This is a genomic window from Bacillus pretiosus (assembly GCF_051294775.1).
Lineage (GTDB): Bacteria > Bacillota > Bacilli > Bacillales > Bacillaceae_G > Bacillus_A > Bacillus_A wiedmannii.
Genome location: NZ_JBPPHF010000001.1, coordinates 534,736 through 591,217 on the forward strand (window position 1 = coordinate 534,736; position 56,482 = coordinate 591,217).

A 56,482-nucleotide genomic window follows, 5' to 3' on the forward strand; every position below is an offset into this window, starting at 1 on the left:
GTGACAAGAGAAAAAGAAGGAGTTATGCAACTGCTTGTTTTTAAACATCGTGATATACCTGAAGCTGGTATACAAGTACCAGGGGGAACAGTTGACGAAGGGGAAACGTTAGAAGCAGCAATTTTACGTGAAGTACAGGAAGAGTCTGGATTACGTCATTTATGCATAGAAAGATTCCTAGCCGATTACATCATACTTGTGAAAGAGAAAAAGGAATATCAAAAGCGGCATTTTTTCCACGTAACTTTACTAACAGATGTAAAAGATGATTGGGAACATATTGTAAGTGCTGGTGAGGAAGATCAAGGATTAGTATTTTGCTACGAATGGATGGATATTGCAAAATGCCCTGCATTAGCTGGGAAACAAGGTGAGTTTTTACATTTGTTAGATGAGGTATATGTAAAGTAATAAAAGAGTCTGGAGCGGAAATTTAATCGTTTCAGACTTTTTTTATTTTTCAGGAAATAAAAGGTTTTTACATTGGTAAGTTGAATTCTTTGAAAGGGATTGTAGTTGTATATGCGAGGAGCGGAGAAAATGAAAAAGTAATAGATACACGTTATCAATAAAAGCTTTTAAAGAAGGAGAATGAAGATGGAGATTCAGTTCAATGCTGGATTACAAAAAGAATTAACAATTCATGATATACAAGTAGCGATGGAAGCTGGGCAATTAACTTCAAAAGAATTAGTTATGCATTATCTTCATAGAATCGCGAAATATGATCAAGAAGGACCAAAAATCAATTCTATTTTAGAAATCAATCCAGACGCTATTTTTATTGCAGAAGCGTTAGATTATGAAAGAAAGACAAAAGGTGGACGGGGACCATTACATGGTATACCTGTTTTACTTAAGGACAATATTGAAACGAATGACTCTATGCATACAAGTGCAGGTACGATTGCCTTGGAACAAAATATAAGTAGTGAAGATGCATTTCTCGTTACGAAACTTCGAGAAGCAGGAGCAGTAATAATAGGAAAAACAAATATGACAGAATTAGCAAATGCAATGTCTTTTGACATGTGGGCTGGATATAGTGCAAGAGGTGGACAAACAATCAATCCATATGGGACGGGCGAGGATGATATGTTTGTTGGTGGCTCTAGTACGGGGTCTGCGATTGCAGTTGCTGCTAACTTTACAGTAGTATCTGTTGGAACGGAAACGGATGCTTCTATTTTAAGCCCGGCTGTTCAAAATTCTGTAGTCGGTATTAAACCGACTGTTGGTCTAATTAGTCGTAGAGGCATTATTCCGTTCACGTATTCGCAAGATACAGCTGGTCCATTTGCTAGAACGGTTACAGACGCTGCTATTTTGCTAGGGAGTTTAACTGGGGTAGACGAGAAGGATGTAGCTACTCATAAAAGTGAAGGTATAGCAGAACATGATTATACAAAATATCTTGATGTTAACGGTTTACATGGAGCAAAGATTGGTGTATATAGCAATGCACCAAAAGATTATTATGAAACTGGTGAATATGATGAAAAATTGTTTAAGGAAACGATTGAAGTATTGCGTAGTGAGGGAGCAACAGTAGTAGAAAATATTGATATTCCGTCTTTTCATAGAGAATGGAGCTGGGGAGTATCGCTCTATGAATTAAAGCATAGTTTAGATAACTATCTTTCTAAATTACCTTCTACTATGCCAGTACATTCTATTTCAAAGTTAATGGCGTTTAATGAAAACATAGCTGAAAGAGCTTTAAAATATGGACAAAATAAGTTAGAAAGAAGAAAAGATTTTCCTAATACGTTAAGAAATCCAGAATATTTAAATGCAAGATTAGCAGATATATATTTTTCACAAGAACAAGGTATTGATTTTGCACTGAAAAAATATAATCTCGATGCGATTCTATTCCCTTCCTATATCGGCTCGACTATATGTGCGAAAGCAGGTTATCCGTCTATAGCGATACCTGCGGGATATATGGATAACGGAAGACCGTTTGGAATTACTCTTGCAAGCACTGCTTTTTATGAGGGGACCTTGATTAAACTAGCATACGCTTTTGAACAAGCGACAAAGCATCGGAAAATCCCTAACTTATCATGAATAAAATAAATAGGACAGGAATTCCTGTCCTATTTATTTTGTTCATTAAAGTGAAATGTTTTTTTGCTTTGTCTTATCATATTTTAATAAGTTAAATGATAAACAAGCAGAGCACAATATAAGGATTGAAGCGAGAATATAAATAGTACGAACACCGAACAGATCGGTAATAATGCCAACACTAAGCATAGAAAGACCAGAAGCTGTTGAAAGAAGTGCGCCGTGTGCTGTATAAATTTTGGATAATAAAGAAGGAGCGACGCTGGATTGTAAAACCGTCGTTTGAGAAATATCTCTAATTTGATAACATGGCCCCATTAGAACGCATAGAAAAAGCGCAATAAACCCGCTACTTGTCATACCATATAAAAATGTAAGAATACTAAACATAAGAGAGCCTATCGCCATGGAGCGTATTAAATTGTTTTGAATGTATGTACTCATTTTCCACGCTAATATCCCGCCAATTAACGTCCCCACATAATAACTTGTGTTAATATATCCCCACCATTCTTCTCCTTTATGAAGGACAGTTGTTACATAAGCCATCGTAATAGCGCCGATCCATATCGTCCCTGCGAAAGTCTCAATTAAGTCCATACATGTAACGGTACGGAGAGAGGGGTTCTGAAATAAGAGTTTCCAACCTTCCAGTAAAGCAGCGCCTTTTGAAGAAGAAGGTTCAATTACTCGTTCAGTATGTATGGAACGTAATGAAACGTGTAGTGCAACACACCCAAAAATCATCAAAATGTTATTCATCATGAGTGTAGAAGTAGCACCGATAAGAAGAACTATAACACTTGTAAATGAATAAGCAGCGGCTTGCGCAATTTGTGTGGAAAAGGAAAAAATACTATTTACTTTTACTAATTGTTCTTTTCGTGTAAGGCGAGGAAGGATACCGTATAATAACGGTGCGCTCCAGCCGCTACATAAAGAAATGAAAAAAATGAAAATGAATAGTGTTACAACGTTTGAGGAAAGGGCTGGGAATAATATCATTAATAAAAATAATAGAACAGTTTTTGTCCATTGTAGTGTGAAAAGTAAGGAATAAGATGAAAAACGATTCATGATAAGTGGTGCAGATGTATTTGCTATAAGATTAGTTATGACTTGTACTAATGGAAAAAGCGCGGTTAATGTAGCTGATTTCGTTGTGATATACATATGAGTTGTAATAATCATGATGTATACGATGTCAGCGAGAGTAATGCATATTTTAGAGCCTAAATAGTAAATTAGTGAACGATTTTGCAATAAGTACACAACCTTCCTGAGGAAAAACATTCCAATAGTTAGAATAATTATAATTTGAAAGTTGGAATTGTGAAAGAATTTAATTTTTTGTCATTTTTTGAAAGGAAATGTCATGTATAATGAAGAATATATTAATATAGTATTTTATTGATGCTTTTTATAACAGTGAATATGTACAATAGCTTGTAGTAAATGCCCCGGTATAAGAAAGGGCGGATAAACCATTCTTTTCTTCATATACATATAGAAAATGAGAAAGAAAGCGAGGGTTGCATATGGCTGCTTGGGTAATTTGGTTTATAATAGCTGGTATTTTATTTATTGCGGAACTGTTGTCGATTACGTTTTATATGCTTTGGCTTGGAATTGGAGCTGTTGTCGGAGGTCTAATTGCTTTGTTTGCCCCTGAAGCACTACTGTTACAAGTTGTTGCTGGTGCGATTGTAAGTTTAACATTGACTTTCTTTACGAAAAGAATTTCAAAAAACTTTCGAGAAGCAAAAGGTTTTACTGATACAGTAGATTTGCTTGTCGGTAAAAAAGGCATTGTTATGCAAGCGATTACAAATGAAGCGAATGGTATTGTGAAGGTGGATGGAGATACTTGGACAGCTATTGCAGATGATCCAATTGATGTTGGAGAAAAAGTTATTGTTATAAAGAGGAATAGTACTATATTACAAGTTAAAAAGGAGAGTGAATAAATATGGCAGTAGCATTAACATTAACGATTATTTTAGCACTAATTGTTGTTACATTTATCGCGTTAACAATTAAAATTATTCCACAGCAAAAAGTTGGAGTTGTTGAAAGATTTGGTAAGTTTCAACGTGTTATGCAGCCAGGATTAAATTTATTAATCCCGATTGTAGATCGAGTTCGTGTATATCATGACTTACGTATTCAACAAACGAATGTACCACCCCAAAAGGTAATTACGAAAGATAATGTACAAGTAGAGATTGATACAATTATTTTCTATCAAATTGTGGAACCGGAACTTGCGACATATGGTATTTCAAACTATGAATATGGTGTTCGTAACATTACTTCTGCAACGATGCGTCAAATCATTGGTAATATGGAACTGGATGAAACGTTATCAGGTCGTGAAAAAATTTCAACAGAAATTCGCTTAGCACTTGATGAAGCAACAGAAAAATGGGGCGTTCGTATTGAACGTGTTGAAGTTGTTGATATTAATCCGCCGAAAGATGTGCAAGCATCAATGGAAAAACAAATGAAAGCAGAGCGTAATAAACGTGCAATCATATTAGAAGCGGAAGCCGCAAAACAAGATAAAGTCCTTCGTGCTGAAGGGGAAAAGCAAAGTAAAATCTTAATGGCTGAAGGGGATAAAGAAGCACGTATTCGAGAAGCTGAAGGTATAAAGGAAGCAAAAGAACTAGAAGCGCAAGGGGAAGCAAGAGCGATTGAGGAAATTGCAAAAGCAGAACAAAATCGAATTGAATTACTTCGTGCAGCAGATTTAGATGAACGCGTACTTGCTTATAAATCATTTGAATCATTGATTGAGGTTGCAAAAGGGCCAGCAAATAAAGTCTTTATTCCGTCTAATGCAATTGAGACGCTTGGTACTCTCGGGGCCATTGGAGAAATCTTTAAAGAAAAACAAGCGAAGAAATTGCCTTCTTCAGATACACAAAAAGAACAATAAGAGTGAAAAAGAGAAATGGGATGCCATTTCTCTTTTTATTTTTGAGTAGGATAAAAAATATTAGTCCTTTGCCATTATGGATAGGGCTTTTTTGTTTGTCACTTTTCAAAGAATTATAAGTTTAGAGTGTTTGGAAATGTTAAGTGGAATAACACGTTTACTAGACGGTTAAAAAACTGTCAAAGTAATATATTTTTGTTAAATAAAATTTAAAATATGATATAATGGAATTTTGTGGATATTAAACAAGGGAGTGGGAAACAAGTGCAAATATTATTAATACGCCACGGAGAATCAGAAGCTGATATCTTAAACGTACATGAAGGGCGAGCTGACTTTGAATTAACAGAAAAAGGAAGACAGCAAGTGCAAAGGCTTGTACAGAAAGTGAAAGCAGATTTTCCACCAGATTTCATTTGGGCAAGTACATTAAAGCGTGCTCGTGAAACTGGTGAAACGTTAGCTGAAGGAATTGGATGCCCAATTCAACTAGAAGAGGAATTAATGGAGTTTAATAACGGAGTGCAAGCAGGCTTATCTTTTGAAGAAGCAAAGAAATATCCAGAGCCAAAGTTTCTTCATGACCGTTTTGAAAATGGGGAATCATTTATTGAATTTAGAATGAGAATAGAAGGAATCTTTTCTAAAATCGTGACAGAGAATACGTATGAACGGATAGCAATCGTTGCACACGGTGGTGTAATAAATAGTCTATTACGTGCGTTTTTCAAAATGCCCATTTCAATGGACTATTATTTTAAAATGGGAGATACGGGAATAAGCTTAATTGAAATTGATGGCGAACAAAAAACGGTACATTTCATTAATGATACGAATCATTTGGACGGGATGTAAAGACCCGTGTACAAAGTAGTGTTTTTTGATGTTGACGGTACGCTTTTAAGTGAGATTGATAGAAGTATGCACGAAAGTACAAAAGAAGCGATACAAAGATTAATAGATAAAGGAATTCACGTAGTTGTTACAACAGTGAGACCATATAGCTTATGTTCGCAATTTAAAGAGCTGGGCATACATACAATTATTTCTGCAAATGGTGCACATATTAAGTGTGGGGAAACAGTTCTACATAAATCGGTACTTTCAAGTGAAATCGTTCATGATATCTCAGAGTTTGCAGAATTACATGGTCACGGCGTTTCTTATTTTACTGAGGGTTTTACAATGAACGGAATAGCCTCAGATAATGAGCGTGTAATGCAAGCGCTTAGCGAGACGTTAAATTTAGGGGAGTACCCTGAAAAAAGCAAGGATTTGTCTGAAGAGATCTATTGTTTATGTTTGTATGCGGATGAAATAGAATCTCAAAAATTTATTGAAAAATACCCAATGCTTACATTCGACCGTTTTCATGGTTATGTCATAAATGTATTGGAAGATAATAAAGTATCGAAGCTCACCGCAATTCAAAAAGTATTGGATCACTTAAACATTTGTAAATCAGAAGCAATTGCTTTTGGTGACGGTGGAAACGATATTGAGATGTTGCAATATGTAGGATTAGGAATTGCGATGGGGAATGGCGGAGAAGTACTAAAAACAAAAGCTGATTTCGTTACAAAGAAGGCGAGTGAAGGTGGTATTTTATTTGCTTTAGAGAATTTTCATGTCGTCTAACATACCTTTATTGGAATAAAGGTATGTTAGGATCTTTAATGTGCTCGCACAATAAAATATGAATTTGCCCACGATGATGATAAAAGTGGGCAACAATTTCAAGTAACCATTCAAAGCGGGAATAAGAAATACCCCAATAAGCAGTCTTAATTTCCGCTAATTCTTCATTGGAATAGGATAAAAAAGTTTTAGAAAGTAAATCGTAGCCCTGTAGCATCGTTTTTTGCATTTGCGTAATTGTTTTGGGCGTTTGTTCTTTATAGAAAGTGTGTAGTTGTTTTTCTGTAATACCATTTAAAATGAGTAAATCTGCATGGCAAATAAGAGAAAGATGTGCCCACATTTCAAATAATGACCGCTTTGAGTGAATGGGGTGTATTTTTAATTCGTCTTCTTTATATTGCATAAGCATTTGAATAGAAGTATCAACAGCAACTTTAAGTTGATGTAAGGCAGATTGAACAACCATTGTAATTCTCCTCTTCTCCGTATATAATAGTTTCTTGAGGGTATTATACCATACTAAAAATTCTGAAAATTCTAGTAGTTTGACTAGCATATTGAAAAGTATTATATTGTAAAAGGTCATATGAAACGTGAAATAGAATGGAATGCAATTATTGAGTTAGGAGTTAGACCAATGAGTTTGAAATATGGAAGAGATACAATTATTGAAGTTGACTTAAATGCAGTAAAACATAATGTAAAAGAATTTAAAAAGCGTGTGAATGATGAAAATATTGCAATGATGGCTGCTGTAAAAGCAAATGGGTATGGTCACGGGGCGGTTGAAGTTGCGAAAGCTGCTATTGAAGTAGGAATAGATCAGCTTGCAGTTGCATTTGTAGATGAAGCGATAGAGTTAAGAGAAGCAGGAATTAACGTGCCGATTTTAATTTTAGGTTATACATCAGTAGCAGCTGCGGAAGAGGCAATTCAATATGACGTTATGATGACTGTTTATAGAAGTGAAGATTTACAAGGTATAAATGAAATCGCAAACCGTCTTCAAAAGAAAGCGCAAATTCAAGTGAAAATTGATACAGGAATGAGTCGTATCGGTTTACAAGAAGAAGAGGTTAAACCATTTTTAGAAGAATTAAACCGTATGGAGTATGTAGAGGTAGTAGGAATGTTTACACATTACTCTACGGCAGATGAAATTGATAAATCATATACGAATATGCAAACAAGTTTATTTGAGAAAGCTGTCAATGCAGCAAAAGAATTAGGAATTCATATTCCATATATTCATAGTTCAAATAGTGCAGGTTCAATGGAGCTTAGCAATACATTTCAAAATATGGTTCGTGTAGGTATTGGAATATATGGAATGTATCCTTCAAAAGAGGTAGATCATGCAGTCGTTTCTTTACAGCCTGCGTTGTCATTAAAATCAAAAGTAGCTCATATTAAACATGCGAAGAAGAATCGCGGTGTAAGTTATGGGAATACGTATGTAACGACTGGTGAAGAATGGATTGCAACTGTACCGATTGGCTATGCTGATGGATATAATCGTCAGTTATCTAATAAAGGGCATGCATTAATAAATGGAGTTCGAGTACCTGTTATTGGCCGTGTTTGTATGGATCAACTTATGTTAGACGTTTCAAAAGCAATGCCAGTACAAGTTGGGGATGAAGTAGTATTCTACGGTAAACAAGGTGAAGAAGAAATTGCGGTAGAAGAAGTAGCGGATATGTTAGGTACAATTAACTATGAAGTTACTTGTATGTTAGACAGAAGAATCCCGCGAGTGTATAAAGAAAATAATGAAACGGCTGCTGTCGTAAATATACTAAGAAAAAACTGAATCGATATGATTCAGTTTTTTTATTTTTGACAAATGAAAAATGCTCTATTCGTACCGTGTAGTTGAATATTCTTAAAACCTACGGATTCCAAAGAAGAAATTATTTCTTCTTTATAATAACAAGCTTCTTCAAAAGAAAAGTCACTTCTTGTCCAAGAATTATCTATGTCATGCTGAAATAGTATAAAGTTCATTTCTGCTTTTTTATTTTCTATATCATATGTAGAATCAATTGTACATACATATTCTTCCGCTGAAATATGAAATGAAGCAATCCAATTTTCAAGAAAACCTTTCTCCATATTCATATCAAATACGAATGTACCTTCGCTATGTAATACGGAGTAAACATTATGAAAAACATTTTTTAATTCATCTAATTTTAAAATATGGTTTAAGCTATCGCCAGTAGAGATAACATAGTGAAATTGCTCATTTATATTGAAATAACGAGCATCATCGACGATAAAGGTTGCGTCTGGCGCGTTTTGACGTGCGTATTCAATCATTTGAGCAGAACCATCTATACCAGTTACTAAAAAAGTATTATCAATTAATTTCTTAGTAAGGTGACCAGTCCCGCAGCAAAGATCTAAAATATGAGAATGTGGTGGTGCATACTGTAAAACGAGTTTTTCCAAAAGTAGATAGGAGTGTTCAGCATAATGCCCCCAATGTTTATTATAAAGGGATGCGAAAATATCATAATCAGAATAAATTAGTTTTTTACACATATGTATTCACCTCAAGATTCATTACATTATAATAGTCATGCTTCTTTTTCATTTCAAAACCACATTGTGTATATAGTTTTAAAGCGTGGTTATTTTTCGTTTCGACGTCTAATTCAATTGTTGAAATTCCTTTTGTAATAAGGGTATGTACCATATAACTAAGAATATCTTTTCCGTATCCTTTACCTTGATAAGAAGGATGAACGGCGAATCCTGATAGTGTAGTAGATTGATCTTGCTCAGAAACTGTAATCGTTCCTATCACTTTTTCGTCGATAAGAGCACAGTAAACTTGATGGGAAGGGGAATTCATCATTTTTTGTAACCATGTAGCGGTATTTTTTGCTGAATCTCCAAAAGCTTTACTAGAAATTTCAATAAGATCAAGAAGTGATTCTGAAGAGGCAAGAGGGAACTGTATAGTATTCTTTGGTGTTTTTTGTACTTCTTTTGCTTTGAACTCCATACTATATTCACTATATAAATAAGGTAACTTCATATGTTTTGCAAATTCTTTCCCAGAAGCAGAATCCCCATTCATAATAATAAGAGCTTCATCTGCCGCTCTTATTCGTATTTCTTTCATTGCGGTTTGTAAAAGAGTAGTGCCTATATGTTGTTTCCTATAGTTCGGATGAACAAACCCTATTAACTCCAGTTTTGTCGGTCTTTCAAAATCATACATACTTAATGCACCGATTAATTGAGTATTATCATAAAATAGGAAATCATATACCTCTTCATTATTGCGAGCAGTTAAAAAGTTTATATGTAAATCTGATGAGTAATCAATTTGATCGTGTTGCCCACAAATATGAGCTAAATCTTTCATTTGCTGAATTTCGTTTGCTATTAAAGATTTCTTTTGTTCAATATTCATTTCATAACCCCTCTCATTCGTATTTAAAAATAGGATGGATGACTAAGCCACTTTTTTAACTCCACACTGCCCTGAACAGATAATAACCGGTACAAATATCGATAGGGAGGTCTACATTCTGCAAGATGAGGAAGGGGCATAATGGTTTCGTAACCTTGTTTAAAAGCATGTGCCTCTTTTTCTGTAAACACATATTCTAAGCCGATAAAATCAAACTCCCGGGGAGCAACGGCATAGGCTTCTGTATCTACTAATCCCGTAATAGTTGTACCATCTGATAAAAACTGAGTAGGGTCCATATCAATTAAAACGAGCGTTGATTCCTTTGGTGCTGGTAAGGAAGAAAGTTGTGATTCAAAAGTAGGAAATGCATTTTGTATGCTTTCATTATCGGAATAAAACATATTCACAAGCTCTTTATTCACATTTAAAATGTGTGATTGGAATTCATCTAGTGTAATTTGGAAGGAACCTGACACATTTCCTATGTAATCGGCTTTAAATGTATGTATTTCTGCAAGCCCTTTTCCTAGACTGAATAAAATAGAATCTGGTTGCCCGATAAAAGATTGAACTGTGTTACCTACTAACTTTTCGGCTACAACGAATTCACGGCCATTTAAAATATGTTTTTCTAATATTGTTGGGATAGGAAGATTAGTATGTTCTTGCAGCAATGTATGTACAGCTTTTAAATGATGTACGTTCCTTGGATCAATTCCAAATAGGTTTTTACATCCCCACCAATAATCATTATTTGGCTCTTCATTCATTTTAGAAGAACGAACGATGACTTCTGCATCTTCTGTTCGGACGAGAAACACATCGCTTGCATGGTCTTCATAACCTGGGTGTAAAGCTTGAATAGATAAAATAGGTGAAGTGAATAGTTGTTGTAGCATGAAGTCGCCTCTTTTTCTGTAAATTCTATAAATTCATTATATAACAGAATATGTTCCAAGTGGATAATGATGAGGACAACTTAGAACTTAAATAAATTTATAGTGAGAAATCAGTGTGAAAATTATATTTTTCTACTTTTGTATGAATTATCAAAATAATGTTTCTGATGATAAATCTGTAAAAATGCCTGAATTTAAATCTCTTATTTTCAGTAAATGAAGAGTTAAGCGCTCTTTTATAAGAATTATAATGTTGGTTATGAAAAATATTTCTCAATAATAAAATGAAGAGAAAAATATAAAGAACTAGAATAGATTCCTTTATAATAGTTTTAAATTAATTAATATAATTAATTATTAATAATGTTAGATAGGAGAGAATATGATGGCAAATGTACTTGTAATAAATTTTCCAGGAGAAGGTCATATAAATCCGACTTTAGCTATTGTAAGTGAGTTAATTCGGCGAGGGGAGACAGTTGTTTCGTATTGTATTGAAGATTATAGAAAGAAGATTGAAGCAACAGGTGCAGAATTCCGAGTGTTTGAGAATTTCCTCTCTCAAATTAATATTATGGAACGAGTAAATGAAGGTGGGAGTCCTTTGACGATGCTATCTCATATGATTGAAGCATCAGAGTGTATTGTGACTCAAATTGTAGAAGAAACAAAAGGGGAAAAGTACGATTACTTGCTATACGATAATCATTTTCCCGTAGGACGTATTATAGCCAATGTTTTAAAATTACCTAGCGTTTCTTCTTGTACAACATTTGCTTTTAATCAGTACATTAATTTTAATGATGAACAAGAATCAAGACAAGTAGATGAAACGAATCCGTTATATCAATCTTGTTTAGCGGGAATGGAAAAATGGAATAGGCAGTATGGAATGAAATGTAATAGTATGTATGATATTATGAATCATCCTGGTGATATTACTATTGTATATACTTCAAAAGAATACCAGCCGCGTTCAGATGTATTCGATGAATCGTATAAGTTTGTCGGCCCATCAATTGCTACTCGAAAAGAAGTAGACAGCTTTTCTATGGAAGATTTAAAAGATGAAAAACTGATTTTCATTTCTATGGGAACAGTTTTTAATGAACAACCTGAACTATATGAAAAATGTTTTGAAGCGTTTAAAGATGTAGAAGCGACAGTCGTATTAGTTGTTGGTAAGAAGATAAATATAAATCAATTTGAAAACATTCCGAATAACTTTAAGTTGTATAATTACGTACCGCAATTAGAAATATTACAGCATGCTGATGTATTCGTGACACACGGTGGTATGAATAGTTCGAGTGAAGCACTATATTACGGTGTCCCGTTAGTTGTAATTCCGGTAACAGGAGATCAGCCTTTAGTTGCGCAACGAGTGAGTGAAGTAGGAGCTGGAATAAGGATTAATCGTAAAGAATTAAGTTCTGAATTGTTACGTGAGACTGTAGAAAAAGTAATGGATGATGTGAAGTTTAAAGAAAATAGTCGTAAAGTTGGTGAGTCCCTTAGAAATGCTGGTGGCTATAATAGGGCAGTTGATGAAATATTAAAAATGAAAATGAATTCATACTTAAAACTTAAATAAATGTTTGGAGCACACTTACTGTAATACGTAAGTGTGTTTCTGTAAATAAATTACATAAAAAATCACTGTAAAGGTGAAACTTTTGTGTATATAAACTCATATCTTTGAATTAGTAGTAAAATTACGTTAAAATAATACTAAGAAAATATATAAGTTTTGGGGGTAATGAATGAAAAGAGTATTTGAATACGTATTATTAACAATTGGATCGATTATTGTAGCGGGTTCATTAGAGCTTATTTTAGCACCTAATGGCTTAGTAGATGGTGGGGTAACGGCCATTGCTATTATGGCAAATAAAGTTGCTGGATTACCGCTTTACGGAGTGTTTTTAGGACTTAATATTCCTATCCTGTTATTTACTGCAAAAGTAATGGGGAAGAAGTTCTTCATCCGTACATCTTATGCAAATGTAGTTACAACACTCGGATTAATCTATTTAAAACCATTTCCGGCGATTACAACTTCTGAATTATTAATTGTACTTTATGGTGGCGTACTGTTTGGAATAGGCGTTGGGATTGTTGTTAAAATGGGTGGCGCAATAGATGGATCAGAAATGTTAGCGGTTTGGATGAACAAACACTTTAAAGTACCGATTAGTACATTTTTACTTGCTGTAAATGCAGTTATTTTCACATTTGTAGCGATTTTATTTTCAATCGAACAAGCGATGTTCTCATTAGCAATTTTCTATATTGTTACGAAGATGATTGATTTCATATTAGATGGTATTAACCAAGGAAAGAGCGTCATGATTATTTCTGGTAAAAATAAAGAAATAGGCGATCTGCTTATGAAAGAATTGCAATTATCCGTTACGTATCTACATGGAGAAGGTGGTTTTTTAGGAGAACATAAGAGAATCATTTATTGTATTACAAACCGTTTCATTTATCCAAAAATGAAAGATCTCGTTCTCTCTGTAGATCCAACTGCTATCATTGAAGCTTCCTATTCAACAGAAACAACTGGTGTCAAACGTCCGGGAAGGGCAGCGAGATCAGAAAAATAGTGAATGAAAATAGCTCCACGCAAGTATAACTTGCGTGGAGCTATTCTTATTTAAGGAACCAGGCTTTCTTCAGTAATTGAACTACAGTTTCGATACAATCCTCTGGAATACTGCCAAAACCGAGCAATACATACGATTCATCCATTACATTATGAACAGAATCGTATGTGGAGAGAGGGTATAACTTAATACGTTCTTTTGCGGCTGCATGAATAAGTTCTTGTTCATTCATCCCGTTATGAACGTGAAGTACAATATGAAGTCCGGATTGTTCACCGAGTATATGAACGTTATTTCCCATCTCGTTTGTAATAGATTTAATTAAAGAAATATGTTTTCTTTTATATAACGTCCGACTTCGGTTAATATGACGTTCCCAATCACCATTTTGAATAAAGGTGGCAAAGGTAAGTTGCTGCAGCGTAGAAACAGTTTGTTTAAACATACCACCAAGCTCTTCATAGGCTCTTAACAGATGAGGTGGTAAAACAATATATCCCATTCGTAAAGAAGGTAAAAAAGATTTCGAGAAAGTTCCCATATAAATAACACGTTCATTTGCATCTAGTCCTTGTAAAGAAGGAATAGGTTTTCCTATATAACGGAATTCCCCGTCGTAATCATCTTCAATAATATAGCCCTTACAATCATTCGCCCATTTTAATAACTCGAGTCTTCTAGATAATGGCATAATGATTCCAAGTGGAAATTGGTGAGATGGAGTGACATAAGCTACATTGCAACCCGATTCACGTAAAGCGGAAATATGAATTCCTTTATCATCTAAAGGGATGGGGTGAACGGTAAGACCAGAACTTTGAATCATAGCAGGAATACGGTGAAATCCAGGGTTTTCGATTCCGAATTCCTTTTTTGAACCAAGTAGTTGAAGTAGTAGCCAAAGAAGAGGCTGCGTACCTGCTCCAATAATAATTTGGTCAGGTGAAGAATGTACCCCGCGAGCATGATATAAATACTTTGAAATATGTTCTCGTAGAACGAGCTCACCTTGTGGATCTTCCTTAGCAAATAATTCATTTTCATACTGAAATAAAGTTTCGTGTAATGCTCTTTTCCAGTTTGTTATCGGAAAAGCTTTTTGATCAATAAGCCCTTGACTACAATCATAATCATATTGTTCGTTTTCTTTATTATTTGCACTGTTTGACGCAATTTGCTGTTTCTTCTGAATGACATCCATATCAACTTCTGCAACAAAAATCCCACGTTTCGGTTTGCTTTCTACATACCCTTCAGCTAGTAATTGTTGATAAGCGGATTCCACTGTAATACGGCTCACATTAAGTTGCATAGCTAAATTTCTGTGAGAAGGAAGGCGTGTACCGGCACGTAGTGATCCATGAGAGATTTCTCGTTTCATATATTCATAAATTTGTAAGTAAAGGGGTGTTTTACTTTGTAATACTAATGGGATAGTCAGATCCATTCGTAGACGCTCCTTTTCATACTGGCCTTATAAAAAAGAATAAAACTGTCACTTAAGCTAAGGACAGTGGCTTTCTATAATGATGATATAACATTTAGAAAATTTTATAAATAGTAAGGGGAGAATCATAATGAATATTAGAGAAGTAGTAACAGAAGCGGATTTACATGATGTATTTCCCGTATTACAGCAATTGCGAACTAAACTTTCAAGAGAAGAAGCAAGTTCTTTGTTTCAAAAAATGAAAGAAGAGAATTATAAACTATTTTCGCTACGTAATGAAGAGGATGAAGCAGTTAGTCTAGCTGGTGTAGCGATTTGTACGAATTTTTATAATGAGAAACATGTTTTCGTATATGATCTTGTAACAGCAGAAGCACATCGTTCAAAAGGGTATGGGAATGTATTACTCTCCTATATAGAGAACTGGGGAAAGGAAAACGAATGTGAGTCCATCGTTCTTACATCAGCGTTTCCTAGATTAGACGCTCACCGCTTTTATGAAAGAGAAGGTTATGATAAGGTAAGTTTTTCTTTTTATAAAGAATTATAAAGAAGGATAGGTTCTATATGACATAATATATAGAACCTATTTCATTTAGAAAGGTTTATAATTTATGTTGTTGAATTGTTTTTTTGTAAATAATACAGAGAATGATTGGAGCGCTTACACTTGGAAAAAATAAAGAAACTATCAATCCCTAATGATGTTAGAGTAATCGTAATATCTGATATTCATGGAGAATTACTTCTTTTAAAAGAATTACTACAGAAAGTTAACTTTAAAGATGAAGATTATTTAATTATTAATGGTGATCTTTGTGAGAAAGGAAGAGACAGCATCGGCGTCGTAAACTACGTTATGAATCTTGTAAAGAACAATTCAAATGTTCACGTTGTTGAAGGGAATTGTGAAGTTTTAGTTGATGCGCTTTTAAATGAAAATCCTGGTCTTATCAATTATTTATGTACGAGAAAGCATTCGATTTTTAATGAATGGTTAGAGTGTGTGCATTTCTCTATTCATGAAGGTACGCCTATTCAAAAAGTAAGGGAAGTATTAATGAGCCATTTTTCAAAAGAAATAAAGTGGCTGACAGAATTGCCAACAGCGCTTGAAACAGAAGATTATATCTTTGTACATGCTGGCCTTGAAGATAGAGAAGATTGGAAAGAGACAGAACGAAAAAATGCGATAGCAATGCCGGAGTTTTTCAATAAATCACATAGAGCACATAAATATGTAGTTGTCGGTCATTGGCCTGTTGTAAACTATTCAGACAAAGCACCGTCTAATAATCCAGTTATTGATAAGGAGAAAAAGATTATTGCGATGGATGGGGGAAATGCGATTAAAGAGGCAGGGCAATTAAACGCATTTATCATTCAAAGGAAACCAGCAGGTGATATGTTTTCTTATACATATGTAGACTATTTTCTAGAGTTTGAAGTGATAGCAGATTTTAATGCGAATTCAGAAATGCAGGGCGGGGTAACATATCCATATTATTACATAGAGCCGATGGAGAAGGTGCAAGAATACACAATATGCAAGCAAAAGGAAACGAATACATTACTTTATGTGAAAAATGAATATATTAGGCAGCTTGAGTCAGGTGATTACACAGTGAAAACCGATATTTCTTGTGCACAAATATGTGTAAGGAAAGGGGACATTGTTTCTCTCATTGATGGAAGCTGTTCAGGATATGATTTAGTGAAAAGAGATGGAATAGAAGGCTGGATAGAGAAAGGGATTTTAGTTGAGATAGAAAAAATGAAAAAGAAAACGTTTAGCTGAAATAGGAGGTATAGAACCTCCTATTTTTTTATTACCTTTTTAAATGAGTAGATTGCTTGCTGTCTTTCATAAGTAAGTAAATCGTACTCGGTAAAATGGCAAGCGTCATTCCTAAAATAATTGCGATTATAGCATAACCTCTATACGGAACAGGAACGATAAATGGAAGCCCGGCTAGGAAAATACCTGCTATTATCATTGAAATACTACAAATATTTGAAGCTCTTTTTTCAAGATGTTTATCATTCCATTCCAATGAAACCGTTGATTTACTCGTATCGATTTTGGAACTGAAATAGCCTATTAATATAAATAAAAGCCCTAATGCTAAAAATATTAAATGATCAAGAGGAAGAGTGAAGCCAAGAGCGATGAGAGCAATGACAATATCGACAAAAAATAAAAATAGTAAAATTGTGTTGCCAATCCAAAGGAGAAATTTCTGGTTACTCGCTGCTTTAGATAAAGCTAAAAATAAAAAGAATAAGAAGGTACATATAATTATATTTACGATAACAAAAGTGCTTTTATCCATTGTTGATGTAGGCGTTCCATTGAAGTCCCATTTCGTAACAATACGTAATGGTAAGAAGAAATAGAGAATAATATTTGTTGTAATAATAGTGAGAAATAAAGTAATACTAAATCGATTATTCATTGAATCACCAGCTTTCCACATGAATAATTGGTATCTTATAACAAAATTATACAATATAATAAACGATATTTGTTTTGATTTTTCTGAAAAAACATTATAATTATATATGAAATAAAGAGGAGTGTAGGAGGAAATTATGCAAAACGTAAGAGTAAAAGGGGATAAAGTTACAATTCGTGCAATTGAAGAATCAGATATAAAAACATTATGGGATCTCGTATTTAAAGAAGAAAATCCAGAATGGAAAAAATGGGATGCACCGTATTTTCCGTTTTCAATGCAAGAATACTCGTCTTATAAAGAGAAGATGAAAACTCGTTTAAAAGAGGAACCTCTATCCAATTTAATTATAGAAAGTAACGGTCAAATTATAGGGACAATCGGGTTTTATTGGGAATATAAACCGACGCGTTGGTTAGAGATAGGGCTTGTTATTTATAATCCAAATTACTGGAATGGTGGTTATGGTACAGAGGCGTTAACGTTATATCGAGATTTACTATTTGAAAAGATGGAGGTTGGCAGAGTAGGAATCACGACTTGGTCTGGCAATGAACGAATGATGAAAGTAGCGGAGAAAATAGGAATGAGCTTAGAAGGTAGGATGCGAAAATGTCGTTATTATAACGGGACGTACTATGATTCTATTCGAATGGGAATGATTCGTGAAGAATGGGAAGCGTTATATGTAACGAAGGGGTGAGAAAGTATGTACGCTATTATTGCTACATTTGATCGTGTGTTTACTAATAAAATTATAGAATTACAAAATGAAATAACAAATATCATTGGCACAAATCAATTAGCCGGAGTAGAACCTCATATTACATTAGCTGATTACAATGAGGTAGATGTTAACTTATATACTAAGAAATTAGAGGAGTTTGTAGCTGTTCAAGAAAATATGGCTGCAATAAATTTTCCTTCTGTTGGAGTTTTTCCTACTAATGGAACGATCTTTTTAGCACCGACCATTACAGATGAATTGTTAAAACTTCATCATTCTTATCATGATAATTTTAAAACTTTTCATGATAATTTAAATTCATATTATGTACCAGGAAAATGGGTTCCGCATTGCACGATTGCAAATAAGTTACATGCAAATCAGTTTTTAAGTGTAATGGAATATATATATGAAAAATTTGATTATGCAACAGCTTCAATTGAGAAATTAAAATTAATTAAAGTGATTTATGAAAATGGTTCTGCCATTTCTTCTAGTATATTAGCAGAATATAAGTTAAAGAGAATGGAGACAACGAGATGACATATGTAATTAGAGAAATGAAGCAAGAAGATATTCACGCTGTACAATCCGTAGCGAAAATAGCTTGGCATGATACATACGAAAGCATTATTCCGAGAGAGATTCAAGACAGATTTTTAGACGAGGCCTATTCTGATGAAAAAATGAAATATCGTCTTGAAAATACACATTTATTCGTTGCGGAAGAAGAGGGAGAAGTAATTGGCTTTGCGAATTTTTCACCTGTTAGATTGCAAAACGAAGCAGAATTAGGAGCGATTTATTTGTTACCAGATCAGCAAGGGAAAGGGGTAGGAAGTGCTTTATTACAAAAAGGGTTAACGGAATTAAAAGGAATTCGGAAACTATACATTCATGTAGAAGCAGCGAATGAAAAAGGAAAACGTTTTTATGAAGCGAAAGGTTTTGCACAATTAGAGGAATTTGAAGAAGATTTTGAAGGACATATGATGCAGACAGTAAGGATGGTTTTATACGTATAGGGAGGATTAGTAATGAAAATTTTTGATTTTAGTGAAAAAGTGGGAAAGAAAATCTCAACATTTCAATCTAATTTCATAATGTCAAAAATATTAAACCATAAAGGAAATGTACATATTGGTGCTATGCATTTACGAGAGAATGGAATAATTGGATATCATGAAGCAGTTGTATCACAGCTGCTTCTTATTGTGGATGGAGAAGGATATGTATGCGGAGCAGATAAAGAAAATGTGAAGGTGGAAGCGGGACAGGCTGTGTTTTGGGAGAAGGGCGAATTTCATGAAACGAGTACGGAAAAGGGATTGATGGCAATTGTGATTGAGTCGGAGGAACTAGAGAAAGGAGTATTAATAAAAGAAGTGGGAAAATTTGATGATAAAGGTGTATAAGGAGGGGATTACTATGCGCAAAGTTACACAAATAGTAATCTGTGCAGCAGCAGTACTATTTATCACACTAGCTATGATAAATGGAGAAACGTGGAAAGATAAAATTGTTGTTTCGCTAGCTGTTCTTATATTTACTGGATTTTCTCTAGTATGGAACACATTTGTTATAAATCTTATGGAGAAATTCAATAGAAAAAGGAGTAAATAAATGCGACCTTTCAAGCGAATGAGAACTATATATTTAATAACAGTACCTATTATTGCATTACTCTCATTATTTTTTCCACAGTCAGTAGGAGATCGTATACTTACTTTCTTTTTTGTACTTGTTTTTGGCGGATTAGCAATTGGATTTACATATTTGATGAACTTTATTGGAAAAAAATGATAGAAGAGAATGACAATGAAGCTTTTTCAAGTGGAAACAGTAGTAAAGCCCAAAGGTGTAGATTTGTAAAATTCGAGAAGATGGGTAAGGAGTAGTTAGGTGATGAAGATTCCAAAAATTGTAATGGTTATAGGAGTTGTAATTGCAATCATTGTTGGATTAATGGGTCCATATTCAATTAAGGAAAAGGTAATATATACATTTAGTATGGTTTTTTTGGGGGCAACGGGGTTAGGTGGAATTACTTTATTGGATTATATCATTAAAAAGCAAAGAAGAAAGTTATAAATAAAAATTTTACCAATCGGAAAAGTAGCTGGGACTATTAGATCAACTATCACGAATGCAACTGCAACACAGGAGCGACTAAAACGAGATATTGATATGATTTCTAGTAATTGGTTGGGCTCAACCTATATGAAATTTAATACGGATTTCCGTGATTCATCATTTAAAATGGCTCAATTTATAACCATATTAGAGCCGCTTGAGAAGTTTCTACTTGATTCTGCTAATAAATTCGAACAGTTAGATAATATGGATGTTGCCATTGCGATGGCTTCTGGTATTCTTAATAAAAATAATGATAAAGTCGAATATCTTACAGGTAAGGCAGAAGGTGCTGAAGGAGATCGACTTGGAGGGAAATTAGAAGGTACAGTAGTAAATGGTGAGTTTGAATTAAGTAAGGATAGTAAAATAAATACAAAGTTCGGTACTGGTTCTGCAGAGCTAAATATTCCGTATAGTAAAGAAACACTCCGCGAAGATGCTTCTAGTGGTAACTTGATTGGTGGAAAAGTGGAGGCACGCGCTCAAGAAACATCTTATGTAAGAACGGATATTCCTTATATGGAAGATATAACTGTAACTCAAAAAATGCACGATTTTAGTAGTATTGTAGGTTATGATGAGTATACAGCGAAGGTAGGTGCGGAATATAGTTCGCGCAAGTATGAATTGCTTTTAGAGAAAATTGATGTTCCGGATATTATTCCGTATTTCAGTGATCACGATATAACAATCCGCTTAGAATTGGGAGTAGGGACTTATGGGTATAAGCTTCACATGGGTCAAGAGAAAGGTTTTTATGCATCATACGAAGGTTTTGGAGGAGGTTTTTTCTTGAAACCTGAAAAAAAGGAGTAATCACACATGTTTAAACAAGGACGTATTTTGATGTATATTTTTACCGCGGTTTTATTTTTTTCTTCATTCTTTTTTCCGCAACCAATGGAAAAAAGGTTTTTAACAGCTATTGCAGCATTGATTATTGGTGGAATAGGTATTGGAATTTCCTATCTATTAGAAATTTTGAGTAACAAGTCGAAGAATATATCTAAAAAGAACGGAGAATGACGATGGAGCTTTTCCCGATTGGTTCAGTTGTAAAGCTAAAAGATCTAAAACAACCTGTTATGATTATTGGAAGAATGGTCATTTCAGCAGATAAACGTGATTTTGATTATGTAGGGGTTCTTTATCCGGTTGGTTATTTAGGTGATGAAAAAGTGTTATGCTTTAATCATGATAAGATTGTAGAGGAAATACATAGAGGATATTTGAATGAGAGTGAATTAGTTTTACGTGAGAGGTTAGTGGAATTGTAAAAAATCGGAAAATGCGTATAGATTTTAAAAACACGATAGGGGAAACAAAATGGGAAAGATAATGAGAACTCTTGTAATCATAGGTATATTTATCCCTCCGGTACTACTGTGGAGTGCACCTGATATTCCTCTAAATGATAAACTGCTGTTTACAGGTTTACAACTAACTGTAGGATTCACCACAGTAGTAGTGTTAGAGGTTATATTTAGAAATCGAAAAAAGAAGAGGGCAAAATAGATATAAATTGTATAGAATGGCAGATAAGAATATTGGTGATTAATCTTCTCAATAAAAGAAACTAACAGAAGCAGGGAGAAATCCTTGCTTTATTTTTTGTATAGAATTACTAAGTAGAGCATCATTAAATTAGGATATCTGAGGGGGGATTACTGTAGGTGAAAATGGGGATCTGTGCTAAATAAACAGTAGTCCCAAGAGTTATCTCACTGGTTTCAAAGAGTGTACAAACTATAATTTCAATTACTGTAAGGGTAAAACTGAGGAGGCAAACAAAAGAGCCGACTCAGGGAGCCAGCTCGGGGTGTTACTTATTTGAACCTACGAGGAGTACCACTTGTGAGAATATTGATTCCGTCATAGATAACCATTCAGTTTAACCTTGTGAGGTTTGTCCTACCTCGGGTGAATTAACTCGCCTGTCCTACCATAGCGGATAATGAATTTTCAGCAGATGTAGAGGCAGATGCAATAATAGCGCCGTCTTTTTCAATGTAGTATGTACGTCCTGTGTTTGTTTCGAGAGCTTGTCTTAATATTTTCTCTGATTCATTAGCAGTCGGAAATTCAACGATGTTACTTCGTAATTGCATACTTCGCTCTACATCATCTAGTGTGGCAAGTTTAATTGTTTCTTGGGCAGGCGTACTAGGTAAGTTGTCAGCATCTAGACATTCACAAAAATACATTTCATTTTTAGTACCTAGTTGTATACTTGAAACGGTTTCAAATCGTTCAACAATATTTGACTTGCCAGAGAGTTTAAGCGGCTTATAGGCGGAAATAAGTGCCTCATAATCAATGGTAACAAATTCTTCTTTACTATAGGGTATAAATGCATCATAGAAGCGGAGTAAAATCGATTTTAATGTTCCATTCTCTTTAAATACGCCCCATAATTCTTGAAAGTCTGTTTCATAACCGAAAGCTTCTAAATCCCCAATAATAAACAAGTTAAGGGCTGCTTCTTCTTTTAGATAATCGAATACTTGTTCATGATCTTTCTTTGTTAACTTTCGAATCATAACGAATCAACCTCTTTTTTATTTTTCTAAATATTACAACTTAAGTTTTTTGCAATCAATATAAAATTTTATGTTTAGTTCACAAACTTTCGGAAAAACTAGGAAAGATATGACAAAGGAGGTTATGAACGGTGGATCATCCAATTCAAGGATTAATGAAAGCGGCAATGGAAAATTTAAAAGAAATGGTCGATGTAAATACGATTGTTGGAGAGCCTGTTCAAACGGCTGACGGTGGTGTGGTGTTAACGGTTTCTAAAGTAGCGTTCGGTTTTGGAGCAGGAGGTTCTGATTTCCAAACGAATGATGGCCAAAGAGCGAACGGTAACCCTGCATTTGGTGGCGGTAGCGCGGGTGGTGTTTCTATTACACCAGTAGCATTTCTTGTAGTGAATAAAGATGGAGTAAATATTCTGCATCTACAAAATGCGACACATTTAGCAGAAAAAATGATTGAATTAGCTCCACAAACAATTGATAAAATTCAATCGATGTTCCAAAAAGATGAAAAGAAAGAGGGAAATCATCATCCTCAAAACCCAGATGAAATCCTTTAAAAACACCTGCTCACGAGCAGGTGTTTTTTCTTGTAATCACTATGTAATAAAACACATGAAATTGTAAATAGTTTTTGAATTTTTTTCTATGTTTCTAAAATTTTTCATGTTAAAATATGCTATAGAATTGAAACATATAAAACGAAGGTGGCTAGGTGCTTTGTCTGGAGGATCTGACCAAGTAAAAAATATGATATATATTAATGGTAATCGTCGGGGTCATTGTTTTATTACATCAGGAATTACGTTTAAAGAGTTTGCAAGTAACATCCCTTCACCGCTTCATCAAGTGTTGCTTTTGAAGCATAACTTTGAATGGACAGATTTTCATTATCATACTTTATTTGAATATGTTGAGGAAGAAAATATACATAAGCTAATTCAAGCAGAGATTGATGAATTTGATGAATTTTGTTGGGTAGATTTTGATGATGCAAGCGATTTAGATGAATTAGAGCCAAAAGAAATTGCAGAGCTTTTATATTTGGCTCACAAAAAAGAACCACTTGCAAGAACATTCTTTCCGCTATTGAAAAATAGATTTGTTTATTTTTCACATGATGACGGATGGTACAACAAAGTGTATTATCGTAGAATTGCTGACTTTGTAGGGATGTTAAGTAAAGTCATTCCTTATAAACTCGGTGCTTTTGGTAAGAAACGTTTTTCTTTGTTCCAAAAATCAAAAATTTTCCCAGCAATTTCGAAAGAAGTGATCATGGGGCTTCTTCCATTAATGGAGGATGGTCTTTATATTGATCTAGCAGGGAAAATTGAGTCAAGAAGAGGTCTTGAAATTCCGGTATATGTAGTTGGTTCGTATGAAAGTACGGATGAGGTGCTAGATAATATCGATGAATTGAAAGAAGAAGCAACAGAGACAGGCTGGCTTATTTTTGATAAGAAAGAACAAGAATGGCAATGGGTTGTGGACTAAGAAAACTTGGCGCATGAAGTCAAGTTTTCTTGTCATTTGAAAGGAGTACAAATGAAGAAATATTATACAATTGTGGGTATTGTAAGTATTATTCTCGTAGCGATTTTACTTATTACTTGTCCGAAAGAATCGGATTTTAAAGTATATGTAGAGGATAAGTATGCATTGAAATGTGATGAGAGTAGTTTTGAATGCACACAAAATGTAGATGGTAAAAAAGAAAAATTACAATTTGAAAGTACAGATGCACGAAATGGCGTATTCTTTATGACTGCAAAGCAAACATTTAAAACAGAAGCTGGTGTTACGAAAGAATATAGCGGAGTAGGAATGTTTGGTACATTTCTTTTTGTTTCAGAGAAGACTTTCTAGTAATAGAAGGTCTTTTTCTTATGCTTATGTTCATATAGATGAAGTAAGACAAGCATAGGAGGGATAGTAATGAAGAATACATGTATCGTTTGCGGTGGTGAGGAGTTTTTTTCCTCAACTTTGTATGCACGTACGAAACAAAATTGGGCATATGCGCCAAACAGGTACCGTTTTGAAAAGGTGTTTATTGAACATAGGGATGAAGAAAATTATCCAGTGTTTCAAGAAATTACAGCGAAACATTGCTGTGGATGCGGTCATATTATGTTGTATCACGAATGAACACACCAAGTATAACTTGGTGTGTTTTTTTTAAAACGCTGACAAAGAAAGCGGATAGAGTAAAGTAAATAAAACAGAAAAACTACCAAAACCAATTGCTGTATATCCAAGTGTTCTTGCTCCGAAATTGACAGCTAATAAGCCGACTAAAATCGCAAGAGAGCCGAGTGTAACTGGATAAAATGCAATTGAGAAAAGCGAAAGAAATAAAGCGACATAGCCTACCATTGCACCGGTGTTTGTACCTTCTATTTCATTTGCAATTTCTTTACGCTTATGTCTAATTGGTATGCCAGCTGGTGATATTTCAGCTGCATACTCTTCGTGTTTTTCACCACTTTTAAAATGATGATTTCTCTTTCTTCGCATGTACATCCCTCTCTTTCAATTGGGTGTACCTATAGTATCTTACACAAAGAGAAGAACATGAGTATGAGTTAAACCCAAGTAAAGCAAAAATTGGAGAATAAAGATTCCGTTATTAGCTTGTACATCTCCTAATGAAGATAAACAGGAATTTTGGAAAATGATGTAGAATGAAATGAATGATAAAACGTGAAGGCAGGGGAATGTATGACGAAATTTAATTGGCATGAATCAGCAGAGAAAAAATGGGATAGTAGTGCAGAATTTTGGAATCAAAATAGTCAAGAGATGTGGGACAGCGGGAGTAGGAGTACAATTATTCCGTTTTTTGAACAGTATGTGAAGAAAGAAGCTCAGGTGCTCGATGTTGGTTGTGGGGATGGATATGGTACATATAAATTAAGTCGCGCGGGCTATAAAGCAGTTGGAGTAGATTTATCAGAAGTGATGATTCAAAAAGGGAAGGAGCGTGGAGAAGGACCGAATTTATCTTTTATAAAAGGGGATCTTTCTTCCTTACCATTTGAAAATGAGCAATTTGAATCAATTATGGCAATAAATTCTTTAGAATGGACCGAGGAGCCATTACGAGCATTAAATGAGATAAAGCGCGTTTTAAAAAGAGATGGGTATGCATGTATTGCAATTTTAGGACCGACAGCAAAGCCTCGAGAGAACAGTTATCCTCGTTTATATGGCAAAGACGTTGTTTGTAATACGATGATGCCTTGGGAGTTTGAACAGTTAGCGAAAGAACATGGTTTTGAAGTTGTAGATGGCATCGGTGTATATAAGCGCGGAGTAAATGAAAAGATGCTAGGTCAACTACCTATCGAGTTACAACAATCGTTAACATTCTTATGGGTATTTATGTTAAAAAACGCATAAAGAAATGAAAGAATTTTTAGGGGGTAAATAAGTGCAGAAAATACAAAAAACTGATACAATATCATCAGAACCAATTAAAGGGGGACTAGGGTATATGACAACTACTACAACAGTTAAATCCGATATTGAAATCGCGCAAGAAGCGAGTATGAAGAAGATTCAAGAAATTGCAGCTGAATTAAATATCTTAGAAGATGAATTAGAGCCATACGGGCATTATAAAGGTAAGTTATCTCTTGATATTTTTAAGCGCTTACAGGATGAGAAAGACGGTAAAGTTGTTTTAGTAACAGCGATTAACCCAACTCCAGCTGGAGAAGGTAAATCAACAGTAACAGTTGGTTTAGGTCAAGCTTTTAATAAAATTGGTAAGAAAACAGTAATTGCACTTCGCGAACCATCTCTTGGACCAACGATGGGACTAAAAGGCGGGGCAGCAGGTGGCGGTTTTTCACAGGTTGTACCTATGGAAGACATTAACCTTCACTTTACTGGAGATATTCATGCGATCACAACTGCTAATAACGCGTTAGCGGCGTTTATTGATAATCATATCCAACAAGGAAACACACTTGGAATTGATACGCGTAAAATCGTTTGGAAACGCTGTGTTGACTTAAATGATCGTGCCCTACGTAACGTAGTAATTGGTCTTGGTGGACCAGTTCAAGGTGTACCACGTGAAGACGGTTTTGATATTACAGTAGCATCTGAAATTATGGCCGTATTCTGCCTTGCAACAGATATTCAAGATTTAAAAGCTCGTCTATCTCGCATCGTAGTTGCTTATAACTTTGCAAATCAACCTGTAACGGTTAAAGATTTAGGTGTAGAAGGTGCGTTAACATTATTATTAAAAGACGCATTAAAACCAAACTTAGTGCAAACGTTAGAAAATACACCAGCTATCATTCACGGTGGACCATTTGCAAATATCGCTCACGGTTGTAACAGTGTTATCGCTACAACAATGGCCGCAAAATTAGGTGATTATGTTATTACAGAAGCTGGATTTGGTGCTGATTTAGGTGCAGAGAAGTTTTTAGATATTAAAGCTCGTGCAGCTGGCATTAAACCAGAAGCAGTTGTTATTGTTGCGACTATTCGTGCGCTTAAAATGCATGGCGGCGTAGCAAAAGATCAATTAAAAGAAGAAAATGTAGATGCATTAGCAAAAGGTATGGAAAACTTACAGAAGCATGTTGAAACAATTCAAAGCTTCGGTGTGCCTTTCGTAATTGCAATTAATAAATTTATTACAGATACAGATGCAGAAGTTGCATACTTACAAGATTGGTGCAATGAGCGTGGCTATGCAGTATCCTTAACGGAAGTTTGGGAGAAGGGTGGCCAAGGCGGAGTTGACCTTGCTGAAAAAGTATTAAAAGAAATTGAAAAAGGTGAGAACAACTACGCACCACTTTATGAATTAGAATTACCATTAGAAGAAAAAATCCGTACAATTGCTCAAAAAGTGTATGGTGCAAAAGATATTGAATTTGCTCCGAAAGCACGTAAGCAATTAGCTCAATATGAAGGAGAAGGTTGGAGTAACCTACCAATTTGTATGGCGAAAACACAATATTCTCTTTCTGACGATGCAACAAAATTAGGTCGTCCATCTGACTTTATCGTTACAATTCGTGAGCTAAAACCATCTATCGGTGCAGGGTTTATCGTTGCATTAACAGGAACAATGTTAACAATGCCAGGCCTACCAAAACAGCCAGCAGCACTACAAATGGATGTAAATGAAGATGGAAAAGCAGTAGGTTTATTCTAAAAGGTTGTAATTCATCTCGTTTATCTGTAAACTATATATACATCAAGTGGCGCCTTTCCATCGAAAGGCGCCTGTTTTTTGGAGGAAATTATGTTTGATCCAACTGCTTTTGATAATTTAAAAGTAATCGTAGAAGGTGCTGTTTATGATTTTGATTTACATGGAGATATTCTTGTAACAGATCGAAAAGATATGATGGACCTTGCCTCATTAAGTCGTATATACCATATTTCATTTCAATTAACAGAACCGTTCGAACCGGTAGTAAAAGCAACATTTTCACTATCTGTAGATGCAAAGAACTTGTCTGGTGAAATATTGGAAGTACCACAATTTACACCAGGTTGTGAAATGAAGTTAGCATTTTCATTCCCGATAGAAAAGCCAGAGGTAGTGTGTGAAGAAATTGAAAATTTCATGCATTCTATATGGGGAAAAGAAAGAATGATTACGCAGAAAATTTCATACGAATATAATAAGCAAGCGATTTCATATCATAATAAGGTAGAGGTTATATTTCAAAAAGCGATTACAGAAGACCATGTTGATGATTTAATAGCTGTTATTTCACACATGATAGAAACGGTGCGAACAATACAACATTTTCTTCAAAAATAGAGATAAAGGAGAAAAACAAATGATAAAAGATATGCAACCATTTTTACAACAAGCTTGGGAGAAGGCTGGTTTTAAAGAATTAACTGAAATTCAAAAACAAGCGATTCCAACTATTTTAGAAGGACAAGACGTTATAGCTGAATCTCCAACTGGAACAGGAAAAACATTAGCGTACTTATTACCCCTTTTACATAAAATTAATCCTGAAGTAAAACAACCACAAGTTGTTGTTTTAGCGCCAACACGTGAGCTTGTAATGCAAATTCACGAAGAGGTTCAAAAGTTTACAGCAGGGACTGAAATTTCAGGGGCATCTTTAATTGGTGGTGCAGATATTAAGCGCCAAGTTGAAAAATTAAAGAAACACCCGAGAGTAATTGTCGGTTCACCAGGACGTATTTTAGAATTAATTCGAATGAAAAAGCTAAAGATGCATGAAGTAAAAACGATTGTATTTGATGAGTTTGATCAAATTGTAAAACAAAAGATGATGGGTGCAGTACAAGATGTAATTAAATCTACAATGCGAGATCGTCAATTAGTATTCTTCTCGGCGACAATTACAAAAGCGGCAGAAGATGCTGCACGTGATTTAGCAGTTGAACCACAATTAGTACGTATAACACGTGCAGAGTCAAAAAGCTTAGTTGAGCATACGTATATCATTTGTGAGCGACGCGAAAAAAATGATTACGTAAGAAGAATTATGCATATGGGCGATGTAAAAGCAGTTGCTTTCTTAAATGACCCATTCCGTTTAGATGAAATTACTCAGAAATTGCAATTCCGTAAAATGAAAGCAGCAGCTCTTCATGCAGAGGCAAGTAAGCAAGAGCGTGAAGCAACGATGCGTGCTTTCCGCGGTGGGAGATTAGAAATTCTACTTGCTACTGATATTGCAGCACGCGGTATTGATATCGATGATTTAACACATGTAATCCACTTGGAGTTACCAGACACAGTAGACCAATATATTCACCGCTCAGGACGTACAGGACGTATGGGTAAAGAAGGAACAGTCGTTTCTCTTGTAACACAACAAGAAGAGCGTAAATTACTTCAATTTGCAAAAAAACTAGGCATCGTATTTACGAAGCAAGAAATGTTCAACGGATCATTTGTAGAAACGAAACCGAAAGCACCAAAGAAAAAGAAACCAGCATTTACTGGGAAGAAAAAGCCTAGATAAATAAAGAGCAAGACGTAACTATTTGTAGTTACGTCTTTTTTGTTTGTAATTGAATGAAAGAGGAATAATAATAGTACCTGTAGAAACCTACATAGAATATAAAAACCATTAGGGGGAAATGAAATGATCCATAAAGTTGGACAAATTATGCTGTATGTAAATAATCAAGATGAGGCAGTACATTTTTGGACGGAAAAGGTAGGGTTTCATGTAGTTGCAGAGGAAGATAATAAGCAAGGAATGAGATGGATTGAGATTGCTCCGACTAGCGGTGCAGAAACGAGCATTATATTACATAATAAAGAAGTGATTTCTAAGATGAGCCCAGAATTAAATCTTGGTACACCATCTTTAATGTTCTTCTCAGAAAATCTTGATCAATTATATACAGATTTAAAAAATAAAAATGTTACTGTTGGTGAAATGGTAACAATGCCTTCTGGTAAAGTATTTAACTTTGCTGATAGTGAAGAGAATTATTTTGCGGTTATGGAAAAGAACAAATAATAATATTGCTATGTGAAAATCCCCCTCAAATATATTGAGGGGGATTACATGTTTGAAGGGGATTTTTCATTAGAGAGTTGATTAATAAAAAATGCCCCTTTTTCAATAGCTGTTTCAATATAACCAACGATTTGATCGAACGTAAATACTTGTAAGTTTTCATGTAAATGTTGCTCTGGATACAACATATCTTCAAAAAGATACTTTCGAAAAGCTAAAACGTTTTCTTTAGAAACCTCTTCAATATCTATAATGTGAGCCTCTTGATTGAGAAGAGAGAAGAGCCGTTGTTCTTTATCGTAATGATAAAGTAATTTTGCGTTCAATAATTTAAAGTCGTTGTAGTACATAGGCGCGATAGTTTCGTCATTTTCGATTCTGTTTTTAAGCCAAGGTAGAAAAAAGCCGCTTAGCCAATTATCATCGGCAATGAGGTGGGTGCAATAGCCTAGGAGAAAAGGGGACTCCATATAATCTTTATATTTATGAATAAATGATCCATAATCAATTCGTCTCGTATAGTCTTTTGTTGAGCCGGCGTAAAAATGTGAGGTGACTTTTTCTATCTTTGAATGCACAGCATCAGGGGCCACACCTCCAAGTATAAAAGAAGTTTTATCTTGAATCGATAATTTCTCGGCAATCCTGTTAGCGATAATAGCATGCATAATTCGTGATCCCATGAATGACACCTCGGTTTCAAGTATTCATTTCAGGAAGAGGACTGAACAGTTAGTATTACTTTCCCTGTACTTTTTCTACTTTCGACCCATTCATGTGCTTTCCCTGCATCTTGAAGTGGAAAAGATTTCGTAGCCTTAATTTGCAAACTTCCGTAACGTAAATAACGGAAAACTTCATTTGCAGTTTCTTGGAGTAGTTCAGGACGTTTTTTTCGTGTAGTACCAAAGCTAAAACCGAGTATAGAGCGGCAACTTGCGTGTAAATCTTTCGTTTGAAAGTTACCAATTTCACCGCTTGCATTTCCGAAATGAACGAGGCGACCGTAATAAGCAAGACATTTTAAACTTCTTTCCGAAACCGTTCCAGAAATAGAATCTAAAATTACATCGACCCCTTCGCCATTTGTCAGCTCATTGACTTTCTCTACAAAATCCTCATCCTGATGACAAATAACATAATCAGCTCCAGCATCTAAAGCTATTTTTCTTTTTACTTCACTCCCAACAGTACCAATAACAGTTCCAGCCCCTAATAGTTTAGCGATTTGAATTGCTGTTGTACCAATCCCACCAGCCGCTGCATGAATGAGTACAGACTCATCTTGTTGAAGCCTTGCAACATTTGCGAGTAAATTATAGCCTGTAAAAGATACAATCGGACAAGCAGCTGCAGTTTGAAAATCGACTTTATCAGGTAAAATGAAAGTAAGGTTTTCGTTTGCGACAACGTATTCTGTGTAAGATCCATTTTGAGGAAAAGCAATGACACGTTGTCCAGGATAAATATTTTTCACATGAGAACCGACACGTTCTACAATACCAGCGGCATCTATCCCTGGTATAAAAGGTAGTGCTTTATTTCCTTTTTTACCATAACGGGATTTAATATCGGCGAAATTTACACTAGTAGCAACAACGCGAATCAAAACTTGATCTTCTGAAATAGCCGGCATATCCACATCTGTATATTTCATTACTTCAGGACCACCGAACGACGTTACAATGATAGCTTTCATTATATATCCTCCTAAATTTGACTATATAAATCATTTTAAATGTTCATTAGAAATTGGAAAATTATATAATAGTTATGTGTGATTATAAGTGAAGCTTATGAACATATTGAATCATTATATTAATCTATATAAAAAAACTTTTGAAAAAATCGAACGAAATGTCAATTACTTGCCAATATATAGTGTAAGACAAAGGAGGGATGGTATATGAAGGTTGAAACAGTGTATACAGATTTGATCCAATTAACTTTATCAGGCAATAAAGAAGCATATAGCAAGTTGTATGATAAAACGATTCAAGAAGTATATAAAACAGCACATTTTTTAGTTGAAGATAAAACGGATGTAGATGATGTCGTTCAAGAAATATACATACAGTTATATGAATCGCTTCGTAAGTATGATAGCAAGAAACCATTTCGCCCTTGGCTAATTGGACTTGCGATTAAACAAATTCACTCTTATAGAAGAAAGAGGTGGATGCGATTACGAATTATAAAAAAAGCAGAAGAGCAAAGAAAACCGGAACAAATTGATTTTTCTAACGATGTTGTAAGTAAAATATCAAACAAAAAACTAATCGAACTCATTCATAAATTACCGTATAAATTGAAACAAGTTATTATCTTAAGATACTTACACGATTATTCACAAGAAGAAGTAGCACAAATATTACATATTCCAATTGGTACTGTGAAATCTAGAATTCACGCAGCATTAAAAAAACTACGTCAAATAGAGCAAGTAGAAGAAATCTTTTTAGGAGAGGTAGGGAATGTGAAATGAGTTTAGATTGCAGAATTAGAGAATCTATACAAGAGGAAGCGAATGGGATTGTTGCCCCGCCGGAGTTAAAAGAAAAGGTAATCGTTCAAATAAAAATGAATCACGGCGGGAGTAAGATGAAGAGACGCCTTATTGCAGGAGTGCTTGCAGCAGCATTTTTAATCCCAACGACTGGTTTTGCTTACCAATCTATTATGGCGGATGGTATATACGGGTCGTTTGAGAACTTAAAAAAACATGCCGGAGTGATGACATTAGAAGCGTATATGCGTTTTAATGCAAAGTTATCAGAAGCGAAAGACGAAATGGGTGCGAAGGAATATGAAGAGTTTACAAAAGAACTAAAGAAATTAACAAATGCAAAGCTTGCGTACGGGGATTCGAACGGTAATATTAATTATGATCAATTATCACCAGGAAAAAGAGAAGAAATGAAAAATTTAAGTATGAGCCTTCAACCATACTTTGATAGATTAAATGGTCATAAATCTAGTAAAGAAGTATTAACACAAGAAGAGTTTGACCGTTATGTGGAAGCTTTAATGACATATGAAATCGTACAAGTAAAGACAAAATCAACTGGTGGGATGAAAGTAGAAGAAGTACCTGAGGCGTATAAAGAAAGATTTATTAATGCGGAGCAGTTTATGGAGTATGTAGATGAAAAGGTGAGATAAGTAAAAAGCTCAAAGCCTAAGCTGTGAGCTTTTTTATTGAAACGTAAAATTATTAACCACCTATTCCTTTTGCTAGCGATAAGAAATATACAAATACTAGTATTACTGCATTTAATGCTGTACCAACTATTCCGAATAACCAATTCTTTGATGCGATTGCAAAAATAATACCGAGTAATGAAAGTATAGCTAGAATCACAATAATTAAAGTTAAATTTGCATTAGGTCCTCTTAAAATAAAGAAAGAACATATACTTGCAAGAAACGTTAGAAACGAGAAAGCACCTAATTTATACATAATAAGTCTCCTCTGGATAAAATGCATTGTGATCTAAATACAACCAATTTAATTTTAACATAATTCCCCTTTTTGTTTATATCGGCTTTTACAAGTAATATTAGATTTATAAACAAACTGACTTAATTAGCAACACTTAAAAAATGGTTATCAATTATATTTTTTCATATTTGCAGTATCTTTTTGTATAAAACAATCTAAAAGAGAATAGCCAGCTATTAAACTTATTATCGTAACAAAAGTAGTATTTATAAGAATAATATTAGTTAAATAAGGCAGGTATGCACCAACTGGTGAAAAGAGTAGAGCTGGAGAAAAGGAAATGAATAGCGTAGGCACAGTAATAGCGATAAATTTATCCGGTTGAAAGCGCCAGTTTTGTTTACTTGTTTCGCGATTAATGGATTGAAGGAATCGTAATAAAATGCCAACTATAAGAGGGAAGAGTGTAAAGTAGAATAATCTTGGATAAACGTTAAAGTTTGCCTGCGCATCTGTATCTAAATAAAATTGAATTTTCACTCCGACAAATAATAATAAGACGATAAATAAGGTAAAGCAGAGGTATAGCATTACTTTTTGCATTGTATTCCACCATCCTTTACTCAAAATATATTCAAAAAAAGAAGAGATATACAATAACTACTGTTGTATATCTCTTCTTTTACGGTTATTTAATAGTGGAGTTTGCTTTTTCTTGCTTCGTGAAATAATCTATAATGCCCATCGCACTAATTTCTATATCTAGATGTAAAATGTTATAAACAGAATGATCTGATGGAACGTTTAACTTTGTAAGATGAGAAGAGATCTTATCCATTAATACAGTGTGTAAAGCTTTAGTCGCTTCATCGAAATCATTATACTGTTCAAAGACTTCTTTACCAGTATGAACAAAAATAGGTAGCCAATGTTCCAGTTGGTTATATACTTCTGTAACATTGGAGGATGCACCGTAATGACCGAAATAAATAGTATCTACATTCATACTTTGAATGTGATTTTTAGAAGCAATCATCGCATCTGGTTGGAATTGTGAAGGGGACGTTGATGGTAAATATAGTTCGACACCAACGTCTGCGAGTTCTCTATAATAAATTCCAATTGTATCGCCAGTAAAAATACCGTTTGTTAATGAATCGTGAATGCTAATATGGTGTTTAGCATGTCCCGGTGTATCGTAAAATGTAAGTGTACGGTCTTCGGCAATTTTTAACGTATCACCATTTTGTACAATACGAACACGTTCTTCTTCTATAGGAAGAATTGGATCAAATAGTTTATCGAAATCTTCTTTGTATACAGCTTTTGCGCCTAAAATGAGTTTTGTTGGATCAATCATATGACGAGCACCGCGAGAATGCACATATAAAGTAGCGTTTGGGCATTTTTCCATCATTAAACCAGCAGCACCGGCGTGATCTAAATGAACATGTGTAACGATAATGTTTTTAACTTCGTTTAAATCAATATGTAATTGTTGTAAGCCGTCTAAAATATACGGAATAGAAGGGGCTGCACAAGTTTCAATTAAAGTAATATCGTCACCTACTAAAACGTACGTACCTGTTCGTTCATTATGTTGTAAATCAAAATCATCAATAAGATATAGGTGAGAAGATAATTGCTCTACTTTTTTCATCATTACCACTCCTTATTTACTGTATGTTTCTATTATACGCTAAAATAGAAAAAAGGCAGAAAACGAAAGCTCGTCTTCTGCCTTTTTAAAGTGTTATTATTTCGTTTGTTCTTTATTGATAGACATAACGAACAGTCCAACTATGCCACCAACGATTGGAAGCATAATTTCTCCTGCTAAATTAAAGTAGGAGCTTAAAAATAAACCATTTACATCGATTACCCAGCCAATCACATACAATAACATCATATATAGTACGAAATAAAACTCGCGATTTGAAATCGTTTCATGTTGTGCAGTTTTCATAATGAACACCATCCTTTTCTTTTATAATGGAATATAAACTGTCACATTTTGTTCACAATTTAATTGTAAAACTTTCCATCATAAAAGTCTAGTAGTTTGTGTCGAATTTTCGAACAGAAATAAAGCGCTATCATATCGGGGGGTAAGTACGTAATAAGAGCTGTATATTCATGAATGTAGTATAGTATAAACATAGAATGATAGTGAAGAGAGGGGTAAGGAAAATGACAGTTTATGATTTTTCAGCTAAAACGATAACAGGAGAAGATAAATCGTTAAAAGATTACGAAGGAAAAGCACTTCTTATTGTAAATGTAGCTAGCAAGTGTGGTTTTACACCGCAATATAAAGGTTTACAAGAAATATATGATAAATATAAAGACCAAGGACTAGAAATACTCGGTTTCCCTTGTAACCAATTCGGAGGACAAGAACCAGGTACAGAAGCAGATATTACTAGTTTTTGTGAATTAAACTATGGTGTGAATTTCCCGATGTTTGCAAAGGTTGATGTGAAAGGTGATAAGGCACATCCTCTGTATACATACATGACAGAACAAGCTCCAGGTTTACTCGGTATGAAAGCAGTGAAATGGAATTTTACTAAGTTTTTAATTGGAAAAGACGGGAAAGTAGTAGGGCGTTTTGCGCCGCAGACGAAGCCGGTGGATTTAGAGGTTGAGATTGAGAAGGTACTTGGAGAATAACTAGAAGTTTCACTTTATTAAAAAAGCCTTAAAGAACAATGTAGTTCTTTAAGGCTTTTTCCATCAACTCACATTATCAAGATTAAATCGCTGAATGGAAGTCATTTGATTTAGGCGGAGAGGCTGCTTTTTTCATAAGAATTTCCCATAAGTATACGGATTTCTTCCATTCTGCTACGGCCTGTCCCTTTTGATACATAGCGTTCTCATAACTGAAAGTAAGTTGTTGCATATCGGCCGAGTTGTAAAGTGTATCGATGTGGAGAGCATATTCTCGGAATGTTTGACTTTCCCCACGTGGTATACCAATTCTGCCAAATTGTTTTAAAAGTGCACCGTAAGCTTTGCTATAAACAGCATCATCTTTTCGGTATTTGTAAAAAAGAATAATAAAAAATGTAATCCATTTCATTCTATTAGCGAAGAGAATGTATCCGATGATACTAATTAGTATCGTAGAGAGGAATACGTACCACCAAGAAAGTCCATTTTTAGAATTTGTAAGCTTTTTAGTAGGAGCGTCTTCTGTATCTTCAATTAAACTTTTGAGCTTTGCTTCATTGTTTCTTTCGTGCATTTGCGCATTTTGAGACTTAGTTTCTTCGCTATTTTGTAAAGTAGGAGCAGGAGTATTGTCTGTGAAATTATAGGGATTGGTAAATCCTTTTGTTGGTTCGAATGGAATCCATCCGTATCCTGGGAAATATACTTCGACCCAAGAGTGTGCGTTATCGTTCGCGATTTTATATACATCCTCACCTTCTGCACCAACTAGTGTGTTATCAAGAGTTCCTTCTGTATAACCTTTTACCCATCGAGCAGGGATCCCAGCAGAACGAAGTAACACAATCATAGATGTCGAAAAATTATTACAGTAGCCGCTTTTTGTATCAAAAAGGAATTGATCAACATAATCTTGATTTTTGGCAGGGAACAACACATTCATTGTTTCATATACGAAAGAATGGTCGGTGAAGTAATTTTCAATAGCTAATACTTTATCATATCGGTTGTCTTTATCATTTGTTAGATTAACAGCTAAGTCTCTTACTCGCTGCGGTAATGATTCGGGAAGTTGCGTGTACTTTGTCATGAAATAAGGATTTGTTTCTTGGCCTTCATTCGTGTTTACAGCTTTCAATTTTTCTATGGAAAACTCCGGGATCTCATACGTTACTTTATATGAATTTAAAGTAGTAGAGGAGTCTCCGTGCATCGTATAGATTTTTTCTGAAAAGGGGTCAACGCTGTATGATACATCTGAAGAAGCCTCAACTGATACTAATCCTGCTGGATAGGTAAGGTGTGGATAACTTTTTTTCATGGTGATTGTTGCCTCAGTGGCCTCCGTTTTTGTATTTTGTTCGTACCAACTCACGACGTCGTTTTTATTTTTAAAAGAAACCTTTTTTTGATTTTCAGAAACTTCCCAGCCTTTTCCTGTATAAAAATCTTTCGTTTCGACTCTCCAATATTGTTTGTTTTGCGTTTGTGCTGTGAAAACAATTGTAGGATCCGCCTTAAAAGGACCGCCTAATCGCGAATCATCTAAACCATACCCAATTTTAGAAACTTCTTGTTTTTTACTTGCTTCGGATGTGTTGAATTTTAAAAAATCCATTGGGTTTGGCCATTGAGGGCCAAATTTTGGAACAAAGTATGCGATAGTTGCTGACAATACAATAAATATTGTAAGAGGTTTAAGTAATTTTGAGATTTCTCTAGCATAATTTTGTAAGTGTTCCATCTCTTTTATTCGTTCTATGCGGAGAAGACTAAGCATAAAAAAGCCGATGACAACAGTACGAATAATAGCGTAGTTTGCATGATATAAATGTAAGTTATGAAAAACGGTGATATAAATAATAGTCAATATAAGAAATAACAGCCCACGTTTTTTATGAATCATCCAAAAAGAGATGAAAGCACTCAAAAACCAAAAGGATAAAAAAAATAAAAGTGTTGGAAAAACTGGAGAAACCTCTAGCAAATTCCCCTGAAATAACAAGGAGGAATTTTGAGAAATATCAGTAAAAAAATTCATTAGCCAAGATGGATTTATAAAAGCGTTTTTATAATACAGGAAATGAATGATGAATAAAATTGTGAAGATTTTTATTGGAATCTGCCATCTTGTTTGAAAAAATGAGAGAGTGAAGCAAATCCCTATAAATATTACAAAAATATCTAATCTACCTACGTTTGTAATACCTATAAGGGGCCGTAGCCATTCTAGTAAAAGTAGAAATGCGCATGCATACATGAAAAATCTAGTCATATTTAATTGTTTTTTTGTCTGTAATGTTATCATTTGCTCACCTCAAAAAATACGTTTGTATACTGGTTTCCATAAACCACATTTAAAAATATTTTTCGTTTTTGTAGAGTTTCTAGAATACTAAGTTCTCGATGTGAGAGTTGATTCGCTTTTTCTTTTACGACAAACACCATTAATTTTCTATTTTTAATCGCAGCAAAGTCAGCTGTTTTTTGAATATCGGGAGAAAGATCGCTTGACACGAGTATAATCGTTACAGGCTCATAAATTTTTCTTAATTCCATTTCAACACTTCGGGAGAGCGGCAATGCACTATCTGCTTGTACTTTCGCTAAATGACAAAAGATTTGATGTAACTGACTATCTCCATTGTCTAAAGGGAAAAAAGTTCGCTCTTTTCCGAAAGACACGAATGACGCTGGTGAATTTTGCTTCAAGACAGCCCTGACAATAGAAGCAGTAAATGTGACGACTGATTCGAATAGAGGGGATGAGGTTCTGTCCATGAATATCATAATATTATGGCTGCGCTGTTGTTCAAATTCTTTCGTCATAATATTGTTTGTTCGTGCAGTTGCTTTCCAATCAATCCATGAAAAGCGGTCACCGGGTTTATAGTCTCTCACACCGACAGAAATGGTAGAGTCTTTTACTAAGTTGATATTTGCTGAAAGTGCTCCTTGTTCGAAATGATTTTCCGGTTGTCGATATGTTATATCTACATACTGAGGGTAGACTAAAAATGTATCTGGAACTGAAAAAGTTATTTCCTTCTCTATCATACCGAATAAATCGCCAGTTTGGACACGTACGCTCGAAAAAGAGTGCTCTCCTCTAGGAATTGTGTCAATTGCATATTGAAATGAAATATTTCGTTTCCATCCTGGAAAGAGTATTACTTTATTCATTTTCGTTTGTTTACAATTTGTAAATTGTGATGGCAGTTCATCTTCTATAATTAAATAAAGTAAGGGGAAAGGAAATTTTCTTTTTATTGTAATGGTGCTTACAAATGGTTCTCCTGCAGCATATTCGTCTTGATTTGTTATACGTTTTACTTCAGCGTTCCGTAAAGCATAGAAGGGGAGTAATAGTGAATAAAGGCCAATAGGAATCAGACTGTAAAACAAAAACCAACTTACAAATCCTCCTTGAAGCATAGCGTATACAAATGTTAAGACTAGGCATAAAGGAATGAGTGATAACTTAGTAAAATGATAGATTGATTGTAGTATTCGTTTCATCAAAGGTTCATCTTCCTTTGAGTCGGTACGGTAGTTCGTGCAACGATTTTTGCGATAACTTGTTCTCCTGTAATTCCTTCAAATTTTGCTTCCATTTTTAGAATAAGTCTGTGAGCCAATACGTAAGGAGCTAAAAATTTAACATCGTCTGGAATAACATAATTTCTTCCATGGATAAAAGCATAAGCTTGTGAAGCTTTCATTAAAGCAATCGAGCCACGTGGACTTGCACCAAGTTGTATAGAACTATAAGAACGAGTCTGACTAACAAGTTTTACAATATAATGCTTGATTGACTTGTCCATACTTACTTCCCGTACACTTTGTTGTAAATAAAGTAATTCTTTTATTGTAGTAATAGCTTGTAAATGGGAGAGAGGATTCGTTTTTTCCATTCGGTTTAAAATTTCAAATTCTTCTTCTTGTGTAGGATATCCCATTTTTAATTTCAACAAGAAACGATCGAGCTGGGCTTCTGGTAAAGGATATGTTCCCTCATATTCGACCGGATTTTGTGTAGCCATTACAAAGAATGGTTTTGGTAACGGTCTTGTCCTGCCATCTATTGTAATATTGCCTTCTTCCATACTTTCAAGTAAGGCAGATTGTGTTTTGGGAGATGTACGATTAATTTCATCAGCAAGTATAAAATTCCCCATGATTGGTCCAGGCTTGAACTCAAATTGGAGCTCTTTCGGGTTGTAAATAGAAACACCTGTAACATCTGACGGCAGTAAATCAGGTGTGAATTGAATGCGCTTGTAATCAGCATCAATAGATTTAGAAAGCGCACGTACTAACATTGTTTTCCCAACGCCAGGCACATCTTCTAATAGTACATGACCTTCAGCTAAGAGAGCTGTCAAAGCTAAGATCGTTTCTTTTCGCTTTCCGACCATTAACTTTTCAATATTGGTAATTATTTTTTCTATAATGGGATGTAATGAATCAAGCTGGTGCATCGTAATCCTCCTAATGGGTTATTATCGTTTTCTAATCTATTTAGTGGAAAATAGAATTTATCTTTCTATTTGCGAGTAGTGAAACTCTTATCTTTAATTCTAAGAATATTCAGATTATTTATCTAATTACATCTAGTATAATTGTTTCCGTAACTTAGGGCAATATGGTAAATAATGATTTCTAGTTTTATGTGAAATATGTCTGGATATAAAATAATATCGTGAAGAAAAAATTCAAAACTCTGTTTCATATATTTATAAAGAAAAACGTAGGGGTTTCTCCTACGTTTTTTCTTTTGCAAAATAGTCGATACCTCAAAATACTATTCTCCTAATAATTTAGATAAACCATAAACTTTTACAACGGAACAAAAGATTTTCTCACAAACTTATTTTCTACTGAATTTTTGACAATCTCTTGAACTGTGCGAAATGTCACATCTGTATTTTACAACCTCTCTTATAGTAAGGGTATGGAAGAGAGACGTATTTAAGGAGTGAACAGTATGAAGAAGAAACCTTCAGCACTAATGAGACGTTTAAAATATTTTTCACCAATAGATCGTTATAACGATAATCATACACAAGAAACATATGAAGATCGTGAATGGGAGAATGTGTACAGAAAGCGTTGGCAGCATGATAAAGTAATTCGTTCTACACACGGCGTGAACTGTACTGGCTCATGTAGTTGGAATATTTATGTGAAAGATGGAATTGTAACTTGGGAAGGGCAGGAGCTTAACTATCCGACTACAGGTCCTGATATGCCTGATTTTGAACCGCGAGGATGTCCGCGTGGAGCAAGTTTTTCTTGGTATATTTACAGTCCACTTCGTGTGAAATATCCGTATGTACGTGGTGTTCTTTGGAATATGTGGCAAGAAGAATTACAAAATAACGAGTCACCACTAGACGCTTGGAAAAGCATTGTGGAAAACCCTGAGAAGGCACGTACGTATAAGCAGGCGCGTGGTAAAGGGGGATTCATTCGTGCGAATTGGGATGAAGTGTTACAACTCGTTTCTGCTTCATTACTATACACAGTAATGAAATACGGTCCAGACCGAAATGTTGGTTTTTCACCAATTCCAGCTATGTCGATGTTAAGTCATGCAGCTGGTAGTCGCTTTATGCAACTTATGGGTGGACCGATGCTTAGCTTCTATGATTGGTATGCAGATTTACCACCAGCTTCTCCTCAAATTTGGGGCGATCAAACAGATGTACCAGAAAGTAGTGACTGGTATAACTCTGGTTACATTATGACATGGGGTTCAAATGTACCGATGACGAGAACACCAGATGCACACTTTTTAGCAGAGGTTCGATATAAAGGAACGAAAGTCGTTTCTGTCAGTCCTGACTTCGCTGAATCTACAAAGTTTGCGGATGATTGGATTAGTGTGAAACAAGGTACAGATGGTGCGCTTGCGATGGCAATGGGGCACGTAATCTTACAAGAATTTTACGTAGATAATCAAGTGGAATACTTCACAAAGTATGCGAAACAATATACTGATTTTCCTTTCTTCGTCACATTGAAACAAAAAGGGGATCAATTCGTTGCTGATCGTTTCTTAAATGCTTCTGATATTGGACGCGAAACGAAGTTAGGGGAATGGAAACCTGTACTTTGGAACGAGAATACGAATGATTTTGCAACACCTCACGGCACAATGGGGTCACGTTGGGATAATGAAAAGAAATGGAACTTACGTTTAGAAGATGAAGAAACAGGTGAAAAGATTGATCCACGTCTTTCTTTACTTGGAATGGAGGATAGTGTTCAAACTGTACAAATTCCGTACTTCTCTGATGATGGAAACAAAGTATTAGAACGAACAATTCCAGTGAAAAAGGTTATGACAGAAGAAGGTGAAGTGTTCGTTACAACTGTATACGACTTAACGTTAGCAAATTACGGTGTGAACCGAGGACTTGGCGGACAAGAGCCGAAAGACTTCAATGATGACGTACCGTTTACACCTGCATGGCAAGAGAAAATGACAGGAGTAAAACGTGAGCTTATTATTCAAATCGCTCGTGAGTTCGCACAAAATGCTGTTGATACGAACGGTCGCTCAATGATTATTGTCGGAGCTGGTATTAACCATTGGTTTAACTCTGATACGATTTATCGCGCAGTTTTAAATCTTGTACTTCTCGTCGGAGCGCAAGGTGTAAACGGCGGTGGTTGGGCGCATTACGTTGGTCAAGAAAAATTACGACCAGCGGAAGGATGGCAAACAATCGCGATGGCAAAAGATTGGCAAGGGCCACCAAAATTACAAAACGGTACATCTTTCTTCTATTTCGTAACAGATCAATGGCGCTATGAAGATACACCAGTGGGACATTTAGCATCACCAGTGGAAGGCAACTCTCGTTATCAACATCACGGTGATTACAACGTATTAGCGGCACGACTTGGCTGGTTGCCTTCGTATCCGACATTCGAGAAAAATGGGATTGAATTATATAAAGAAGCTGTTGCTGCTGGTGCAACAACGCAAGAAGAAATCGGGAAATACGTTGCACAAAAATTAAAAGAAAAAGAACTGAAATTTGCGATTGAAGATCCAGATAATAAAAATAACTACCCGCGCAACTTATTCGTATGGCGTGCAAACTTAATTTCAAGTTCTGGTAAAGGACATGAATATTTCTTAAAACATTTGTTAGGTACGACAAACGGATTAATGAATGACGAAAGTGATTCGTTACGACCAGAAGAAATTAAGTGGCATGAAGAAGCACCAGAAGGGAAGTTAGATTTACTCATTAATTTAGATTTCCGTATGGCTGGAACAGCACTTTATTCTGATATCGTCTTACCTGCTTCAACTTGGTATGAAAAGCATGATTTAAGTAGTACAGATATGCATCCATTTGTACATCCATTTAATCCAGCAATCGGTTCGCCGTGGGAAGCGCGCTCTGACTGGGACATTTTCACTTCTCTTTCTAAAGCTGTGTCTGATTTAGCGAAGAAAATCGATCTTGAACCAATGAAAGAAGTTGTTGCAACACCACTTCTTCACGATACACCACAAGAATTAGCGCAACCACTTGGCAAGATTAGAGATTGGAGCAAAGGTGAGTGTGAACCGATCCCAGGTAAAACGATGCCACAAATTCATGTTGTCGAAAGGGATTATAAAACGATTTATGACAAAATGACTGCGCTAGGACCAAATACCGGAAAACAGCCAATTGGCACGAAAGGGATTTCTTGGTCTGCCGAAAAAGAATATGAGCAATTAAAGAGCCGATTAGGAGTCGTTCGAACGGATTCTATTGCGAAAGGTTGCCCAGACATAAAAGAAGCAATTAATGCTGCTGAAGCGGTATTAACACTTTCTTCTACAACAAACGGTCATATGGCTGTAAAAGCATGGGAAGCACTTGAAAAACAAACGGATTTAAAACTACGTGATTTAGCAGAAGAACGTGAAGAAGAATGCTTCACATTCGAACAAATTACAGCGCAGCCGAAAACAGTAATTACTTCTCCAGCATTTACAGGTTCAGAAAAAGGTGGACGCCGTTATTCACCATTTACTACAAATGTAGAACGTCTCATTCCTTGGAGAACAATCACTGGTCGACAATCTTTCTATTTAGATCATGACATGATGAAAGAATTTGGTGAAACGATGGCAACATTTAAACCAATTCTGCAACATAAGCCGTTCTGTAAATCACGGCCTGAAGTAGAAGGGAAAGAAATTACTTTAAACTATTTAACACCACATAATAAGTGGTCAATTCATAGTATGTATTTCGATTCATTACCGATGTTAACGCTATTTAGAGGTGGTCCAACTGTTTGGATGAATAAAGAGGACGCTGCAGAAGCTGGCGTTGCAGATAATGATTGGATTGAGTGCTTTAACCGTAACGGAGTTGTTGTAGCGCGTGCTGTTGTAACGCACCGTATACCGAGAGGAATGGCATTTATGCATCATGCGCAAGATCGTCACATTAACGTGCCTGGTACGAAATTAACAAGCACCCGCGGGGGAACGCATAATAGTCCAACCCGTATTCATGTGAAACCGACACATATGATTGGCGGATATGGTCAATTAAGCTATGGATTTAACTACTATGGTCCGACTGGTAACCAGCGTGACTTAAACGTAGTAATTCGTAAACTGAAGGAGGTAGATTGGCTTGAAGATTAAAGCACAAGTCGGAATGGTAATGAATCTAGATAAATGCATCGGCTGCCATACTTGTAGTGTAACGTGCAAAAACACCTGGACAAATCGTCCAGGTGCTGAATATATGTATTTCAATAACGTAGAAACGAAACCTGGTATTGGTTATCCAAAGCAATGGGAAGATCAGGATAAATATAAAGGTGGCTGGGAATTGAAAAATGGTGAAATTCAGCTGAAATCCGGTTCAAAAATGAAGCGCCTTATGAATATTTTCCACAATCCAGATCAACCAACAATTGATGATTACTTTGAACCTTGGAACTATGATTATGAAACGTTAACAAATAGTCCGCAGCGTAAGCATCAACCAGTTGCTCGTCCGAAATCAGCAATTACGGGTGAATTTATTGACAAAATTGAATGGGGTCCAAACTGGGAAGATGATTTAGCAGGCGGACATATAACAGGATTGCAAGACCCGAACGTAAAGAAAATGGAAGAAGAAATTAAAACGGATTTTGAAAATGTCTTTATGATGTATTTACCGCGCATATGCGAACACTGTATGAATCCATCTTGTGTATCTTCGTGTCCATCGGGTGCGATGTATAAACGTGAAGAAGATGGGATTGTCCTTGTAGATCAAAATGCATGTCGTGCTTGGAGATTCTGCGTATCTTCTTGTCCGTATAAAAAAGTGTATTTTAACTGGCAAACGAATAAAGCTGAAAAATGCACAATGTGCTTTCCGCGTATTGAAGCGGGTATGCCAACGATTTGTTCGGAAACATGTGTAGGACGTATTCGATATATTGGGGTAATGCTATATGACGCTGACAAAGTAAAAGAAGCGGCGTCTGTTGAAGATGAAAAAGATTTATATGAATCTCAGCTTACTGTTTTCCTAGATCCAAATGATCCAGAAGTAGCAGCTGAAGCGAAAAAACAAGGGATTCCTGAAGAATGGATTAAAGCGGCACAACAGTCGCCAATCTATAAAATGATTATCGATTGGAAAATCGCTCTACCTCTTCATCCAGAGTATCGTACAATGCCAATGGTTTGGTATATCCCACCGCTTAGCCCAATTATGAACATGGTGGAGGGGAAAGGTAGTAACTGGCAAGCAGAAGAGATTTTCCCTGCTATTGATAATATGCGTATTCCAATTCAATATTTAGCGAATTTACTCACTGCAGGAGATGAATCACATATTCGTCTTACGTTGAAAAAAATGGCTGTTATGCGAACGCATATGAGAGCATTGCAAATTAATAAAGAACCAAATGAATCGGTATTAAAAGAACTCGGCTTAACGAAACAGGATGTAGAAGATATGTATCGTCTTCTTGCTATCGCGAAATATAAAGATCGCTTCGTCATTCCTACATCTCACCGCGAACAAGTTGCAGATTTATATAACGAACAAGGGAGCTGTGGTTTATCTTTCGCAGGTGGCCCAGGCTCTTGCACGACAATTTCTTAAATAATGGGGGCGGAAAAATATGAAACAAAGTTTACAAACTGCTTTTTCATGTTCTTCATTCCTTCTTTCCTATCCGGAACTCGGGTGGAGAGAAGCTTTAACTGAATTGCAAGAAGAGATTGAAGCGATTGAACAGGAAGACGTTAAAGCATCACTTACAGCATTTATAAAGCAAGCGCTGAATAAAATGGATGATCAATTAATTGACTGTTACGTATATACATTTGATTTTGGTAAAAAGACAAATATGTATTTAACTTATATGAACACAGGCGAACAAAGAGAAAGAGGTATTGAATTACTAGAGTTAAAGCAGCATTATAAAAAATCTGGTTTTGAAGTAACAGATAAAGAACTACCTGATTATTTACCGTTATTACTCGAGTTTTTTGCCAATGCAAATGAGCAAGACAGTGAAGAAATTATGAGTAAATACAAGGAAAACATACAAGCATTACACGTTCAGTTAAAAGAAGCAGATAGTATGTATGAACCAATTCTTGCGGCTGTTCTACTCGCTATCGATACATGGGGTGTACAGACAAATTAGAAAGGAGAGTTGTCAAAATGATGGATCAATTTCTATGGGTATTGTTTCCCTATATCATTTTTGCAATCTTTATCGGTGGGCATATTTTCAGATACAACTATGATCAATTTGGATGGACATCAAAATCTAGTGAACTATTAGAAAAGAAAATGCTCCGAATCGGAAGTCTATTATTCCACTTTGGGATCATGTTCGTAATTGGCGGTCATGTTATGGGGATTTTAATTCCAGAGGCTGTATACCGTTCAATAGGTATTTCGGAGCATATGTATCATGTAGTAGCAATTAGTTTCGGACTTCCGGCAGGTGTTGCTTCTATCATCGGTTTAATTATATTAACGTACCGCCGCGTAACAGTAAAACGTATCATTGCAACGAGCACAAAGGGAGATTATATTGCGCTTATTTTATTACTTATCGTAATGCTAGCAGGGCTTTCCTCAACATTTTTAAACATCGACTCAAAAGGGTTTGATTATCGTGCAACGATCGGTCCTTGGTTCCGAAGCCTTTTCATTTTCCAACCGAAAGTTGAATATATGATGGAAGTACCTGTATGGTTTAAAATTCATATTCTTGCAGGAATGGGGCTTTTCGCAGTATGGCCATTTACAAGACTAGTACATGTATTTAGTGCCCCAATTAAATATATAAGCCGTAGTTATGTAATTTACAGAAGACGTATTCCAAATGAATTGAAAAAATAATGTTGTTTTATATGTTTAGTAACTTATAAAGAAAGCCGAGATCTAATTGGAGACCTCGGCTTTCTTTATAGGTATAAGTATCTAAATAAGACGCTAATCAATACTACAAACAGAGGCAGAGCAATCTTCACATGCAATTTCACATTTTAAAAATTGTAAATCGTGGATTGTAATCTTTCCTTTATGAATAGAAATTGTACCTTGCTTTTTTAATTCATTTAACATCCGATTTACACTTTCGCGTGAAGTTGCACAGAAATTAGCGAGTTCTTGATTCGTTAACGGTAAATCGATGAGAATACCATTTTCTTTTAATACACCGTAACTATTTGTCATTCGAATGAGGGTAGAATAAAGGGCACCTTTTTTGCCGTGTAATACTAAATCTCGGAACTTCGTTTGCATTCTTCTTAAATGTTCACTAATCCATTTCATAAATTCAAATACAAGTGCGGGCTTTTGGAGTAATTCTCTTTCTAACGCTTCACGCTTTATAACGCCTACTTCAACATCTTCAAGGCATTTTGAATTTAATAAATACTTCGCATCGTCCGTGAACAATGTTAATTCTCCAATAATGTCATATGCCGAACAAATTCGAAGTGTTAATTCTTGTCCGTCAGCACTAAGTTTACTAATTTGTACTTTTCCTGAGTGGATAATATAGAGTTCGGTTGCCTCCATACCTTCTTGAAAAATAAAACTACCTTTTTTTATCTGCATTTTATATTCAACAGATGCAAGTAATTCCTTTAAATCTTGAGATAATTTCATACTGTTTGTCACAGCAATCACCTTTCTTCTTATAAGCAATCCATTTCCTATTTTGAGTGTAAGTATGCTGAAAATGCAAGAGCTATTTCAAAATTGATGTAAAATTTCAATGACCGCAAGGAGTAGGCACTGAAGATGTGAACAAAATTTGAACGGATTTGTGAAGAATTTTTGAATGGGGAAAGTGATGTGAGAAAAGTCACATTGAATATGTATCTTATTTTTTATAATAAAGGCAAATGAAAAATTGAAAACTTACTAAGGATTGCAGCAGAAAAGAAGGGATATAGATGCACGAGAAAATGAAAGATTCTTTAGAACGTCCACTTCAAGATTTACGTATTTCAGTTATTGATCGTTGTAATTTTAGGTGCACATACTGTATGCCTGCTGAAGTGTTCGGATCTGATTACGCTTTTTTACAGGAAGAGTTTTTATTAACTTTTGATGAAATAGAAAGACTAGCTAGATTATTTATAAGTATGGGAGTTGAAAAAATTAGACTTACTGGCGGTGAACCGTTATTGCGTAAAGACTTACCGAAGTTAATCGCTAGACTTACAAAGCTAGAAGGTTTAAAAGACATTGGGCTCACAACAAACGGAATTCATTTAGCAAAACAAGCTCAGGCGTTAAAAGACGCGGGATTAAAACGTGTAAATATTAGTTTAGATGCGATAGAGGATCACGTCTTCCAAAAAATTAATGGAAGAAATGTAAGTACAAAACCGGTATTAAAAGGAATTGAAGCAGCAAAGGCTGCAGGATTAGAAGTAAAGGTAAATATGGTCGTAAAAAAAGGAATGAATGATAGCCAAATTCTTCATATGGCTCGTTATTTTAAAGAACAAGAAATTCAGCTTCGTTTTATTGAGTTTATGGATGTGGGCAGTACGAACGGATGGAACTTTGAACAAGTTATTACGAAGGAACAATTAATAGAGAAGATCAATCGCGTATATCCGATTGAGCCTGTTCAACCTCGTTATTTTGGAGAAGTTGCGAAATTGTATCGATATGTAGGGAGCGATGCCGAAGTTGGATTTATTCCTTCAGTATCTGAGTCATTTTGTTCTTCTTGTACGAGAGCTCGTATTTCGGCAGACGGCAAATTTTATACGTGCTTATTTGGAGAAAAAGGAACGGATTTGCGAACGCTTCTTCGAGAAAATATTTCGGATGCCTCACTATTAAAAATTTTACAACATACATGGCGATATAGAACAGATCGATATTCAGATGAAAGAACGGTGGAAAGTACAAATAAACGTCCAAAAGTTGAAATGTCATACATTGGCGGATAGCGAAAGGAGGATTCTCTATGCAAGAGCGATATTCAAGGCAAGTATTGTTTTCTGGAATTGGTGAAATGGGACAAAGCAAAATAAGAGAAAAGCAAGTGCTACTAATCGGTGCGGGTGCACTAGGAGCTGCAAATGCGGAAGCGCTCGTTAGGATGGGAATTGGGAAATTGACAATTGCCGATCGTGACTACGTCGAATGGAGTAATTTACAGCGGCAACAGTTATATACAGAAGAAGATGCAAAGCATTGTAAACCGAAAGCAATTGCAGCGGCAGAACATTTAAGAAAGATTAATTCTGAAGTGGAAATTGTACCAGTTGTAACAGATGTCACAATGCAAGAAATAGAAGAGTTAACAAAAGATGTGGACCTTATCATAGATGCGACTGACAATTTCGATACGCGTTTACTTATAAATGACATTTCACAAAAAGAGAATATACCCTGGATATACGGCGGATGCATCGGGAGTTACGGTGTAACGTATACAATTCTTCCTGGAAAAACACCATGTTTTCGCTGCCTAATGGACCATCCTATGAGCGGTGCAACATGCGATACAGCCGGAATCATTCAGCCAGCTGTACAAATGGTTGTTGCTCACCAAGTAACAGAGGCGATGAAAATATTGGTGGATGATTATGAGTCGTTAAGAGGGACGATGTTATCATTTGATATTTGGAACAATCAATATCTCTCATTAAAAGTAAATAGACAGAAAAAAAGTACATGTCCATCTTGCGGAAAATCACGAACGTATCCAAGTTTAACATTTGAAACGCAAATGAAAACGGAAGTGTTATGCGGACGGAATACAGTTCAAATCCGTTCAGGAATAAAGAAAAATCTTAATTTAAACGAAATTCAAAAACGATTACAAAAGAGTGTACATGTCAAAAAAACGCCATACTTACTATCATTTCTAATTGATGAATATCGTTTCGTTTTATTTACAGACGGTAGGGCATTTATTCATGGGACAAGTGATGTGAAAATAGCAAAACGATTACACGCAAAATATATAGGATGAACAGAAAGAGCGTTGCCCCTTATTAAAACGAGGTGAAAAAGAATGTTAGAAAAACGTATACCAATTCCGGTGGCAGAAGCAGTGGCACGTGTAATGAAATACGCTCATCAAGGTGAAATAGAAGAGGTTTCTCTTATAGAAAGTTACGGAAGAATTCTTGGAGAAGATGTTATTGCAGATCATGATGTCCCTCATTTTGATCGCTCTCCATACGACGGGTTTGCGATTCGAGCAGAAGATACAAAAGAAGCAAGTAGCAGTAATTCCATTCTGTTTGAAGTGATTGGTGAAATTGGAGCCGGTTTTGTTTTTACAGAAGAAGTGAAAGCATTTCAAGCTGTCCGTATTATGACAGGAGCCGCAATTCCGAAAGGGTGTAATGCGGTTGTTATGTTAGAGCTAACGGAAGGATTTGAAGAAAAAGAAAAGACGTATATGAAATTAAAACGCTCCTTCGCCGCTGGTGATAACATTTCTTTTAAAGGTGAAGATGTAAAACAAAATACCATCCTTGTGAAAAAAGGGACTGTTATTAACCCTGGAGTAGTGGCGCATCTTTCAACGTTTGGTTATAGTACCGTTCACGTTGTAAAACAGCCGGTTATTGGAATTGTAACGACAGGAAGTGAACTGCTTGAAGTACATGAACAATTAAAGACAGGGAAGATTCGAAATAGTAACTCCTATATGATAGCTGCTCAAGTTGAACGAGCGGGCGGAGTTGTACAGTATTATGGACAATTCGCTGACGATTTTGAGACATGTTATAACACTGTGAAAAAAGCGATAAAAGAAGTCAATATTTTAATTACAACTGGTGGTGTTTCGGTAGGAGACTATGACTATTTACCTGCTATTTATGAGAGATTACGAGCTAATGAACTTTTTAACAAAATAGCGATGCGACCAGGAAGTGTGACAACTGTAGCTGAGCTAGAGGGGAAACTATTATTTGGTCTATCTGGTAATCCTTCTGCTTGTTATGTCGGTTGTGAATTATATGTTCGGCCAGTCATTGGAACATATTTGCATAGAAAAGATTCGCACATATATCGTGCAGAGGCAATATTACAGAAAGACTTTCTGAAAGCAAACCCATTTACTCGTTTTGTAAGAGGGAGAGTAGAGATTGTAGATGGTCAATTACAAGTTACACCAGTTGGTTTAGATAAATCTAGCGCAATTTCTTCACTTGCAGAGGCCAACGCATTTATCGTCCTGCCTGGAGGAACGAGAGGATTTGAAGCAGGAATAACTGTTTCGGTACTGTTATTAGAATCAAGCGCCGGAAGTGAGTGGCCGTGGGAAGAACCGCTTCGATCATACAAATAATAGAAAAATAGATTGCTAACTTATACAAAGATAAGAGGTGCAAGATGACACATACGTATTATGAAGTAATTGATACACCTATTTCAATTGAAGAAGTTACAAACAAAGTAATTCGTCATGAATGTGGCGCAGTTGCAACTTTCATTGGTACTGTTAGAGAATTTACGAAAGGCCGTCGTACGCTATATTTAGAGTATGTAGCATATAAGTCAATGGCGGAGAAACAGCTTAAGAAAATTGGCACCGAAGTAGGAGAGAAGTGGCCTGGGACAAATGTCGCCATTACACATCGCATTGGTACATTACAAATTTCTGATCTTGCTGTTGTCGTTGCTGTTTCTACACCACACCGGAAAGCTGCCTATGAGGCGAACGAATATATTATGGAGCGTATAAAACAAATTGTTCCCATTTGGAAGAAAGAGTTTTGGGAAGATGGTGAGTCATGGATCGGTGATCAGTTAGAGAAGGTAGCGTATGCAAATGGTGAGCCTGGAAAGGAGATGAGAATATGATTGAAGTACTATTATTTGCACATTTACAAGAAGAAGTAAGTAAGTCAGCATTACACATAGATTGTGAAAATATTACGGTTGCTGAACTAAAGGAAGTCCTTATCACGAAATACAACGTAGCAATTTCAAGTGAGATAATGGTCGCTATAAATGAAGAGTATGCAAATGAGGATGACATCATTCAAATTGGCGATGTCATAGCAATGATTCCGCCAGTAAGTGGTGGTTGATTCTTTTCAGCCTAATCATGTTAGGACGTGATTAGGCTGGAGGGAATGAATATAACTATGCATACATAGGAGGGAACAGGATGAAAAGTCCTAATTTTCAATTAAGTTTACAAACTTCTAATCTAGTTATCGGTTTTATGGTATGGGTCATTTTATCATCATTAATGCCTTATATTAAAGTGGATATTCCATTAACTGCGGGACAAATTTCTATGGTAACGGCAGTACCGGTTATTTTAGGTTCTGTTCTTCGCATTCCGATTGGTTATTGGACAAATCGTTTCGGCGCAAGAAAATTATTCTTTATTAGTTTTATTCTATTATTATTTCCTGTCTTTTATATTAGTGTTGCCAATTCAATGATGGATTTAATTATTGGTGGATTATTTGTAGGGATCGGTGGAGCTGTATTCTCCGTAGGCGTAACTTCTTTACCGAAATACTTTCCGAAAGAGAGTCACGGTTTTGTAAATGGTATTTACGGTGTCGGTAACGCCGGAACAGCAATTACTTCGTTTTTAGCACCTGTCATTGCAACTTCAGTTGGCTGGAGAACGACAGTACAGTGTTATTTAGTTTTACTTGCAGCGTTTGCACTTATGAACTTTTTATTAGGCGATCGTAAGGAGAAAAAGGTGAATACGCCACTAATGGAACAAATAAAAGGTGTATATAAAAATGAAAAACTTTGGTTTCTATGTATCTTTTACTTTTTAACATTCGGATCGTTTGTCGCATTTACAGTATACTTACCAAACTTTTTAGTATCTCACTTCGGATTAGAAAAAGTAGATGCAGGTATGCGGACAGCCGGATTCATCGTATTAGCAACAATGATGCGTCCGATTGGTGGTTGGCTTGGTGATAAGTTTAACCCGTTTAAAATATTAATCTTCGTATTTATCGGTTTAACACTTTCAGGTATTATTTTATCATTTATGCCTAGTATGAACGTGTATACATTTGGTTGCCTACTAGTCGCATTTTGTGCAGGGATTGGTAATGGTACAATCTTCAAACTTGTTCCCATGTACTTCTCAGAACAAGCGGGTATTGTAAATGGACTCGTTTCAGCTTTAGGCGGACTAGGAGGATTCTTCCCGCCATTAATTTTAACTTTACTATTCCAACTAACAGGCCATTATGCAATTGGATTTATGGCATTATCAGAAGTCGCACTTGCTTGTTTAATCATTACAGTGTGGATGTATAGTCAAGAAAAGCTGTTAGTGATGTTAAAGAATCATTAATAAAGAAAAAGAACCCTCCTAAAGTAATCTAGGAGGGTTCTTTTAGTAATAGGCTTCGATATGTTTTTTATTGCTAGCTTAACAAACACTTGTATTCTATAATAATGTGGTTTAAAAATGAAAAACAGAAGTTTTATGGAATTTTATGTTAAAATATAGATATCAGATGTTATTCAATTAAAGGGCAAGTTAGTTAAAGGGATGTTAAATCTATTCCAAAGATTGAGCTAATTTTTAGAATACAAATATTTAATCGGATCGGGGTGTTTAGATGCAAAAATTATATAAGTCTACTCAAGATAAACAAGTTTCAGGTGTACTAGGTGGCTTAAGTGATAAGTATGGAATTGATGTAAGTATCCTTCGCATAGTAATTGCATTATCCGCCTTTTTTACTAGCGGATTTACAGTGTTACTTTATATAATAGCTGCAATTGTTTTGCCTACAGATAAAGATATTAAGAGATAAATGTATGAACTTAAATCTAATTCTACAATCGAGAACGCTGTTTTTTGTCTATTGAAAGTTTCCAAAGTAAAAGCTACAGTACGATTGTTATAAGACTGAAATGAACAAACGAAAAATCCTCATAAAATATTCGGAATATACCGAAAATTTAAAAATATATGACGGTATTTATAACAAGAAAAAACTTCATATTTTTTAGGGCCAGGTTTTTTGTAAGGCTAATGGATATTGTGAAAAAGTACACTTAAAATAAAGTTTAGGTCGATAAGATAAAATTATGAATTTGTATAAATAATCCATAATTTTCTTTATGAGTCATATTTGATATGTTAAAGAAAAGAGAGGGGAGGGAAATGAAATGAGAATTTTTGATGCACATTTTCATATTATTGATTTTAATTTTCCGATTATTGAGAACCAAGGGTATTTTCCACCCAACTTTGTTGTAGAAGATTATCAGAATGAATCTCCTAATTTGAATGTAATTGGTGGAGCGATCGTATCTGGTTCTTTCCAAGGGTTTGATCAAGAATATTTATTAAAGGCACTAAAACAGTTGGGTTCAACATTTTGTGGCGTAACACAATTACCTTTTACAGTGACGGATGAAGAAATACTAAATTTAAATGAAAATGGGGTAAAAGCATTACGCTTTAATATTAAAAGAGGTGGTTCAGAAGATTTATCGAAGCTGGATTACTTTGCTAGAAGAGTTCATGATTTAGTAGGATGGCATAGTGAGCTTTATATGGATGCAAAAGAGTTGCCCGAAATTGCATCCACTATAGAAAAATTACCAGCTATATCAATTGACCATTTAGGGTTATCAGAAGAAGGTTTACCACATTTATTAAAACTAGTTGATAAAGGGGTACATGTGAAAGCTACTGGTTTTGGTCGTGTCGAATTAGATGTTGAGAATGCCTTAAAGTCGATTTATGAAGTTAACCCATATGCACTTATGTTTGGAACAGATTTACCATCTACAAGAGCAAAAAGACCTTTTGAGTATGGAGATATCAAATTGATTCAACAGTTATTTGATGAACAAGCTACCGATAACATCCTGTATACGAATGCTTTTAAATGGTATTTTGGGTAGCGTCATAGTTTACATTTGAATTAAATGTGTCCAAATTTAGTAAAGCGTTTAATCAAACTAAAATATATGTAGAATGAGGTTTTAAATGTTTGTTTTTATTATATTAGACGTAATATTACCAATATTAATATTGATGCTAATTGGTGCAATCTTACAAAGGAAGTTCCAATTTAACTTAAAGCAGCTATCAACACTTATTAATTATTGCTTGATGCCAGCGGCTGTATTTGTGAATATATATGATATTAGTATAGAAACAGGTTTGTTGCTCCAGATAATATACTATTTAATGCTTTACAGTCTGAGTGTGATGATAGTAAGTCATTTCATTTCAAAAACATTAAAGTTAGAAAAAGGAGAAAGTGCAGCTCTAAAAAATAGCATTTCGTTAATGAATTCCGGTAATTATGGATTACCAGTAAGTCAATTGATTTTCAGTCACAATCCAGTGGGGGTTTCCATTCAGATTTTCATTGTTATTTTTCAGAATATTTTAACTTATTCATATGGGATATATAACTTACTATCAGCAACAAAAACAATCGGAAGTATTATTCAATCAT

Annotated in this window: 65 protein-coding genes and 1 pseudogene (2 of these 66 running past the window's edge); 47 read left to right on the top strand and 19 right to left on the bottom strand. The window is 35.2% G+C overall.

What is annotated here, in order from left to right; all coding sequences use genetic code 11:
• A protein-coding gene (locus tag ACSG5Z_RS02700) for an NUDIX hydrolase (RefSeq protein ID WP_048543093.1) crosses the window boundary here: on the top strand, positions 1-411 show its 3' portion. Its footprint begins 36 nt before the window's first position; 411 of the gene's 447 nt are visible here — the last part of the coding sequence; the start codon falls outside the window, past its left edge; the stop codon is at positions 409-411.
• A gap of 186 nt (positions 412-597) precedes the next feature.
• Entirely contained in the window at positions 598-2,073 is a 1,476-nt protein-coding gene (locus tag ACSG5Z_RS02705) for an amidase family protein (RefSeq protein WP_435710610.1), read from the top strand.
• A 45-nt stretch (positions 2,074-2,118) separates the two neighbouring features.
• Here the strand turns inward: ACSG5Z_RS02705 and ACSG5Z_RS02710 are convergent, their stop codons facing one another.
• On the bottom strand, positions 2,119-3,336 hold the full coding sequence (locus ACSG5Z_RS02710; RefSeq protein WP_435710611.1) for an MFS transporter: 1,218 nt from the start codon (positions 3,334-3,336) through the stop codon (positions 2,119-2,121).
• A 275-nt stretch (positions 3,337-3,611) separates the two neighbouring features.
• Between ACSG5Z_RS02710 and ACSG5Z_RS02715 the strand changes: the two genes are divergently transcribed.
• The 4 genes from ACSG5Z_RS02715 to ACSG5Z_RS02730 all read left to right on the top strand — a co-directional run bounded on the left by ACSG5Z_RS02715 (position 3,612) and on the right by ACSG5Z_RS02730 (position 6,652).
• A complete protein-coding gene (locus ACSG5Z_RS02715) occupies positions 3,612-4,040 on the top strand; it encodes an NfeD family protein (RefSeq protein WP_087982739.1) in 429 nt (142 codons plus the stop codon).
• Positions 4,041-4,042: 2 nt separating this feature from the next.
• Positions 4,043-5,014 (top strand): SPFH domain-containing protein, encoded by a 972-nt coding sequence (locus ACSG5Z_RS02720; RefSeq protein ID WP_088063126.1) that lies wholly within the window; start codon positions 4,043-4,045, stop codon positions 5,012-5,014.
• Positions 5,015-5,278: 264 nt separating this feature from the next.
• Complete coding sequence (locus tag ACSG5Z_RS02725) at positions 5,279-5,869, top strand: histidine phosphatase family protein (RefSeq protein ID WP_033656322.1); 591 nt, start codon at positions 5,279-5,281, stop codon at positions 5,867-5,869.
• 6 nt (positions 5,870-5,875) lie between these two features.
• Positions 5,876-6,652, top strand: a complete 777-nt coding sequence (locus ACSG5Z_RS02730) for a Cof-type HAD-IIB family hydrolase (RefSeq protein WP_435710612.1) — start codon at positions 5,876-5,878, stop codon at positions 6,650-6,652.
• Between the two features lie 7 nt (positions 6,653-6,659).
• Here the strand turns inward: ACSG5Z_RS02730 and ACSG5Z_RS02735 are convergent, their stop codons facing one another.
• Positions 6,660-7,121, bottom strand: coding sequence for a DinB family protein (locus ACSG5Z_RS02735; RefSeq protein ID WP_098856744.1), 462 nt, complete (start codon positions 7,119-7,121; stop codon positions 6,660-6,662).
• Between the two features lie 171 nt (positions 7,122-7,292).
• Here ACSG5Z_RS02735 and alr point away from each other — a divergent pair, with 171 nt between their 5' ends.
• On the top strand, positions 7,293-8,468 hold the full coding sequence (gene alr / locus ACSG5Z_RS02740; RefSeq protein WP_033662679.1) for an alanine racemase: 1,176 nt from the start codon (positions 7,293-7,295) through the stop codon (positions 8,466-8,468).
• Positions 8,469-8,488: 20 nt separating this feature from the next.
• Here alr and ACSG5Z_RS02745 read toward each other — a convergent pair whose 3' ends face one another.
• The 3 genes from ACSG5Z_RS02745 to ACSG5Z_RS02755 are packed head-to-tail and all read right to left on the bottom strand — an operon-like array spanning position 8,489 to position 10,984.
• Complete coding sequence (locus ACSG5Z_RS02745) at positions 8,489-9,202, bottom strand: class I SAM-dependent methyltransferase (protein ID WP_435710613.1); 714 nt, start codon at positions 9,200-9,202, stop codon at positions 8,489-8,491.
• Positions 9,195-10,082 carry a GNAT family N-acetyltransferase gene (locus ACSG5Z_RS02750; RefSeq protein WP_098856746.1) on the bottom strand — a complete coding sequence of 296 codons (888 nt, stop codon included), beginning with the start codon at positions 10,080-10,082 and terminating at the stop codon, positions 9,195-9,197. The genes ACSG5Z_RS02745 and ACSG5Z_RS02750 overlap by 8 nt, the downstream gene beginning before the upstream one ends.
• Before the next feature lie 23 nt (positions 10,083-10,105).
• On the bottom strand, positions 10,106-10,984 hold the full coding sequence (locus tag ACSG5Z_RS02755) for a protein kinase family protein (RefSeq protein WP_435710614.1): 879 nt from the start codon (positions 10,982-10,984) through the stop codon (positions 10,106-10,108).
• Between the two features lie 385 nt (positions 10,985-11,369).
• Between ACSG5Z_RS02755 and ACSG5Z_RS02760 the strand changes: the two genes are divergently transcribed.
• Together ACSG5Z_RS02760 and ACSG5Z_RS02765 are read left to right on the top strand one after the other, a co-directional pair.
• Positions 11,370-12,578 carry a macrolide family glycosyltransferase gene (locus tag ACSG5Z_RS02760; RefSeq protein ID WP_435710615.1) on the top strand — a complete coding sequence of 403 codons (1,209 nt, stop codon included), beginning with the start codon at positions 11,370-11,372 and terminating at the stop codon, positions 12,576-12,578.
• A gap of 169 nt (positions 12,579-12,747) precedes the next feature.
• The gene (locus ACSG5Z_RS02765) at positions 12,748-13,593 is read left to right on the top strand and encodes a YitT family protein (protein WP_000831975.1); all 846 of its coding nucleotides are present in this window, start codon (positions 12,748-12,750) and stop codon (positions 13,591-13,593) included.
• A 46-nt stretch (positions 13,594-13,639) separates the two neighbouring features.
• Here ACSG5Z_RS02765 and pdxR read toward each other — a convergent pair whose 3' ends face one another.
• Positions 13,640-15,040 carry a MocR-like pyridoxine biosynthesis transcription factor PdxR gene (pdxR, locus tag ACSG5Z_RS02770; RefSeq protein WP_435710616.1) on the bottom strand — a complete coding sequence of 467 codons (1,401 nt, stop codon included), beginning with the start codon at positions 15,038-15,040 and terminating at the stop codon, positions 13,640-13,642.
• 130 nt (positions 15,041-15,170) lie between these two features.
• Here pdxR and ACSG5Z_RS02775 point away from each other — a divergent pair, with 130 nt between their 5' ends.
• Both ACSG5Z_RS02775 and ACSG5Z_RS02780 read left to right on the top strand, forming a co-directional pair.
• Positions 15,171-15,593, top strand: coding sequence for a GNAT family N-acetyltransferase (locus ACSG5Z_RS02775; protein WP_087982720.1), 423 nt, complete (start codon positions 15,171-15,173; stop codon positions 15,591-15,593).
• A gap of 120 nt (positions 15,594-15,713) precedes the next feature.
• Positions 15,714-16,841 carry a metallophosphoesterase gene (locus ACSG5Z_RS02780; RefSeq protein ID WP_435710617.1) on the top strand — a complete coding sequence of 376 codons (1,128 nt, stop codon included), beginning with the start codon at positions 15,714-15,716 and terminating at the stop codon, positions 16,839-16,841.
• A 31-nt stretch (positions 16,842-16,872) separates the two neighbouring features.
• Here ACSG5Z_RS02780 and ACSG5Z_RS02785 read toward each other — a convergent pair whose 3' ends face one another.
• Positions 16,873-17,499 (bottom strand): DUF1648 domain-containing protein, encoded by a 627-nt coding sequence (locus ACSG5Z_RS02785; RefSeq protein WP_088063418.1) that lies wholly within the window; start codon positions 17,497-17,499, stop codon positions 16,873-16,875.
• A 136-nt stretch (positions 17,500-17,635) separates the two neighbouring features.
• Between ACSG5Z_RS02785 and ACSG5Z_RS02790 the strand changes: the two genes are divergently transcribed.
• From ACSG5Z_RS02790 to ACSG5Z_RS02840, 11 genes are all read left to right on the top strand, one after another.
• Complete coding sequence (locus ACSG5Z_RS02790; protein ID WP_435710618.1) at positions 17,636-18,202, top strand: GNAT family N-acetyltransferase; 567 nt, start codon at positions 17,636-17,638, stop codon at positions 18,200-18,202.
• Between the two features lie 6 nt (positions 18,203-18,208).
• Positions 18,209-18,769: a 2'-5' RNA ligase family protein gene (locus ACSG5Z_RS02795; protein WP_435710619.1), complete on the top strand. Its 561-nt coding sequence runs from the start codon at positions 18,209-18,211 to the stop codon at positions 18,767-18,769.
• Entirely contained in the window at positions 18,766-19,251 is a 486-nt protein-coding gene (locus ACSG5Z_RS02800) for a GNAT family N-acetyltransferase (protein ID WP_087982712.1), read from the top strand. Before ACSG5Z_RS02795 ends, ACSG5Z_RS02800 begins: the two co-directional genes overlap by 4 nt.
• 12 nt (positions 19,252-19,263) lie before the next feature.
• Entirely contained in the window at positions 19,264-19,641 is a 378-nt protein-coding gene (locus ACSG5Z_RS02805; RefSeq protein WP_435710620.1) for a cupin, read from the top strand.
• A 13-nt stretch (positions 19,642-19,654) separates the two neighbouring features.
• Positions 19,655-19,849, top strand: a complete 195-nt coding sequence (locus ACSG5Z_RS02810; protein ID WP_087982708.1) for a hypothetical protein — start codon at positions 19,655-19,657, stop codon at positions 19,847-19,849.
• Complete coding sequence (locus ACSG5Z_RS02815; protein WP_087982706.1) at positions 19,850-20,029, top strand: hypothetical protein; 180 nt, start codon at positions 19,850-19,852, stop codon at positions 20,027-20,029.
• Between the two features lie 102 nt (positions 20,030-20,131).
• Positions 20,132-20,317: a hypothetical protein gene (locus ACSG5Z_RS02820; RefSeq protein WP_098088324.1), complete on the top strand. Its 186-nt coding sequence runs from the start codon at positions 20,132-20,134 to the stop codon at positions 20,315-20,317.
• Complete coding sequence (locus tag ACSG5Z_RS02825) at positions 20,318-21,178, top strand: WXG100 family type VII secretion target (protein ID WP_435711248.1); 861 nt, start codon at positions 20,318-20,320, stop codon at positions 21,176-21,178.
• A gap of 6 nt (positions 21,179-21,184) precedes the next feature.
• Positions 21,185-21,388, top strand: a complete 204-nt coding sequence (locus ACSG5Z_RS02830) for a hypothetical protein (protein ID WP_000476182.1) — start codon at positions 21,185-21,187, stop codon at positions 21,386-21,388.
• A gap of 2 nt (positions 21,389-21,390) precedes the next feature.
• Entirely contained in the window at positions 21,391-21,639 is a 249-nt protein-coding gene (locus ACSG5Z_RS02835; RefSeq protein ID WP_087982697.1) for a DUF4176 domain-containing protein, read from the top strand.
• A gap of 49 nt (positions 21,640-21,688) precedes the next feature.
• On the top strand, positions 21,689-21,877 hold the full coding sequence (locus ACSG5Z_RS02840) for a hypothetical protein (protein WP_087982695.1): 189 nt from the start codon (positions 21,689-21,691) through the stop codon (positions 21,875-21,877).
• Between the two features lie 425 nt (positions 21,878-22,302).
• On the opposite strand, the pseudogene ACSG5Z_RS02845 reads toward ACSG5Z_RS02840, so the two are convergent.
• A pseudogene (locus ACSG5Z_RS02845) lies at positions 22,303-22,902 on the bottom strand (GNAT family N-acetyltransferase); the annotation flags it as partial.
• A 131-nt stretch (positions 22,903-23,033) separates the two neighbouring features.
• Here ACSG5Z_RS02845 and ytfJ point away from each other — a divergent pair.
• The 4 genes from ytfJ to ACSG5Z_RS02865 all read left to right on the top strand — a co-directional run bounded on the left by ytfJ (position 23,034) and on the right by ACSG5Z_RS02865 (position 25,050).
• Entirely contained in the window at positions 23,034-23,459 is a 426-nt protein-coding gene (gene ytfJ, locus ACSG5Z_RS02850; protein WP_000349987.1) for a GerW family sporulation protein, read from the top strand.
• Between the two features lie 160 nt (positions 23,460-23,619).
• Positions 23,620-24,396: an oxalate:formate antiporter gene (locus ACSG5Z_RS02855; protein ID WP_000014094.1), complete on the top strand. Its 777-nt coding sequence runs from the start codon at positions 23,620-23,622 to the stop codon at positions 24,394-24,396.
• 51 nt (positions 24,397-24,447) lie between these two features.
• Entirely contained in the window at positions 24,448-24,768 is a 321-nt protein-coding gene (locus ACSG5Z_RS02860; RefSeq protein WP_048540982.1) for a hypothetical protein, read from the top strand.
• A 69-nt stretch (positions 24,769-24,837) separates the two neighbouring features.
• Positions 24,838-25,050 (top strand): hypothetical protein, encoded by a 213-nt coding sequence (locus ACSG5Z_RS02865; protein ID WP_435710621.1) that lies wholly within the window; start codon positions 24,838-24,840, stop codon positions 25,048-25,050.
• 30 nt (positions 25,051-25,080) lie between these two features.
• Here the strand turns inward: ACSG5Z_RS02865 and ACSG5Z_RS02870 are convergent, their stop codons facing one another.
• Positions 25,081-25,419 (bottom strand): hypothetical protein, encoded by a 339-nt coding sequence (locus ACSG5Z_RS02870; protein WP_060488565.1) that lies wholly within the window; start codon positions 25,417-25,419, stop codon positions 25,081-25,083.
• Positions 25,420-25,623: 204 nt separating this feature from the next.
• On the opposite strand from ACSG5Z_RS02870, the gene ACSG5Z_RS02875 reads away from it, so the two are divergent.
• The 5 genes from ACSG5Z_RS02875 (at position 25,624) to ACSG5Z_RS02895 (ending at position 30,401) form a co-directional block, all read left to right on the top strand.
• Positions 25,624-26,304, top strand: a complete 681-nt coding sequence (locus tag ACSG5Z_RS02875; RefSeq protein ID WP_435710622.1) for a class I SAM-dependent methyltransferase — start codon at positions 25,624-25,626, stop codon at positions 26,302-26,304.
• A 94-nt stretch (positions 26,305-26,398) separates the two neighbouring features.
• Positions 26,399-28,087, top strand: coding sequence for a formate--tetrahydrofolate ligase (locus ACSG5Z_RS02880; protein WP_327988286.1), 1,689 nt, complete (start codon positions 26,399-26,401; stop codon positions 28,085-28,087).
• 90 nt (positions 28,088-28,177) lie between these two features.
• Positions 28,178-28,705: a hypothetical protein gene (locus ACSG5Z_RS02885; RefSeq protein ID WP_141499182.1), complete on the top strand. Its 528-nt coding sequence runs from the start codon at positions 28,178-28,180 to the stop codon at positions 28,703-28,705.
• Positions 28,706-28,724: 19 nt separating this feature from the next.
• Positions 28,725-29,894: a DEAD/DEAH box helicase gene (locus ACSG5Z_RS02890; protein ID WP_087982687.1), complete on the top strand. Its 1,170-nt coding sequence runs from the start codon at positions 28,725-28,727 to the stop codon at positions 29,892-29,894.
• A 123-nt stretch (positions 29,895-30,017) separates the two neighbouring features.
• On the top strand, positions 30,018-30,401 hold the full coding sequence (locus ACSG5Z_RS02895) for a VOC family protein (RefSeq protein WP_097907113.1): 384 nt from the start codon (positions 30,018-30,020) through the stop codon (positions 30,399-30,401).
• 44 nt (positions 30,402-30,445) lie between these two features.
• On the opposite strand, the gene ACSG5Z_RS02900 is transcribed toward ACSG5Z_RS02895, so the two are convergent.
• Both ACSG5Z_RS02900 and ACSG5Z_RS02905 read right to left on the bottom strand, forming a co-directional pair.
• Entirely contained in the window at positions 30,446-31,084 is a 639-nt protein-coding gene (locus ACSG5Z_RS02900) for a zinc dependent phospholipase C family protein (protein ID WP_098856751.1), read from the bottom strand.
• A gap of 29 nt (positions 31,085-31,113) precedes the next feature.
• Complete coding sequence (locus ACSG5Z_RS02905) at positions 31,114-32,100, bottom strand: quinone oxidoreductase family protein (RefSeq protein WP_435710623.1); 987 nt, start codon at positions 32,098-32,100, stop codon at positions 31,114-31,116.
• 207 nt (positions 32,101-32,307) lie between these two features.
• Here ACSG5Z_RS02905 and ACSG5Z_RS02910 point away from each other — a divergent pair, with 207 nt between their 5' ends.
• Positions 32,308-32,886, top strand: a complete 579-nt coding sequence (locus ACSG5Z_RS02910) for a sigma-70 family RNA polymerase sigma factor (RefSeq protein ID WP_199695234.1) — start codon at positions 32,308-32,310, stop codon at positions 32,884-32,886.
• Positions 32,883-33,563 (top strand): DUF3600 domain-containing protein, encoded by a 681-nt coding sequence (locus tag ACSG5Z_RS02915; protein ID WP_435710624.1) that lies wholly within the window; start codon positions 32,883-32,885, stop codon positions 33,561-33,563. Before ACSG5Z_RS02910 ends, ACSG5Z_RS02915 begins: the two co-directional genes overlap by 4 nt.
• 52 nt (positions 33,564-33,615) lie before the next feature.
• Here ACSG5Z_RS02915 and ACSG5Z_RS02920 read toward each other — a convergent pair whose 3' ends face one another.
• The 4 genes from ACSG5Z_RS02920 to ACSG5Z_RS02935 form a co-directional block, all read right to left on the bottom strand.
• Positions 33,616-33,861: a hypothetical protein gene (locus tag ACSG5Z_RS02920; protein ID WP_075310899.1), complete on the bottom strand. Its 246-nt coding sequence runs from the start codon at positions 33,859-33,861 to the stop codon at positions 33,616-33,618.
• A 150-nt stretch (positions 33,862-34,011) separates the two neighbouring features.
• Complete coding sequence (locus ACSG5Z_RS02925) at positions 34,012-34,446, bottom strand: hypothetical protein (protein ID WP_435710625.1); 435 nt, start codon at positions 34,444-34,446, stop codon at positions 34,012-34,014.
• A gap of 85 nt (positions 34,447-34,531) precedes the next feature.
• Positions 34,532-35,503 carry an MBL fold metallo-hydrolase gene (locus ACSG5Z_RS02930; protein ID WP_435710626.1) on the bottom strand — a complete coding sequence of 324 codons (972 nt, stop codon included), beginning with the start codon at positions 35,501-35,503 and terminating at the stop codon, positions 34,532-34,534.
• Between the two features lie 96 nt (positions 35,504-35,599).
• Positions 35,600-35,809 carry a DUF3925 family protein gene (locus ACSG5Z_RS02935; RefSeq protein WP_002127081.1) on the bottom strand — a complete coding sequence of 70 codons (210 nt, stop codon included), beginning with the start codon at positions 35,807-35,809 and terminating at the stop codon, positions 35,600-35,602.
• 224 nt (positions 35,810-36,033) lie between these two features.
• On the opposite strand from ACSG5Z_RS02935, the gene bsaA reads away from it, so the two are divergent.
• Entirely contained in the window at positions 36,034-36,516 is a 483-nt protein-coding gene (gene bsaA / locus ACSG5Z_RS02940; protein ID WP_097907121.1) for a glutathione peroxidase, read from the top strand.
• An 82-nt stretch (positions 36,517-36,598) separates the two neighbouring features.
• On the opposite strand, the gene ACSG5Z_RS02945 is transcribed toward bsaA, so the two are convergent.
• From ACSG5Z_RS02945 to ACSG5Z_RS02955, 3 genes are read right to left on the bottom strand one after another with little or no spacing between them, the layout of a single operon-like run.
• A complete protein-coding gene (locus tag ACSG5Z_RS02945) occupies positions 36,599-38,827 on the bottom strand; it encodes a transglutaminase TgpA family protein (protein ID WP_435710627.1) in 2,229 nt (742 codons plus the stop codon).
• Complete coding sequence (locus tag ACSG5Z_RS02950) at positions 38,824-40,038, bottom strand: DUF58 domain-containing protein (RefSeq protein WP_435710628.1); 1,215 nt, start codon at positions 40,036-40,038, stop codon at positions 38,824-38,826. Before ACSG5Z_RS02950 ends, ACSG5Z_RS02945 begins: the two co-directional genes overlap by 4 nt.
• Positions 40,038-41,000, bottom strand: a complete 963-nt coding sequence (locus tag ACSG5Z_RS02955; protein ID WP_137036000.1) for an AAA family ATPase — start codon at positions 40,998-41,000, stop codon at positions 40,038-40,040. The genes ACSG5Z_RS02950 and ACSG5Z_RS02955 overlap by 1 nt, the downstream gene beginning before the upstream one ends.
• Before the next feature lie 506 nt (positions 41,001-41,506).
• On the opposite strand from ACSG5Z_RS02955, the gene ACSG5Z_RS02960 reads away from it, so the two are divergent.
• The 4 genes from ACSG5Z_RS02960 to narI are packed head-to-tail and all read left to right on the top strand — an operon-like array spanning position 41,507 to position 47,912.
• Positions 41,507-45,190, top strand: coding sequence for a nitrate reductase subunit alpha (locus ACSG5Z_RS02960; protein ID WP_435710629.1), 3,684 nt, complete (start codon positions 41,507-41,509; stop codon positions 45,188-45,190).
• On the top strand, positions 45,180-46,655 hold the full coding sequence (gene narH, locus ACSG5Z_RS02965) for a nitrate reductase subunit beta (protein ID WP_435710630.1): 1,476 nt from the start codon (positions 45,180-45,182) through the stop codon (positions 46,653-46,655). Before ACSG5Z_RS02960 ends, narH begins: the two co-directional genes overlap by 11 nt.
• Positions 46,656-46,674: 19 nt before the next feature.
• Positions 46,675-47,205 (top strand): nitrate reductase molybdenum cofactor assembly chaperone, encoded by a 531-nt coding sequence (narJ, locus tag ACSG5Z_RS02970; protein WP_435710631.1) that lies wholly within the window; start codon positions 46,675-46,677, stop codon positions 47,203-47,205.
• Positions 47,206-47,222: 17 nt separating this feature from the next.
• Positions 47,223-47,912 carry a respiratory nitrate reductase subunit gamma gene (gene narI / locus ACSG5Z_RS02975; RefSeq protein WP_435710632.1) on the top strand — a complete coding sequence of 230 codons (690 nt, stop codon included), beginning with the start codon at positions 47,223-47,225 and terminating at the stop codon, positions 47,910-47,912.
• A 93-nt stretch (positions 47,913-48,005) separates the two neighbouring features.
• Here the strand turns inward: narI and ACSG5Z_RS02980 are convergent, their stop codons facing one another.
• Complete coding sequence (locus ACSG5Z_RS02980) at positions 48,006-48,698, bottom strand: Crp/Fnr family transcriptional regulator (RefSeq protein WP_046953630.1); 693 nt, start codon at positions 48,696-48,698, stop codon at positions 48,006-48,008.
• Between the two features lie 278 nt (positions 48,699-48,976).
• Between ACSG5Z_RS02980 and moaA the strand changes: the two genes are divergently transcribed.
• The 9 genes from moaA to ACSG5Z_RS03025 all read left to right on the top strand — a co-directional run.
• Positions 48,977-49,990 carry a GTP 3',8-cyclase MoaA gene (moaA, locus tag ACSG5Z_RS02985; protein WP_435710633.1) on the top strand — a complete coding sequence of 338 codons (1,014 nt, stop codon included), beginning with the start codon at positions 48,977-48,979 and terminating at the stop codon, positions 49,988-49,990.
• Between the two features lie 17 nt (positions 49,991-50,007).
• Positions 50,008-51,021 carry a molybdopterin-synthase adenylyltransferase MoeB gene (locus ACSG5Z_RS02990; RefSeq protein WP_435710634.1) on the top strand — a complete coding sequence of 338 codons (1,014 nt, stop codon included), beginning with the start codon at positions 50,008-50,010 and terminating at the stop codon, positions 51,019-51,021.
• A 42-nt stretch (positions 51,022-51,063) separates the two neighbouring features.
• Positions 51,064-52,353: a molybdopterin molybdotransferase MoeA gene (locus ACSG5Z_RS02995; RefSeq protein WP_435710635.1), complete on the top strand. Its 1,290-nt coding sequence runs from the start codon at positions 51,064-51,066 to the stop codon at positions 52,351-52,353.
• Between the two features lie 44 nt (positions 52,354-52,397).
• Positions 52,398-52,868 (top strand): molybdenum cofactor biosynthesis protein MoaE, encoded by a 471-nt coding sequence (locus ACSG5Z_RS03000; RefSeq protein WP_435710636.1) that lies wholly within the window; start codon positions 52,398-52,400, stop codon positions 52,866-52,868.
• Complete coding sequence (gene moaD, locus ACSG5Z_RS03005) at positions 52,865-53,098, top strand: molybdopterin converting factor subunit 1 (RefSeq protein WP_098088286.1); 234 nt, start codon at positions 52,865-52,867, stop codon at positions 53,096-53,098. Before ACSG5Z_RS03000 ends, moaD begins: the two co-directional genes overlap by 4 nt.
• An 80-nt stretch (positions 53,099-53,178) precedes the next feature.
• Complete coding sequence (gene narK / locus ACSG5Z_RS03010) at positions 53,179-54,348, top strand: nitrate transporter NarK (protein ID WP_087959667.1); 1,170 nt, start codon at positions 53,179-53,181, stop codon at positions 54,346-54,348.
• A 271-nt stretch (positions 54,349-54,619) separates the two neighbouring features.
• Positions 54,620-54,817 carry a PspC domain-containing protein gene (locus ACSG5Z_RS03015; RefSeq protein WP_435710637.1) on the top strand — a complete coding sequence of 66 codons (198 nt, stop codon included), beginning with the start codon at positions 54,620-54,622 and terminating at the stop codon, positions 54,815-54,817.
• Positions 54,818-55,175: 358 nt separating this feature from the next.
• Positions 55,176-55,919 (top strand): amidohydrolase family protein, encoded by a 744-nt coding sequence (locus ACSG5Z_RS03020; RefSeq protein WP_088063162.1) that lies wholly within the window; start codon positions 55,176-55,178, stop codon positions 55,917-55,919.
• A gap of 85 nt (positions 55,920-56,004) precedes the next feature.
• Positions 56,005-56,482, top strand: partial view of an AEC family transporter gene (locus ACSG5Z_RS03025; RefSeq protein WP_262748127.1) — the 5' portion only. The gene runs 440 nt beyond the window's last position; only the first 478 of its 918 coding nucleotides appear in the window; the start codon lies at positions 56,005-56,007; its stop codon lies beyond the right edge, outside the window.

Excerpts from the sequence above, each read along its gene's own strand:
- ACSG5Z_RS02705 (WP_435710610.1), top strand. The coding sequence starts at position 598 with ATGGAGATTCAGTTCAATGCTGGATTACAAAAAGAATTAACAATTCAT.
- ACSG5Z_RS02715 (WP_087982739.1), top strand. The coding sequence starts at position 3,612 with ATGGCTGCTTGGGTAATTTGGTTTATAATAGCTGGTATTTTATTTATT.
- ACSG5Z_RS02720 (WP_088063126.1), top strand. The coding sequence starts at position 4,043 with ATGGCAGTAGCATTAACATTAACGATTATTTTAGCACTAATTGTTGTT.
- ACSG5Z_RS02735 (WP_098856744.1), bottom strand. The coding sequence starts at position 7,121 with ATGGTTGTTCAATCTGCCTTACATCAACTTAAAGTTGCTGTTGATACT.
- alr (WP_033662679.1), top strand. The coding sequence starts at position 7,293 with ATGAGTTTGAAATATGGAAGAGATACAATTATTGAAGTTGACTTAAAT.
- ACSG5Z_RS02745 (WP_435710613.1), bottom strand. The coding sequence starts at position 9,202 with ATGTGTAAAAAACTAATTTATTCTGATTATGATATTTTCGCATCCCTT.
- ACSG5Z_RS02750 (WP_098856746.1), bottom strand. The coding sequence starts at position 10,082 with ATGAATATTGAACAAAAGAAATCTTTAATAGCAAACGAAATTCAGCAA.
- ACSG5Z_RS02755 (WP_435710614.1), bottom strand. The coding sequence starts at position 10,984 with ATGCTACAACAACTATTCACTTCACCTATTTTATCTATTCAAGCTTTA.
- ACSG5Z_RS02760 (WP_435710615.1), top strand. The coding sequence starts at position 11,370 with ATGGCAAATGTACTTGTAATAAATTTTCCAGGAGAAGGTCATATAAAT.
- ACSG5Z_RS02765 (WP_000831975.1), top strand. The coding sequence starts at position 12,748 with ATGAAAAGAGTATTTGAATACGTATTATTAACAATTGGATCGATTATT.
- pdxR (WP_435710616.1), bottom strand. The coding sequence starts at position 15,040 with ATGGATCTGACTATCCCATTAGTATTACAAAGTAAAACACCCCTTTAC.
- ACSG5Z_RS02775 (WP_087982720.1), top strand. The coding sequence starts at position 15,171 with ATGAATATTAGAGAAGTAGTAACAGAAGCGGATTTACATGATGTATTT.
- ACSG5Z_RS02785 (WP_088063418.1), bottom strand. The coding sequence starts at position 17,499 with ATGAATAATCGATTTAGTATTACTTTATTTCTCACTATTATTACAACA.
- ACSG5Z_RS02790 (WP_435710618.1), top strand. The coding sequence starts at position 17,636 with ATGCAAAACGTAAGAGTAAAAGGGGATAAAGTTACAATTCGTGCAATT.
- ACSG5Z_RS02795 (WP_435710619.1), top strand. The coding sequence starts at position 18,209 with ATGTACGCTATTATTGCTACATTTGATCGTGTGTTTACTAATAAAATT.
- ACSG5Z_RS02800 (WP_087982712.1), top strand. The coding sequence starts at position 18,766 with ATGACATATGTAATTAGAGAAATGAAGCAAGAAGATATTCACGCTGTA.
- ACSG5Z_RS02805 (WP_435710620.1), top strand. The coding sequence starts at position 19,264 with ATGAAAATTTTTGATTTTAGTGAAAAAGTGGGAAAGAAAATCTCAACA.
- ACSG5Z_RS02810 (WP_087982708.1), top strand. The coding sequence starts at position 19,655 with ATGCGCAAAGTTACACAAATAGTAATCTGTGCAGCAGCAGTACTATTT.
- ACSG5Z_RS02815 (WP_087982706.1), top strand. The coding sequence starts at position 19,850 with ATGCGACCTTTCAAGCGAATGAGAACTATATATTTAATAACAGTACCT.
- ACSG5Z_RS02820 (WP_098088324.1), top strand. The coding sequence starts at position 20,132 with ATGAAGATTCCAAAAATTGTAATGGTTATAGGAGTTGTAATTGCAATC.
- ACSG5Z_RS02830 (WP_000476182.1), top strand. The coding sequence starts at position 21,185 with ATGTTTAAACAAGGACGTATTTTGATGTATATTTTTACCGCGGTTTTA.
- ACSG5Z_RS02835 (WP_087982697.1), top strand. The coding sequence starts at position 21,391 with ATGGAGCTTTTCCCGATTGGTTCAGTTGTAAAGCTAAAAGATCTAAAA.
- ACSG5Z_RS02840 (WP_087982695.1), top strand. The coding sequence starts at position 21,689 with ATGGGAAAGATAATGAGAACTCTTGTAATCATAGGTATATTTATCCCT.
- ACSG5Z_RS02860 (WP_048540982.1), top strand. The coding sequence starts at position 24,448 with ATGAAGAAATATTATACAATTGTGGGTATTGTAAGTATTATTCTCGTA.
- ACSG5Z_RS02865 (WP_435710621.1), top strand. The coding sequence starts at position 24,838 with ATGAAGAATACATGTATCGTTTGCGGTGGTGAGGAGTTTTTTTCCTCA.
- ACSG5Z_RS02870 (WP_060488565.1), bottom strand. The coding sequence starts at position 25,419 with ATGCGAAGAAAGAGAAATCATCATTTTAAAAGTGGTGAAAAACACGAA.
- ACSG5Z_RS02875 (WP_435710622.1), top strand. The coding sequence starts at position 25,624 with ATGACGAAATTTAATTGGCATGAATCAGCAGAGAAAAAATGGGATAGT.
- ACSG5Z_RS02880 (WP_327988286.1), top strand. The coding sequence starts at position 26,399 with ATGACAACTACTACAACAGTTAAATCCGATATTGAAATCGCGCAAGAA.
- ACSG5Z_RS02885 (WP_141499182.1), top strand. The coding sequence starts at position 28,178 with ATGTTTGATCCAACTGCTTTTGATAATTTAAAAGTAATCGTAGAAGGT.
- ACSG5Z_RS02890 (WP_087982687.1), top strand. The coding sequence starts at position 28,725 with ATGATAAAAGATATGCAACCATTTTTACAACAAGCTTGGGAGAAGGCT.
- ACSG5Z_RS02895 (WP_097907113.1), top strand. The coding sequence starts at position 30,018 with ATGATCCATAAAGTTGGACAAATTATGCTGTATGTAAATAATCAAGAT.
- ACSG5Z_RS02900 (WP_098856751.1), bottom strand. The coding sequence starts at position 31,084 with ATGGGATCACGAATTATGCATGCTATTATCGCTAACAGGATTGCCGAG.
- ACSG5Z_RS02905 (WP_435710623.1), bottom strand. The coding sequence starts at position 32,100 with ATGAAAGCTATCATTGTAACGTCGTTCGGTGGTCCTGAAGTAATGAAA.
- ACSG5Z_RS02910 (WP_199695234.1), top strand. The coding sequence starts at position 32,308 with ATGAAGGTTGAAACAGTGTATACAGATTTGATCCAATTAACTTTATCA.
- ACSG5Z_RS02915 (WP_435710624.1), top strand. The coding sequence starts at position 32,883 with ATGAGTTTAGATTGCAGAATTAGAGAATCTATACAAGAGGAAGCGAAT.
- ACSG5Z_RS02920 (WP_075310899.1), bottom strand. The coding sequence starts at position 33,861 with ATGTATAAATTAGGTGCTTTCTCGTTTCTAACGTTTCTTGCAAGTATA.
- ACSG5Z_RS02925 (WP_435710625.1), bottom strand. The coding sequence starts at position 34,446 with ATGCAAAAAGTAATGCTATACCTCTGCTTTACCTTATTTATCGTCTTA.
- ACSG5Z_RS02930 (WP_435710626.1), bottom strand. The coding sequence starts at position 35,503 with ATGAAAAAAGTAGAGCAATTATCTTCTCACCTATATCTTATTGATGAT.
- ACSG5Z_RS02935 (WP_002127081.1), bottom strand. The coding sequence starts at position 35,809 with ATGAAAACTGCACAACATGAAACGATTTCAAATCGCGAGTTTTATTTC.
- bsaA (WP_097907121.1), top strand. The coding sequence starts at position 36,034 with ATGACAGTTTATGATTTTTCAGCTAAAACGATAACAGGAGAAGATAAA.
- ACSG5Z_RS02945 (WP_435710627.1), bottom strand. The coding sequence starts at position 38,827 with ATGATAACATTACAGACAAAAAAACAATTAAATATGACTAGATTTTTC.
- ACSG5Z_RS02950 (WP_435710628.1), bottom strand. The coding sequence starts at position 40,038 with ATGAAACGAATACTACAATCAATCTATCATTTTACTAAGTTATCACTC.
- ACSG5Z_RS02955 (WP_137036000.1), bottom strand. The coding sequence starts at position 41,000 with ATGCACCAGCTTGATTCATTACATCCCATTATAGAAAAAATAATTACC.
- ACSG5Z_RS02960 (WP_435710629.1), top strand. The coding sequence starts at position 41,507 with ATGAAGAAGAAACCTTCAGCACTAATGAGACGTTTAAAATATTTTTCA.
- narJ (WP_435710631.1), top strand. The coding sequence starts at position 46,675 with ATGAAACAAAGTTTACAAACTGCTTTTTCATGTTCTTCATTCCTTCTT.
- narI (WP_435710632.1), top strand. The coding sequence starts at position 47,223 with ATGATGGATCAATTTCTATGGGTATTGTTTCCCTATATCATTTTTGCA.
- moaA (WP_435710633.1), top strand. The coding sequence starts at position 48,977 with ATGCACGAGAAAATGAAAGATTCTTTAGAACGTCCACTTCAAGATTTA.
- ACSG5Z_RS02990 (WP_435710634.1), top strand. The coding sequence starts at position 50,008 with ATGCAAGAGCGATATTCAAGGCAAGTATTGTTTTCTGGAATTGGTGAA.
- ACSG5Z_RS02995 (WP_435710635.1), top strand. The coding sequence starts at position 51,064 with ATGTTAGAAAAACGTATACCAATTCCGGTGGCAGAAGCAGTGGCACGT.
- ACSG5Z_RS03000 (WP_435710636.1), top strand. The coding sequence starts at position 52,398 with ATGACACATACGTATTATGAAGTAATTGATACACCTATTTCAATTGAA.
- moaD (WP_098088286.1), top strand. The coding sequence starts at position 52,865 with ATGATTGAAGTACTATTATTTGCACATTTACAAGAAGAAGTAAGTAAG.
- narK (WP_087959667.1), top strand. The coding sequence starts at position 53,179 with ATGAAAAGTCCTAATTTTCAATTAAGTTTACAAACTTCTAATCTAGTT.
- ACSG5Z_RS03015 (WP_435710637.1), top strand. The coding sequence starts at position 54,620 with ATGCAAAAATTATATAAGTCTACTCAAGATAAACAAGTTTCAGGTGTA.
- ACSG5Z_RS03020 (WP_088063162.1), top strand. The coding sequence starts at position 55,176 with ATGAGAATTTTTGATGCACATTTTCATATTATTGATTTTAATTTTCCG.